48 protein-coding genes and 1 riboswitch (2 of these 49 only partly in view) are annotated in these 57,671 nt (G+C 71.7%); of the genes, 25 read left to right on the forward strand and 23 right to left on the reverse strand.

What is annotated here, in order from left to right; genetic code table 11:
* The 7 genes from ACFQU3_RS10305 to ACFQU3_RS10335 form a co-directional block, all read right to left on the reverse strand.
* Positions 1-24, reverse strand: partial view of a VOC family protein gene (locus ACFQU3_RS10305; RefSeq protein ID WP_385909351.1) — the 5' end (the start) only. It extends 381 nt beyond the left edge of the window; 24 of the gene's 405 nt are visible here — the first part of the coding sequence; its start codon is at positions 22-24; the stop codon falls past the left edge of the window.
* Between the two features lie 153 nt (positions 25-177).
* Positions 178-1,698 (reverse strand): SDR family NAD(P)-dependent oxidoreductase, encoded by a 1,521-nt coding sequence (locus ACFQU3_RS10310; RefSeq protein ID WP_385909353.1) that lies wholly within the window; start codon positions 1,696-1,698, stop codon positions 178-180.
* Between the two features lie 142 nt (positions 1,699-1,840).
* Complete coding sequence (locus tag ACFQU3_RS10315) at positions 1,841-3,127, reverse strand: S1C family serine protease (RefSeq protein ID WP_385909355.1); 1,287 nt, start codon at positions 3,125-3,127, stop codon at positions 1,841-1,843.
* Positions 3,128-3,195: 68 nt separating this feature from the next.
* On the reverse strand, positions 3,196-4,746 hold the full coding sequence (locus ACFQU3_RS10320) for an ATP-binding protein (RefSeq protein WP_385909357.1): 1,551 nt from the start codon (positions 4,744-4,746) through the stop codon (positions 3,196-3,198).
* A 4-nt stretch (positions 4,747-4,750) separates the two neighbouring features.
* On the reverse strand, positions 4,751-5,473 hold the full coding sequence (locus ACFQU3_RS10325) for a response regulator transcription factor (RefSeq protein ID WP_385909360.1): 723 nt from the start codon (positions 5,471-5,473) through the stop codon (positions 4,751-4,753).
* A 372-nt stretch (positions 5,474-5,845) separates the two neighbouring features.
* The gene (locus ACFQU3_RS10330) at positions 5,846-6,022 is read right to left on the reverse strand and encodes a hypothetical protein (protein WP_385909362.1); all 177 of its coding nucleotides are present in this window, start codon (positions 6,020-6,022) and stop codon (positions 5,846-5,848) included.
* 90 nt (positions 6,023-6,112) lie between these two features.
* On the reverse strand, positions 6,113-7,765 hold the full coding sequence (locus tag ACFQU3_RS10335; RefSeq protein WP_385909364.1) for a DNA repair helicase XPB: 1,653 nt from the start codon (positions 7,763-7,765) through the stop codon (positions 6,113-6,115).
* A 103-nt stretch (positions 7,766-7,868) separates the two neighbouring features.
* Here ACFQU3_RS10335 and ACFQU3_RS10340 point away from each other — a divergent pair, with 103 nt between their 5' ends.
* Positions 7,869-8,801 carry a hydroxymethylglutaryl-CoA lyase gene (locus ACFQU3_RS10340; RefSeq protein WP_385909366.1) on the forward strand — a complete coding sequence of 311 codons (933 nt, stop codon included), beginning with the start codon at positions 7,869-7,871 and terminating at the stop codon, positions 8,799-8,801.
* An 80-nt stretch (positions 8,802-8,881) separates the two neighbouring features.
* On the opposite strand, the gene ACFQU3_RS10345 is transcribed toward ACFQU3_RS10340, so the two are convergent.
* Complete coding sequence (locus ACFQU3_RS10345; RefSeq protein ID WP_385909368.1) at positions 8,882-11,173, reverse strand: helicase-associated domain-containing protein; 2,292 nt, start codon at positions 11,171-11,173, stop codon at positions 8,882-8,884.
* Positions 11,174-11,244: 71 nt separating this feature from the next.
* Between ACFQU3_RS10345 and ACFQU3_RS10350 the strand changes: the two genes are divergently transcribed.
* From ACFQU3_RS10350 to ACFQU3_RS10360, 3 genes are all read left to right on the forward strand, one after another.
* Positions 11,245-12,183: an aldose 1-epimerase family protein gene (locus tag ACFQU3_RS10350; protein WP_385909370.1), complete on the forward strand. Its 939-nt coding sequence runs from the start codon at positions 11,245-11,247 to the stop codon at positions 12,181-12,183.
* Between the two features lie 111 nt (positions 12,184-12,294).
* A complete protein-coding gene (locus ACFQU3_RS10355) occupies positions 12,295-12,690 on the forward strand; it encodes a cold-shock protein (protein ID WP_385909372.1) in 396 nt (131 codons plus the stop codon).
* A 4-nt stretch (positions 12,691-12,694) separates the two neighbouring features.
* A complete protein-coding gene (locus ACFQU3_RS10360; RefSeq protein WP_385909374.1) occupies positions 12,695-13,606 on the forward strand; it encodes a DUF3027 domain-containing protein in 912 nt (303 codons plus the stop codon).
* A 29-nt stretch (positions 13,607-13,635) separates the two neighbouring features.
* On the opposite strand, the gene ACFQU3_RS10365 is transcribed toward ACFQU3_RS10360, so the two are convergent.
* A complete protein-coding gene (locus tag ACFQU3_RS10365; protein ID WP_385909376.1) occupies positions 13,636-13,890 on the reverse strand; it encodes a DUF2530 domain-containing protein in 255 nt (84 codons plus the stop codon).
* 58 nt (positions 13,891-13,948) lie between these two features.
* Here ACFQU3_RS10365 and ACFQU3_RS10370 point away from each other — a divergent pair, with 58 nt between their 5' ends.
* From ACFQU3_RS10370 to ACFQU3_RS10385, 4 genes are all read left to right on the forward strand, one after another.
* Positions 13,949-15,448, forward strand: coding sequence for an NCS2 family permease (locus ACFQU3_RS10370; protein ID WP_385909378.1), 1,500 nt, complete (start codon positions 13,949-13,951; stop codon positions 15,446-15,448).
* A gap of 150 nt (positions 15,449-15,598) precedes the next feature.
* Positions 15,599-16,048, forward strand: coding sequence for a MarR family winged helix-turn-helix transcriptional regulator (locus tag ACFQU3_RS10375; RefSeq protein ID WP_385909379.1), 450 nt, complete (start codon positions 15,599-15,601; stop codon positions 16,046-16,048).
* The gene (locus tag ACFQU3_RS10380) at positions 16,045-17,331 is read left to right on the forward strand and encodes an MFS transporter (RefSeq protein WP_385909381.1); all 1,287 of its coding nucleotides are present in this window, start codon (positions 16,045-16,047) and stop codon (positions 17,329-17,331) included. The genes ACFQU3_RS10375 and ACFQU3_RS10380 overlap by 4 nt, the downstream gene beginning before the upstream one ends.
* A gap of 156 nt (positions 17,332-17,487) precedes the next feature.
* A complete protein-coding gene (locus ACFQU3_RS10385; protein WP_385909383.1) occupies positions 17,488-18,021 on the forward strand; it encodes a ferritin in 534 nt (177 codons plus the stop codon).
* A 100-nt stretch (positions 18,022-18,121) separates the two neighbouring features.
* Here ACFQU3_RS10385 and ACFQU3_RS10390 read toward each other — a convergent pair whose 3' ends face one another.
* Positions 18,122-19,468: a lytic transglycosylase domain-containing protein gene (locus ACFQU3_RS10390; RefSeq protein WP_385909385.1), complete on the reverse strand. Its 1,347-nt coding sequence runs from the start codon at positions 19,466-19,468 to the stop codon at positions 18,122-18,124.
* A 149-nt stretch (positions 19,469-19,617) separates the two neighbouring features.
* Positions 19,618-20,742 (reverse strand): phosphoserine transaminase, encoded by a 1,125-nt coding sequence (gene serC, locus ACFQU3_RS10395; protein WP_385909527.1) that lies wholly within the window; start codon positions 20,740-20,742, stop codon positions 19,618-19,620.
* 319 nt (positions 20,743-21,061) lie between these two features.
* Between serC and ACFQU3_RS10400 the strand changes: the two genes are divergently transcribed.
* Complete coding sequence (locus ACFQU3_RS10400) at positions 21,062-21,943, forward strand: DUF559 domain-containing protein (protein WP_385909387.1); 882 nt, start codon at positions 21,062-21,064, stop codon at positions 21,941-21,943.
* A 113-nt stretch (positions 21,944-22,056) separates the two neighbouring features.
* Here ACFQU3_RS10400 and ACFQU3_RS10405 read toward each other — a convergent pair whose 3' ends face one another.
* Entirely contained in the window at positions 22,057-24,021 is a 1,965-nt protein-coding gene (locus ACFQU3_RS10405; RefSeq protein ID WP_385909389.1) for a PQQ-dependent sugar dehydrogenase, read from the reverse strand.
* Positions 24,022-24,156: 135 nt separating this feature from the next.
* Positions 24,157-25,278, reverse strand: coding sequence for a citrate synthase 2 (locus ACFQU3_RS10410; protein ID WP_385909391.1), 1,122 nt, complete (start codon positions 25,276-25,278; stop codon positions 24,157-24,159).
* 96 nt (positions 25,279-25,374) lie between these two features.
* On the opposite strand from ACFQU3_RS10410, the gene ACFQU3_RS10415 reads away from it, so the two are divergent.
* Entirely contained in the window at positions 25,375-26,001 is a 627-nt protein-coding gene (locus tag ACFQU3_RS10415) for a pentapeptide repeat-containing protein (RefSeq protein WP_385909393.1), read from the forward strand.
* A gap of 15 nt (positions 26,002-26,016) precedes the next feature.
* Here the strand turns inward: ACFQU3_RS10415 and ACFQU3_RS10420 are convergent, their stop codons facing one another.
* Complete coding sequence (locus tag ACFQU3_RS10420) at positions 26,017-26,421, reverse strand: hypothetical protein (RefSeq protein WP_385909395.1); 405 nt, start codon at positions 26,419-26,421, stop codon at positions 26,017-26,019.
* A gap of 109 nt (positions 26,422-26,530) precedes the next feature.
* Here ACFQU3_RS10420 and pdxH point away from each other — a divergent pair, with 109 nt between their 5' ends.
* On the forward strand, positions 26,531-27,235 hold the full coding sequence (pdxH, locus tag ACFQU3_RS10425; RefSeq protein ID WP_385909397.1) for a pyridoxamine 5'-phosphate oxidase: 705 nt from the start codon (positions 26,531-26,533) through the stop codon (positions 27,233-27,235).
* Between the two features lie 209 nt (positions 27,236-27,444).
* Here pdxH and ACFQU3_RS10430 read toward each other — a convergent pair whose 3' ends face one another.
* Together ACFQU3_RS10430 and ACFQU3_RS10435 are read right to left on the reverse strand one after the other, a co-directional pair.
* Positions 27,445-27,678 (reverse strand): hypothetical protein, encoded by a 234-nt coding sequence (locus ACFQU3_RS10430; protein WP_385909399.1) that lies wholly within the window; start codon positions 27,676-27,678, stop codon positions 27,445-27,447.
* Positions 27,675-28,847 carry a hypothetical protein gene (locus tag ACFQU3_RS10435; protein WP_385909401.1) on the reverse strand — a complete coding sequence of 391 codons (1,173 nt, stop codon included), beginning with the start codon at positions 28,845-28,847 and terminating at the stop codon, positions 27,675-27,677. The genes ACFQU3_RS10430 and ACFQU3_RS10435 overlap by 4 nt, the downstream gene beginning before the upstream one ends.
* A gap of 3 nt (positions 28,848-28,850) precedes the next feature.
* Between ACFQU3_RS10435 and ACFQU3_RS10440 the strand changes: the two genes are divergently transcribed.
* The 6 genes from ACFQU3_RS10440 (at position 28,851) to ACFQU3_RS10465 (ending at position 35,433) form a co-directional block, all read left to right on the forward strand.
* Complete coding sequence (locus ACFQU3_RS10440) at positions 28,851-29,189, forward strand: hypothetical protein (protein WP_385909403.1); 339 nt, start codon at positions 28,851-28,853, stop codon at positions 29,187-29,189.
* Between the two features lie 78 nt (positions 29,190-29,267).
* Positions 29,268-30,494, forward strand: coding sequence for an MFS transporter (locus ACFQU3_RS10445; protein ID WP_385909405.1), 1,227 nt, complete (start codon positions 29,268-29,270; stop codon positions 30,492-30,494).
* Between the two features lie 28 nt (positions 30,495-30,522).
* Entirely contained in the window at positions 30,523-31,233 is a 711-nt protein-coding gene (locus ACFQU3_RS10450; protein WP_385909407.1) for an iron dependent repressor, metal binding and dimerization domain protein, read from the forward strand.
* Between the two features lie 197 nt (positions 31,234-31,430).
* A riboswitch (cyclic di-AMP (ydaO/yuaA leader) is annotated at positions 31,431-31,607 on the forward strand.
* A 2-nt stretch (positions 31,608-31,609) separates the two neighbouring features.
* Entirely contained in the window at positions 31,610-32,374 is a 765-nt protein-coding gene (locus ACFQU3_RS10455) for a C40 family peptidase (protein ID WP_385909409.1), read from the forward strand.
* A 97-nt stretch (positions 32,375-32,471) separates the two neighbouring features.
* Positions 32,472-33,155: a DsbA family protein gene (locus ACFQU3_RS10460; RefSeq protein ID WP_385909411.1), complete on the forward strand. Its 684-nt coding sequence runs from the start codon at positions 32,472-32,474 to the stop codon at positions 33,153-33,155.
* Between the two features lie 436 nt (positions 33,156-33,591).
* Positions 33,592-35,433 carry a sigma-70 family RNA polymerase sigma factor gene (locus ACFQU3_RS10465; protein ID WP_385909413.1) on the forward strand — a complete coding sequence of 614 codons (1,842 nt, stop codon included), beginning with the start codon at positions 33,592-33,594 and terminating at the stop codon, positions 35,431-35,433.
* On the opposite strand, the gene ACFQU3_RS10470 is transcribed toward ACFQU3_RS10465, so the two are convergent.
* The 3 genes from ACFQU3_RS10470 to ACFQU3_RS10480 form a co-directional block, all read right to left on the reverse strand.
* Positions 35,418-35,798 carry an STAS domain-containing protein gene (locus ACFQU3_RS10470; protein WP_385909415.1) on the reverse strand — a complete coding sequence of 127 codons (381 nt, stop codon included), beginning with the start codon at positions 35,796-35,798 and terminating at the stop codon, positions 35,418-35,420. The genes ACFQU3_RS10465 and ACFQU3_RS10470 overlap by 16 nt on opposite strands.
* Entirely contained in the window at positions 35,795-37,930 is a 2,136-nt protein-coding gene (locus tag ACFQU3_RS10475) for an MASE1 domain-containing protein (protein ID WP_385909417.1), read from the reverse strand. Before ACFQU3_RS10475 ends, ACFQU3_RS10470 begins: the two co-directional genes overlap by 4 nt.
* A 242-nt stretch (positions 37,931-38,172) precedes the next feature.
* Positions 38,173-39,102 (reverse strand): LysR family transcriptional regulator, encoded by a 930-nt coding sequence (locus tag ACFQU3_RS10480; protein WP_385909419.1) that lies wholly within the window; start codon positions 39,100-39,102, stop codon positions 38,173-38,175.
* A gap of 221 nt (positions 39,103-39,323) precedes the next feature.
* On the opposite strand from ACFQU3_RS10480, the gene ACFQU3_RS10485 reads away from it, so the two are divergent.
* Positions 39,324-40,475, forward strand: coding sequence for a Glu/Leu/Phe/Val dehydrogenase (locus ACFQU3_RS10485; RefSeq protein ID WP_385909421.1), 1,152 nt, complete (start codon positions 39,324-39,326; stop codon positions 40,473-40,475).
* A gap of 13 nt (positions 40,476-40,488) precedes the next feature.
* Positions 40,489-41,946 carry a 2-oxoadipate dioxygenase/decarboxylase family protein gene (locus tag ACFQU3_RS10490; protein ID WP_385909423.1) on the forward strand — a complete coding sequence of 486 codons (1,458 nt, stop codon included), beginning with the start codon at positions 40,489-40,491 and terminating at the stop codon, positions 41,944-41,946.
* Positions 41,947-41,986: 40 nt separating this feature from the next.
* On the opposite strand, the gene ACFQU3_RS10495 is transcribed toward ACFQU3_RS10490, so the two are convergent.
* Positions 41,987-42,928 (reverse strand): LysR family transcriptional regulator, encoded by a 942-nt coding sequence (locus ACFQU3_RS10495; RefSeq protein ID WP_385909425.1) that lies wholly within the window; start codon positions 42,926-42,928, stop codon positions 41,987-41,989.
* 203 nt (positions 42,929-43,131) lie between these two features.
* Between ACFQU3_RS10495 and ACFQU3_RS10500 the strand changes: the two genes are divergently transcribed.
* The 4 genes from ACFQU3_RS10500 to ACFQU3_RS10515 all read left to right on the forward strand — a co-directional run bounded on the left by ACFQU3_RS10500 (position 43,132) and on the right by ACFQU3_RS10515 (position 50,091).
* Positions 43,132-44,295 carry an NAD(P)/FAD-dependent oxidoreductase gene (locus ACFQU3_RS10500; RefSeq protein WP_385909427.1) on the forward strand — a complete coding sequence of 388 codons (1,164 nt, stop codon included), beginning with the start codon at positions 43,132-43,134 and terminating at the stop codon, positions 44,293-44,295.
* A gap of 68 nt (positions 44,296-44,363) precedes the next feature.
* Entirely contained in the window at positions 44,364-45,899 is a 1,536-nt protein-coding gene (locus ACFQU3_RS10505) for an aldehyde dehydrogenase family protein (protein ID WP_385909429.1), read from the forward strand.
* Positions 45,900-46,062: 163 nt separating this feature from the next.
* Positions 46,063-49,014: an FAD-binding and (Fe-S)-binding domain-containing protein gene (locus ACFQU3_RS10510; RefSeq protein WP_385909431.1), complete on the forward strand. Its 2,952-nt coding sequence runs from the start codon at positions 46,063-46,065 to the stop codon at positions 49,012-49,014.
* Positions 49,015-49,047: 33 nt separating this feature from the next.
* On the forward strand, positions 49,048-50,091 hold the full coding sequence (locus ACFQU3_RS10515) for a hypothetical protein (RefSeq protein ID WP_385909433.1): 1,044 nt from the start codon (positions 49,048-49,050) through the stop codon (positions 50,089-50,091).
* 67 nt (positions 50,092-50,158) lie between these two features.
* Here the strand turns inward: ACFQU3_RS10515 and ACFQU3_RS10520 are convergent, their stop codons facing one another.
* The 3 genes from ACFQU3_RS10520 to ACFQU3_RS10530 form a co-directional block, all read right to left on the reverse strand.
* Complete coding sequence (locus ACFQU3_RS10520; RefSeq protein ID WP_385909435.1) at positions 50,159-51,499, reverse strand: NAD-binding protein; 1,341 nt, start codon at positions 51,497-51,499, stop codon at positions 50,159-50,161.
* A gap of 119 nt (positions 51,500-51,618) precedes the next feature.
* On the reverse strand, positions 51,619-53,247 hold the full coding sequence (gene pruA / locus ACFQU3_RS10525) for an L-glutamate gamma-semialdehyde dehydrogenase (protein WP_385909437.1): 1,629 nt from the start codon (positions 53,245-53,247) through the stop codon (positions 51,619-51,621).
* A gap of 44 nt (positions 53,248-53,291) precedes the next feature.
* The gene (locus ACFQU3_RS10530; RefSeq protein ID WP_385909439.1) at positions 53,292-54,218 is read right to left on the reverse strand and encodes a proline dehydrogenase family protein; all 927 of its coding nucleotides are present in this window, start codon (positions 54,216-54,218) and stop codon (positions 53,292-53,294) included.
* 160 nt (positions 54,219-54,378) lie between these two features.
* Between ACFQU3_RS10530 and ACFQU3_RS10535 the strand changes: the two genes are divergently transcribed.
* Together ACFQU3_RS10535 and ACFQU3_RS10540 are read left to right on the forward strand one after the other, a co-directional pair.
* The gene (locus ACFQU3_RS10535; RefSeq protein ID WP_385909441.1) at positions 54,379-55,551 is read left to right on the forward strand and encodes a PucR family transcriptional regulator; all 1,173 of its coding nucleotides are present in this window, start codon (positions 54,379-54,381) and stop codon (positions 55,549-55,551) included.
* Positions 55,552-55,971: 420 nt separating this feature from the next.
* Positions 55,972-57,671, forward strand: partial view of an amino acid permease gene (locus ACFQU3_RS10540; protein WP_385909443.1) — the 5' portion only. Its footprint extends 124 nt past the window's final position; 1,700 of the gene's 1,824 nt are visible here — the first part of the coding sequence; the start codon lies at positions 55,972-55,974; the stop codon falls past the right edge of the window.

Below are 57,671 nucleotides of genomic sequence, written 5' to 3' on the forward strand. Positions count from 1 at the left end.
GAGGTTGTGAACTGCGGTGATCATGACCCGGACGCTACGCCCGAACCCGGCGGACGGCATGGGAAGGGCAGGTCCTGTGCGCTGAGTCGCCCAGTGACCCGACACCCCGATGCGTCCCGTGGGTCACCACATGACCCAGTGCACAGGGGGAGGCGTGTCACCCCTGGAGGCCGCCGGTCACCAGGGGCTGGGCTCGTAGTCCTTGACGAAGCAGCCGTAGAGGTCCTCGCCGGCCTCGCCGCGCACGATCGGGTCGTAGACGCGGGCGGCGCCGTCGACCAGGTCGAGCGGCGCGTGCCAGCCCTCGGCGGCGATGCGCAGCTTCTCGTCGTGCGGGCGCTCGTCGGTGATCCAGCCGGTGTCGACCGCCGTCATGAGGATGCGGTCGTTCTCGAACATCTCACCGGCACTCGTACGGGTCAGCATGTTGAGGGCTGCCTTGGCCATGTTCGTGTGTGGATGACCGGGGCCCTTGTAGCGACGCGAGAACTGTCCCTCCATGGCCGACACGTTGACGACATAGGCCCGCCGCGCGCCTGCCGCGACCGCCGCGCGCATGGCCGGGCGCAGCCGCGACACGAGGATGAACGGTGCCGTCGAGTTGCACAGCTGCACCTCGAGCATCTCGAGCGGGTCCACCTCCTCGACCTTCTGGGTCCACGAGTTGGTGCGCTGGAGGTCGGGCAGCAGGCCTCCTGCGTCGACGGCCGTGCCGTCCCGGTGCGCTTCGAGACTCGCGTGCCCGGCCGTGAGGGCCAGGGCCGTCATGGAGGCGGCGGTCTGCGCGGCGATCGCGTGCTCGACCGACTCGCCGTCGTGGTGGACGATCGCGTGCTGCTCGAGGGCGCCCGCGATCGAGGCAGGGTGCGCCTCGCTGATCCGGTCGAAGGTCACCATCTCGGGCAGGGCGAGGCCTTCGGGCAGCGGGGCCGACTCGAGCTCGACGAGGTTGCTGTAGGCGCCGGGGGAGCGGCGCACCGTCTGCGCGGCGTTGTTGACAAGGATGTCGAGCGGGCCTGCCGCCGCCACCTCGTCGGCGAGGGCGACGACCTGGGTCGGGTCGCGCAGGTCGATGCCGACGACCTTGAGCCGGTGGATCCAGTCGGCGGAGTCCTCCATCGACGCGAAGCGCCGCATCGCGTCCTTCGGGAAGCGCGTCGTGATGGTCGTGTGCGCGCCGTCGCGCAGCAGCCGCAGCGCGATGTACATCCCGATCTTGGCGCGACCGCCGGTGAGCAGGGCGCGCCTGCCGGTGAGGTCGGTGCGCTGGTCACGCTTCGCGTGCGACCGCGCCGCGCACTCGGGGCAGAGCCAGTGGTAGAACGCGTCGACCAAGGTGTAGTCGGTCTTGCAGATGTAGCAGCCGCGCGGGCTGATGAGCTCGCCCGCGAAAGCGCCGGCAGCATTGGAGACCAACGGGATCCCCCTGGTCTCGTCGTCGATGCGCATCGGCGAGCCGGTTGCCGTCGATGCGATGACCTGTCGGTCCGCCTTGCGCTCGGCCCACGTCTTCGCGTTGCGGCGGTCCTTCTTGAGCCGCTTGTACATCAGCGAAGCGGCACGCTTCAGGGTCTCGAAGTCGGGGTCGTCGAGGTCGAGCGACGGCGCGAGTGCCAGCACGCGCACGGCGGTCGCGACGTCCTCGGGGTCGAGGCGCACGACGGCGTCGGGGTCCAGCTCGTTCTCGGTCAGGCTCACCGCGCAAGGGTACGCGTGGTGCGCCGCCTGCCCCCAATCGTCGAGGGTGACGGCATACCCGGTGGGGCTGTGGCCTCGCCCGGGGTCGCGTGGGGGCGGTGCACACCCTCCCGTGACCCCGGCGCGAGGATCGGGGGACCGGTCAGCTCGGGCTGTCCGGCTTGACGGCGAGCGTCACGGAGACGTCCTGGCGCGAGCCGTTGCGGATGATCGTCAGGGTGGTCTTGTCGCCGGCCTTCATCTCGCGGATCTGGGCGACGAGGGCCGTGGCCGAGTCGACGCGCTGGCCGTCGACGGCGATGATGACGTCGCCGGTCTTGAGGCCGGCGTTCGCGGCCGGGGTGCCGCTGCTCACCGAGGCGACCTGCGCCCCGGCCCGCTTGGCGCTGCCGTCGGTGACGACCGTGTCGCGGGTGCTGACGCCGAGGAACGCGTGCTCGGCCTTGCCACTCCTGATCAGCTGCTCGGCGATCGACTTGGCTTCCTTGACCGGGATGGCGAAGCCGATGCCGATGTTGCCGCTCTGGCTGCCGGCGCCCTGCCCGAGCGAGGCGATCGAGCTGTTGATGCCGATGAGCTCGCCCTTGTTGTTGACGAGCGCGCCGCCCGAGTTGCCGGGGTTGATCGCGGCCGACGTCTGGATCGCGTTGGTGACGACCTCGTCGCCGGACTGCTGTTGCTGACCGAACGGCGACTCGTTCGAGGTGCCGGTGCTGACCGGGCGGTTGAGCGCCGAGATGATGCCGGTGGTCACGGTGCCCGACAGCCCGAGCGGGTTGCCGACCGCCATGACGGGGTCGCCGACCTTGAGCGCCTCGGAGTCGCCAAGGGTGATGGGCGTCAGGTCGCTCGGCGCGTTCGCGAGCTTGATGACGGCGAGGTCGGTCGACGGGTCGGTGCCCACGACGGTCGCGTTGTACGTGCGCCCGTCGCTCAGCGTCACCGTGATCGACCCGTTGCCCGTCGCGCCCTGGACGACGTGGTTGTTGGTCAGGACGTGCCCGTTGCGGTCGAAGATGACGCCGGAGCCGGCACCGGAGCCCTGCTGCGTCGTCACGTCGATGCTCACGACGCTCGGCGCGACCGCCGCGGCCACGGCGGACCAGTCGGGGCTGGACGCGTTGCCCTGGACGACCGTGGGAGAGCTGTTCTGGTTCGGGTTCGTCGTCGCCGTGGCGGCGGGTGTCGTCGACGTGGCGGTGCTCGGCTCACCGAGCTGCGTGGCGGCGTACGTTCCGCCGCTCGCGAGGACAGCGGCGAGGAGGGCGGTGCCCATGGTCTGGCCGAAGCGGCGGTCGCGCTTCGGGTCGGGGCGGCTGCCCTCACCGAGCGGAGGCGTCGGTGGAGCCGGCGGCGCAGGCGGAGTGGACTGGCTGTAGTAGCCGCCCTGCGGGATCTGCTGGGTGTGGTCCTCGGGTGCCAGGGTCATGGCTCCTCCTCGATCTGGGCTGTTGACTCCATGACACCGACCCAGCTTGGGACTCCGTTGTGGCGTTCCTAAGAATCCGCTGTGCCTTGGCGCGCGCTGCCCGGGCGAGCTCCGCTGCTCGCTGCCGAGCCACCCGGCGGGGGCTGAACCGGCAGCTCGACGACGACGGTCGCGCCGCCGCCGGGAGTCTCCTCGACGCGCACGCGGCCGCCGTGCGCGCCGACGATGGCGTGGACGATGGCGAGCCCCAGACCGTTGCCGCCGCCCTTGCCGCGGCTGCGCGACCAGTCGGCGCGGTAGAAACGCTCGAAGACCTCGAGCCGGTCTTCCTCGGGTATGCCGTGTCCGTGGTCGCACACGTGGAGTGCGACGTGCCGCTGGTCGACCCGCCCGACGAGGATCTCGATCGAGGTGCCGTCGGGCGTGTGGACGCGCGCGTTGGTCACGAGGTTGGTGACGACCTGGCGCAGCTGCTGCTCGTCGGCCTGCAGCTCGGTCGGCTCGATGGGCCCGTTGATGCCCGTCGTCACGATGTGGCGGCCGGGCGCGATCGTTCGGGCGTCCTGGGCGGCGTCGGCGGCGAGCACGGCGAGGTCGACGGTCTGGAGCTCGAGGGGGCGTTCGCCGTCGAGGCGGGCGAGGGTGAGGAGGTCCTCGACGAGGCCGCTCATCCGGTGCGCCTCCGACTCGATGCGTCCCATGGCCCCGGTCACGGCGTCGGCCGTGGGCAGCGCGCCCTGGCGGTAGAGCTCGGCGTAGCCGCCGACGGCCGCGAGGGGAGTGCGCAGCTCGTGCGAGGCGTCGGCGATGAACCGGCGCATCTTGGCCTCGTTGGCCTCGCGCACGGCGAAGCTCTGCTCGATGCGGGCCAGCATGGAGTTGAGCGAGCGCGAGAGGGAGGCGACCTCGTCGTCGGTGTCGGGCACGTCCACGCGCTGGGTCAGGTCGCCGACGGCGATCTTCGCAGCGGTGTCCTCGATGCGGGTCAGCGGCCGGAAGGTGCGGCGCACGAGATACCAGCCGAGGGCCCCGCTGGCGACGATGGCGATCGCGCCGATGAGGGCGGCGTAGAGGAGGAACTGCGTGACGGTGGCGTCGAGCGGCCGCAGCGGGAGCGCGACGACGACGATGGCGCTGCCCGTGTCGTTGAGCCTGGCGAGAGCCAGCCACTGTCCCTCACCGCCCTGCGACGAGACCTCGAAGGTGGTGTGGTTCGCGACGCGCGGGTCAGACACCGACAGGGTCGGGATCGCGGCGCGGTCGGGCTCGAACGCGGCCTCGCCGAGCGACTCGACGCTCCCGGTCGTGAGGTCGACGATCCGCGCCGTGAAGTTGGTCGGCAGGCTCGAGCCGGCGCGCGGGAGCTCCGACAGCTTGACCGAGGCGAGGCTCGAGGCATAGACCTCGAGCTCCCCCTCCGTCTGGTTGACGAGATAGACGCGAAGAAGTGCGCTCACGACGAGCGAGGTGGCCGCGAGGGCCACGGCGATGAGCCCCAACGTCACCCCGAGCAGCCGCCAGCGCAGCGGCGTGGTGCGCAGCCGCCGCGTCAGGGATCGTCTGCGGACGGTTCCGCCGTTCCCGGGGCCGGCGGCCGCCAAGGTGGTCAGGTCGGCCATCCCGTCAGGAGGTGGTCAGATCTGGGGGCACCCGGAGAACGTAACCCACACCGCGCTTGGTGTGGATGAGCGAGGGCCCGTCGGCGTCGATCTTGCGCCGCAGGTAGGAGATGTACGACTCGACGATGCCGGACTCGCCTCGGAAGTCGTAGTCCCACACGTGGTCGAGGATCTGCAGCTTGGACAGGACCCGGTTGGGGTTGAGCAGCAGGTAGCGCAGCAGCTTGAACTCCGTCGGGGACAGGTCGATGATGCGCCCGCCGCGACGCACCTCGTGGGAGTCCTCGTTGAGCTCGAGGTCGTGGAAGCGCAGCGTCGCACCGTCGTCGACCTGGCCCCGGGTGCGGCGCAGCACGGCCCGGATGCGCGCGATGACCTCCTCCAGGCTGAACGGCTTCGTCACGTAGTCGTCGCCGCCGACGGTGAGGCCCTGGATCTTGTCGCCCGTCGCGTCGCGGGCGGTGACGAAGACGATCGGCTGCTGGCGGCCGCGGTCGCGCAGACGGCGCGTGACCTCGAACCCGTCGACGTCGGGGAGCATCACGTCGAGGACGACGAGGTCGGGATCCGACTCCTCCGCCATCGCGAGGGCTGTCGCCCCGTCACCGGCGGTCTCGACCTCGAACCCGGCGAAACGCAAGGACGTCGCGAGCAGCTCGCGGATGTTCGGCTCGTCCTCGACGACGAGCAGGCGGGCCTCGGGCGTCGCGGCGGTCTGGGTGTCCACAATGACAGTCTCGGGGCGTCGGCTGGGAGTTGGCTGGGAGTCTGCTCGGACTGGCCGTCAAGGTTGCCGAAGACTGTCGCAAAGGGGACAAAACGGGCACACTGGGAGGTGATCGGGGCGAGGACGAGGACGACGACCATCGGGGCAGCGACGGGGCCGCCCACCAACGATGGTCACCACGACCGGGGCGGACCCGGCGACGACGAGGACGACTGCCCACCGTCGCGCCGGCCGCGGGTCACCTGGTCGTGCGTCCTCCGGCTCCGTCGCCGACCCTGGGGGCGCGACGGAGCCGCGAAGGGCCCTGCCCACCCGGGCAGGGTCCTTCGTCGAGGTCCCGTCGGCGTTCGGTGCGCGGCCGAGGGCAGGAGCTCAGCGCTTGCGCGCCTTCTCGAGGGCCTTCTTGAAGTCCTTCTTGCACATCGACGCGCAGTCCTGCTTGCACAGTCGGTGGATCACCACGGCGCACTTCTGGCACCGCGGGTTCTTCTTGCAGCACTTGGACTTCGGCTTGACCTTGGCCACGTCCTTGGCCTTGAGCTTGCCCACACGCAGAGCGTAAGTAGGTAAGGCATGCCTTGCCTAATCACGTCCAAGATTGAGACACGTGACCTCAGTCACGCTGCGGGTCGCACGGCCTCAGAGGTCGTCGGCGTCGACGATCCGGTAGGCGTAGCCCTGCTCAGCGAGGAAGCGTTGCCGGTGCGCCGCGAAGTCCGCGTCGACCGTGTCCCGGCTGACGATGGTGTAGAAGTGCGCCGTACGCCCGTCGCCCTTGGGCCGCAGCACCCGGCCGAGCCGCTGGGCCTCCTCCTGGCGCGACCCGAACGTGCCGCTGATCTGGATGGCGACGCTCGCCTCCGGCAGGTCGATCGAGAAGTTGGCCACCTTGCTGACCACGAGCGTGCTGATCTCGCCGGTGCGGAACGCGTCGTACAGTCGCTGGCGCTCCTTGACCGTCGTCTCGCCGGTGATGACGTCCGATCCGAGCAGCTCGGCCACCTCGTGGAGCTGGTCGAGGTACTGGCCGATGACGAGCGTCGGTTCGCCCGTGTGCCGTGCGGCGAGCTTCTCGATGACGGGCAGCTTCGCGTCGGAGCACGACGCGAGGCGGTAGCGCTCGTCCGGCTCGCTCACGGCATACGCCATGCGTTGGCCGTCGGGGAGGCTGACCCGCACCTCGACGCAGTCCGCGGGAGCGATGTAGCCCTGCGCCTCGATGTCCTTCCACGGGGCGTCGAAACGCTTCGGGCCGATGAGGCTGAAGACGTCGGCCTCGCGGCCGTCCTCGCGCACGAGGGTCGCGGTGAGGCCGAGCCGGCGGCGGGCCTGGAGGTCGGCCGTCATCCGGAAGATCGGCGCGGGCAGCAGATGCACCTCGTCGTAGACGATGAGGCCCCAGTCGCGGGCGTCGAGCAGGTCGAGGTGCGCGTACGCGCCCTTCCGCTTCGTCGTCAGCACCTGGTAGGTCGCGATGGTGACGGGCCGGATCTCCTTGCGGGCGCCGGAGTACTCGCCGATCTCGTCCTCGGTCAGGGTGGTACGGCGCAGCAGCTCGTCCTTCCACTGCCGCGCGCTCACCGTGTTGGTGACGAGGATGAGGGTCGTGGCCTGGGCCGCCGCCATCGCGCCCGCGCCGACGAGCGTCTTGCCCGCGCCGCAGGGCAGGACCACGACACCCGAACCGCCGTGCCAGAAGCCGTCGACGGCGTGCTGCTGGTAGGGCCGCAGGTGCCAGCCGTCCTGCAGCAGGCCGATCGGGTGGGCCTCGCCGTCGACGTAGCCCGCGAGGTCCTCGGCGGGCCAGCCGACCTTGAGCAGCTCCTGCTTGAGCGTGCCGCGCTCGCTCGGGTGGACGACGACGGCGAGGTCGTCGAGGCGCTCGCCGGTCAGCGGCTTGATCTTCTTGTGCCGCAGGACCTCCTCGAGCACCGGGCGGTCCGTCGTCCGCAGCACGAGCCGCGTGCCCTCGGGCGAGTCGGCGAAGCCCTCCTTCTCGAGAGTGAGGCGGCCGTACCGGTCCATCGTGTCGGCCACGTCGACGAGCAGCGCGTGGGGGACGGCATACCGGCTGAACGACATGAGGGCGTCCACGACCTGCTCGGCGTCGTGACCGGCGGCGCGCGCGTTCCACAGTCCGAGGGGGGTGATCCGGTAGGTGTGGACGTGCTCCGGTGCGCGCTCGAGCTCGGCGAAGGGTGCGATCGCCCGGCGGGCCTGCTCGGCGCGCGGGTGCTCGACCTCGAGCAGGAGGGTCTTGTCGCTCTGCACGATCAGGGGTCCGTCATTCATCGTGTGGGGGCAACTCCCTCTCCCGTTCGATGTATTCCGCGGTCACCTCTGACCGCCGGATACATCGAACCGGGGTCGTCGGGCGTGATGACAGTATGGGCGAATGCGATCCCCACAGGTCGAGGCGGCGACGGGGCTGCCCGCGAAGGTGACCATCTACGAGGTCGGTCCCCGCGACGGACTCCAGAACGAGAAGACGGTCGTCCCGGCCGCGACGAAGGTCGAGTTCGTCCGGCGGCTCGAGGCGGCGGGGCTCGGCACGATCGAGACGACCTCGTTCGTCCCCGCGAAGTGGGTGCCGCAGATGGGCGACGCCGAGGAGGTGCTCGGTGCCCTCGGCGAGGACGGGCGCGGACGTCGCCGGCCGGCTCTCGTGCCCAACGAGCGCGGCCTCGACCGTGCCGAGGAGCTCGGCCTGCAGGCGATCGCGATCTTCGGGTCGGCCACCGAGACCTTCGCCCAGAAGAACCTCAACCGGTCGGTCGACGAGCAGTACGCCATGTTCGAGCCGGTCGTGAAGCGCGCGCTGGCGGGCGGCATGTGGGTGCGCGCCTACGTCTCCATGTGCTTCGGCGACCCGTGGGAGGGGCCGGTGCCGGTCGGGCAGGTCGTCGACGCCGCCGAGCGGCTCATGGATCTCGGCTGCCACGAGCTGAGCCTCGGCGACACGATCGGCGTCGGCACGACCGGTCACGTGCACCGGCTTCTCGAGGCGCTCGGCGCGCGCGGCATCGGCACCGACCGGGTCGCGGTGCACTTCCACGACACGTACGGCCAGGCGCTCGCCAACACGATGGCGGCGCTGCGTGACGGCGTCTCGGTCGTCGACGCGTCGGCGGGTGGCCTCGGCGGTTGCCCGTATGCGAAGTCCGCCACCGGCAACCTCGCCACCGAGGACCTCGTCTGGGCGCTGCACGGCGCGGGCGTCGAGACCGGAGTCGACCTCGACGCGCTCGTCGAGACTTCGGTGTGGATGGCGCAGCAGCTCGGCCGGCCGAGCCCCTCGAACGTCGTGCGCGCCCTGGCCGACGCCTGACCGGTCCAACCGGCCGGACCGACCACCCGTTCAGGCCGCAGGCCGGTGTTTGCGACTGTCGTTCCGGTCGATGCGACCGCTCAGCTCTCGAGGGTGGCGCCGGTGATGCGGTGGACCGAGAAGCTCTTCTCATGCCCGGACTCGTCGGTGGCGCGGACCCGGCCACCCTCGACGCGCTGCGGGTGGATGAGGTGGCGCGTCGTCGCCCCGTGCCCGTCGGAGTAGCCGATCCAGACCCCGTGTCGGTCGGCGACCGCGTCGCGGAGCAGCGACAGGGTCACGATCGGGTCCATGGCCTGGATGCGGGGCCCCGGCCTCGTCTCGTCGTCGGCGCGGCGCTGTTCGGCCGTCGCCTCACCCGCGCGCAGCCCGTCGACCAGGGCCTGGGTGTGCGCGCGGTCGACCGGCGACACGGTCGGCCCGGCGGTGCGGCGGCGGGACCCGGCCCGACGACGTGGCGTCTCGGAATGCACGACGGCACCGTCAAGGCCTTCGTGGACCGGCGCGAACCCGTTGTCGCGCAAGAGGTCCACGAGCACGCGGGGGTCCGCCGACGACACGAGGACGGTCGGCGCGAGACGCCGCAGACGCAGCGGGGCGAGGTCGCGCGAGGCGAGCATCGTGTCGAGCACCGACTCGTCGTCGGAGCGGATGTAGGCGGCCGCGCCACCGATCCGGGTCTGCCCGTGCTTGCGGGCGACGTCCGCGACGAGGTACTCCAGGGGCTGCGGCACGGGGGTGCGGCTCGACCGGCGAATCGTCTCGGTCAGGTCGGCCGCGGTCCATCCCGCGTCGAGCGCCCGACGCACCGACTCGGGTGTGAACCGGTAGACGGTGGCGCCCCCGCGCGACTCGACGTCGGCGGCGAGACGCATGAACGACCCCAGGCCGCCGACGAGCGGACCGGGCGCGACCGCCGTGAGGTCGGCCTGGACGAGGATGTGGTCGACCGGCGAGGGCAGGTGGGGTGACATCGCGGCCGCCACCCGGTCGACCAGCGGAGCGTCGGTCTGGCCCGGGGCTGAGGGCGTGGCGGTGCCGAGGAGCGCGCGGCCGGCCCCCGACAACGCGGCGCGTCCCGTGACGCCGAGCCACTCTGCCTCGCGCAGGACGGCGTCCACGGCCTCGTCGAGCAATGACGCGGCGCGGTTGGGCCGGCGCCATGCGAGCCGCTCGCGCAGGGAGTCCGGAGCGGGTGCGCCGCCCGGGTCGAGGCTTGCGAGCTCGCGCAGCACCTCGCGACGGATGGCTCGGATGGCAGGCCACTGGATGTCGGGACCCAGCGCGTTGGCGGGACCCGCGCCGGTGCTGCGCCGGCCGACGAGGTGCGGTGCGCGGGTCGAGCCGAGCCACGCGAGCGCGAGGGTGCCCCAGCGGTGCCCGGCCTCCCTGGAGCTCCAGTCGTCGATCTCCGACGTGGGAGCCCACACGGGCACGACCTCGCCGTCGTCGGCGACGAGCCCGGCAGCGTACGCGAGCTCCACCATGAATGCTGTGTGGTCCGGGTCCAGGTCGAGCGCCGTCTGCGTGGCGCGCAGGTCGCGCACCGCGACTCCGCCGGCGCGCAGCACGCGCGGCGGCTCGGCGCCCCACATGGCGGCGAGCTCGTCGACATGCGTGAGGCACTCGCTCGCCGCGCCACCTGCGGCCGCGTCGACGAGCGACACCTGCCGTGACTCGATCGGCGGCGGGGTCAGCTCGGTGGTCCGGTGCAGCCGGCCGTCGCGGAGCACGAGCCCCACCTCGCGAGGCAGGGCGACGCGGTCGGCCGAGACGGGGACGAGGAGGTGGTGCTCGATGAGCCAGCGCGCGGTCGTGCGTCCCGCGCTGGCTGTCGGCAGCACGCCGAGGGCCGGGCCCCACGTCATGCGCTCGAGCATGGCGCGGGAGTCGTCGGGAGCCGCGGCGATCGTCGCCGCGATGTGCTCCGGGTCGGCCTCCTCCGGCCGCGCGGACGGCCGCAGCTCGCGCATCGGGGCACCCAACCCCGCGACCGCCGTCCCGAGCACTTCCGGGACGGTGCGCACGACATGGTCACCGTCGGCGCCGCGCCAGACGAGCGCCGAGCGCCACAGGTCCTGCACGAGCCCGTCGACCGTCTCGGCGTCGTCGGTGCCGAGCAGCCGGAGCAGCACGTCGCGGTCGGCGGCGTCACCCGCGACGACGACCGCCTCGAGCACCTGCAGGTGGCCGCGGTCGAGGGCCTCGACGGCACGCTGCACGCTGGCGCGGGTGCCGGCCCGCGCCGCGAGGCTCGTCAGGTCGGCCGGGGCCGGACGCGCGAGGTCGGGGCGCGCGAGCACGAGGTCGATGAGCTCCGCGTCGCTGCGACCGCGGATGTCGTCAGCGAGGCTCCGGCTCGGGGTGGCCATCCTCCCAACCTACTGCCCGTCCACGGCGGGCTCAGCCTCGCGCGCCCGCGCCGCCCGCTAGCGTTGCCCCCATGAGCGCGCTCTCGCCCGCGTCACCCGCCCAGTCGGCGGCCTTCCCCACCGGCCAGCAGTGGACCATCGGGCACGGGCCCTTCGAAGCCACCGTCGTCGAGGTCGGCGGGGGCCTGCGCACCCTGACGCGCGACGGGGTCGACCTCGTCGCCGGCTACGGGCCCGACGAGACGTGCGCGTCCGGTCGCGGCCAGCAGCTGATGCCTTGGCCCAACCGCATCCGCGACGGCCGTTACACGTTCGACGGGACCGAGCACCAGCTGTCGGTCACCGAGGTCGCGCGCGGCAACGCCAGCCACGGGCTGGTGCGCTGGGCCCTGTGGGAGCTCGTCGAGCTCGAGGACGACATGGTGACGGTCGGCTACCGACTGCACCCCCAGCCCGGCTGGGACCACTTCCTCGACCTGCGCACCACCTACGTCCTCGACGACTCCGGACTGATCGTCACGACGGCGGCGCGCAACGTCGGACCGTCGGCTGCGCCCTTCGGCTACGGCGCCCACCCGTACCTCGCCATCGGTGCGACCCTGCTGCCCGACGTCGAGCTGAGCATCCCCGCCGAGTCGTGGCTCGAGGTCGACGAGCGACTCCTGCCGCACGCCACCCACCCGGTCGAGGGCACGGACCTCGACTTCCGCGAGCCGCGCCGAGTCGGCGACGCGCGGCTCGACACCGCTTACACCGACGTCGTGCGCGACGAGGACGGCATGTGGCGTTGCACCGTCTCGGCGGCCGACCGGGCGACGACGCTCTGGGCCGACGTCGCCTTCCCGTGGCTGCAGGTCTTCACCGCCATCGCCGAGGACCGCAAGGGTGAGGTCGGCATCGCCGTCGAGCCGATGACGTGTCCCGCCGACGCCTTCAACTCGGGAGACGGCCTCGTCGTGCTCGAGCCCGGCGAGGAGTGGACCGGCACCTGGGGCATCTCCCCGGCCTGACCGGGCCGGAAATCCGGTTTGCTCCGAGCCGTTAGGCTGGAGTCGAGCGCAAGGAGCGCCATCGGGTCGCGCCATCACGCGGGCGACCGACGACGAGCAACGAGGTGGACTGTGCCGACTGGCAAGGTCAGGTTCTACGACGCGGACAAGGGCTTCGGATTCATCTCCGAGGACTCGGGCGCGGACGTCTTCCTGCACGCGAACGCCCTCCCGGCGGGCGTCACGACCCTGAAGAAGGGCGCGCGCGTCGAGTTCGGCATCGTCGAGGGTCGCAAGGGGGCCCAGGCTTTGTCGGTCAAGGTGCTCGACCCGGTCCAGTCGGTCACCGCCAACAAGGTCGCCCAGACGCGCAAGACGCCCGAGGACCTCGTCGTCATCATCGAGGACGTCGTCCAGCTGCTCGACGGCATCGGCAACGCCTACCGCGGCGGCCGCCGACCCGAGCGCAAGCTGACCTCCAACGTCGCGCGTGCCCTGCGCGGCCTCGCGGACGAGCTGGAGAAGTGACCGGATGACCGTCACCGCCACCAAGAAGGACGCCGTGCTCCTCGCGGCGTCCGACCTCGCGCGCGGCGTGCTCGAGGAGGTCGCCGAGCCCGGCACCATCGGAGCCCACCTCGGCATGGACCTGCTCGAGGACCGCCTCGGCATGCACTGGTTCGAGTGCACGTCGCCGGGGTACCGCGGGTGGCGGTGGGGCGTCAGCGTCGCGCGGGTGTCGCGCGCCAAGGTCGCCACGGTCTGCGAGACGAACCTGCTTCCCGGCCCCGAGGCCGTCCTCGCACCCGAATGGCTGCCGTATGCCGACCGGCTGGCTCCCGGCGACCTCGGCGCCGGCGACGTGCTGCCCTACCGTCCGGACGACCCCAACCTCGAGTACGGCTTCGAGGCGACGGGCGACGAGGACGTCGACCAGATGGCGTTCTTCGAGCTGGGCTTGGGCCGGCCGCGGGTGCTCTCGGCCGAGGGCCGCGAGGCCGCCGCCAGCCGGTGGTACGAGGGCGACGCAGGGCCGACGTCCGAGATCGCGCTCAAGGCCACCGAGCAGTGCACGACCTGCGGCTACTTCCTGCCGATGGCCGGTGCCCTGCGCGCGACGTTCGGCGTGTGCGCCAACGAGTGGAGCCCGTCCGACGGCCGGGTCGTGTCGCTCGACCACGGCTGCGGCGCCCACTCCGAGACCGACATGGACCACCCCGAGCCGACGTCGGTCGGTGACCCGATCGTCGACGAGTTCGCCGTCGACCTCGAGCCGGTCGAGCCCGCCGCACAGGACGAGACTCCGGCGGGCGAGACCCCGGCGGAGGAGAGCCCGGCCGAGGACACCACCGCAGAGGACACCACCGCAGAGGACACCACTCCCGGCGTGGCCCAGGCGCCCGACGAGGAGCAGCACGGCTCCGACGACCCCGTCACCGACTGACTGCCAGCAGTCGGGCTGGGGGAGGTCACTCAGGCGGCGTCGCGGGCGTTGCCCCGCCCGCGGCGTACGTAGGCCCACCCGATGCCGCCCAGCACGATGCCGGCGACGCACGCCCACGGCCACCAGTCACGGCCGTCCTGGTGAAGCGAAGGCACGACGAGCGTGACGACGAGCGCGACGACCCACAGGGCGATTCCGACCTCGACGATGCGCAGCATCGGCACGTGGAGCGGCTCGATCTGCTCGGGCGTCGTCGGCTCGTCGTGGGTGGGCTCGTCGGTCACGCAGACAGCCTAGGGTCTGGTCGCCCGGCACGAACCGCGCGCCACTAGGGTGTGCGCCATGTCCACCGATACGCGCACTCGTCCGGCGGCCGCGGCCGGGCTGGACCGCTTCTTCAAGATCACCGAGCGCGGGTCGACCGTCGCCCGTGAGGTCCGGGGCGGCGTCGTCACCTTCTTCACGATGGTCTACATCGTGGTCCTCAACCCGATCATCCTGTCCGGCGTCGTCGACGGCTCCGGCACGATGATCGGCGGCACGACCGACCTGAACCAGAGCAAGCTGCTCGTCGCCGTCGGCACGGCCGTCATCGCGGGCGTCATGTCGATCGCGATGGGCCTCTTCGCCAACTTCCCGATCGCCCTCGCGGCCGGGCTGGGCATCAACGGCCTCATCACCGGCATGGTGATCACCCACGCGGCCGACAAGGTCACGTACGCCGACCTCATGGGCCTCGTCGTCATCGAGGGCGTCATCATCCTCGTGCTCGTCCTCACCGGCTTCCGCAAGGCCGTCTTCAGGGCGATCCCGGCTCAGCTCAAGGTGGCCATCTCGGTGGGCATCGGCCTGTTCATCGCCTACATCGGCATCATCGACGCGGGCTTCGCGCGCCGCCCGACCTCGCCCGGCTCGGTCCCGAGCGAGCTCGGCATCGGTGGCAGCCTCAACGGCTGGCCGACGCTCGTCTTCGTCGTGGGCGTCTTCCTCATCGCCGTGCTGCTCATCCGCAAGGTCAAGGGCGCGATCCTCATCGGGATCGTCGCGGCCACGGCGCTCGCGATGGTCCTCGAGGCGATCTTCAAGATCGGCCCGCGCGTCTTCGACGACAAGGGCGCGCTGACCAACCCGTCGGCGTGGCAGCTGACGGTGCCGAAGCTGCCGGACTCCGTCACGAACACGCCCGACCTGGGCATCCTCGGCCAGTTCAACCTGCTCGGCTCCTTCGAGAAGCTCGGCATCGTCACGGCTGTGATGTTCGTCTTCTCGCTGCTCCTGGCCGACTTCTTCGACACGATGGGCACGGTCGTCGCGATCGGCACCGAGGCCAAGCTCCTCGATGCCCAGGGCAACCCGCCGCACACCGACCGCATCCTCGTCGTCGACTCGGTCGCCGCGATCGCGGGCGGTGCCGGTGGCGTCAGCAGCAACACGTCCTACATCGAGTCGGCGGCCGGCGTCGAGGAGGGGGCCCGCACGGGGCTGGCGTCGATCGTCACGGGTGTGCTGTTCCTGCTCGCGACGTTCCTCGCCCCGCTCTTCGCGGTGGTCCCGTCGGAGGCGGCCGCCCCGGCTCTCGTCATCGTCGGCTTCCTCATGATGTCGCAGGTCAAGAACATCGAGTGGGACGACATGGAGGTCGCGCTGCCGGCGTTCCTCACGATCGTGCTCATGCCGTTCACCTACAACATCACCGTCGGCATCGGCGCGGGCTTCATCGCATGGGTGCTCGTCAAGATCGCGAGGGGCCACGCCCGCCAGATCCACCCACTGCTGTGGATCGTGGCGGCATTCTTCGTCGTGTACTTCCTCAAGACGCCGCTGGAGTCGGTCCTCACCTGAGAGGCCGCCGTATGCCGTGAAGGCCCCCTCCCGCTCGGGAGGGGGCCTTCACGCGTACGGGGGCTTTCCGGGACCTGGACGGACGGGAATGGTTAGCCGAGGTAATGAGTTAGGCTAAGCATCACCAGACTGAACTTCCGAGGACCTGCTTTGCGTACCAAGACCCCCATCGCCCCACTCTCGAGGGCTGAGCTCGTCTCCTTGTCCAACGACATCCGGCTCGCCTGCATGCGCATCTCTCGCCGCGTCCGCTTCGAGTCCGACCGCGAGCTGCCGCCTCACCACTTCTCGGTGCTCGCGCGCCTCGAGGACACCGCGCGCACCAACAGCGAGCTCGCCGACATCGAGCGCGTGTCGGCGCCGAGCATGAAGCGCACGACGACCGCCCTCGTCGCCGCGGGCTACGTCTCACGCGCCGACGACCCCACCGACGGGCGACAGGTGATCCTGTCCCTGACGGCCGAGGGCCGCAAGGCGCTGCGCCGCATCCGCCGGCACCGCGACGAGTGGATGCTCTCGCGCTTCGAGCACCTCACCGACGAGGAGCGGGAGCTGCTGCAGCGCGCGGCCGACGTGCTGGCCAAGGTGGCCAGCGAATGAGCCCCACCTTCCACTCGCTCTCCATCCCGAACTACCGCATCTACGCCTCCGGCGCGATCGTCTCCAACGTCGGCACGTGGATGGGCCGGGTCGCCCAGGACTGGCTCGTGCTCACGGTCCTCACCGACCACTCCGCGATCGCGCTCGGCGCCGTCACGGGGCTGCAGTTCCTGCCGTTCCTCGTCCTCGCGCCGTTCGCGGGGATGCTCGTCGACCGCTTCCCCAAGCGCCGCATCCTCTTCCTGACCCAGACCGCCCTGCTGCTCACGGCCCTGCTGCTCGCGGTGCTCACCGCGACCGACGTCGTGCAGCTGTGGCACGTCTACGCGCTCGCGTTCCTGCAGGGGGTGGCGACGGCGGTCGACAACCCGGCGCGCCAGACCTTCGTCTCGGAGATGGTCGACACCGAGCACCTGCCCAACGCCGTCGCGCTCAACAGCGCGTCGTTCAACCTCGGGCGCCTCGTCGGCCCAGGCGTCGCAGGGCTCGTCATCGCCTGGTTCGGCATCGCGCCGGCGCTCTACGTCAACGCCGCCACGTTCGTCTTCGTGCTTGCCGCCCTCCTGCGGATGAACACCGCCCTGCTCACGCCGTCACCGAGGGCGCGGGGCAAGGGCCAGATCCGCCAGGGGCTGCGCTACGTCAGAGGCCGCCCCGACCTCGTCCTCGTCATGGCGCTCGTCTTCGTGCTGGGCACGTTCGGCATGAACTTCCAGCTGACGATGGCGCTCATGGCCACGAAGGTCTTCGACAAGGGAGCGGGGGAGTACGGCCTCCTCGGCTCGATCATGGCCGTCGGCTCGCTCGCGGCAGCGCTGCTCTCGGCACGACGGGCGCGTCCCCGCCTGCGCGTCCTGCTGCTCGCGCTCGTCGGCTTCACCGTCTCGACGGCGCTGCTGTCGACCGCGCCGAGCTACCTTCTCTTCGCGGTCTTCCTCGTGCCGACCGGCCTGTCCGCGCTGACGGCGCTGACGACGGCCAACGCCATGGTCCAGGTGAGCGTCGACCCGGTCATGCGAGGTCGGGTCATGGCGCTCTACATGGCGATCTTCATGGGCGGCACCCCCGTCGGGGCACCCGTGATCGGCTGGATCGGCGACGCCTGGGGACCTCGCTGGACGATCGGCATCGGCACCATCGCGGTCGGCCTCAGCGTGGTCGCAATAGCCCTGTGGTTCGCGCGTAGGCAGAATGTCGCGGTGACCTTCCAGACCCAGGCGCGGCCGCGGCTGCGCATCCAGCTCGCCTCGGAGGTCCCGACGGTCCCCGAGGTGACGAAGTGAACTTCAAGTTCCGGCACCGGATCACGGTCGCAGCACTCGTGCTCTTCATCGCGATCGCGGTCATCGCCGCCGTCGTGAACCGCTGACCGGCCGGACCCGGGCGGTCCCTAGGATGGGGTCCGCCCACCCCGTCGAAGCCACTGCCGAGGAGCCACCATGGCTGCCCAGAAGTTCGTCGACCTGCTCAACGAGCAGATCGGCCACGAGTTCGCTGCCCACCAGCAGTACGTCGCGATCGCGGTCTACTACGACACCCTGACGATGCCGCAGATGGCGGCGCTCTTCTACCGTCAGGCGCTCGAGGAGCGCGACCACGCGATGATGATGGTGCAGTACCTCCTCGACACCGACTCGACCGTGACGATCCCCGGCGTCGGGGCGCCGACCAACTCGTTCTCCGACGTCGTCGAGCCGGTGAAGCTCGCACTCGCCCAGGAGAAGCGGGTCACCGACCAGGTGAACGCGCTGACGGCCGTGGCCCGCGACGAGCACGACTTCGCGTCCGACCAGTTCATGCAGTGGTTCATCAAGGAGCAGGTCGAGGAGGTCAGCTCGATGTCGGACCTGTTGACCATCGTCGAGCGCAACCGCGACGACCTCGAGACGATCGAGGAGTACCTGCGACGTGAGGGCGGCGGCAGCCAGGCCGACGACTCGTCGGCCCCGCCCATCGCGGGCGCCGGCGCCTGACGCCGGCCACTACGCAGACGACGGAAGCGGCCGCCCGGGACGGGGCGGCCGCTTCCGCTTTTCGCAGGGGTGCTGCTCGGCCGGGGTGGGGAAGTGGGGGTCAGCCGAGCAGGCCACCCGTGGGACACGTGACGACCTTCTCGTCGAGGACGCAGACGAGCTTTGCCGTCAGGGGGTCGAGCACCCGGACGAGCTCCTTCGGGTCGCCGGGCAGGAGCGGCAGGTGGGGCAGCGCCAGCAGCCGGACGATCTCCGCGGGCAGCGTCGGGGAGGGCAGCGGCTCCGGCGGCACCGGGACCGTCACCGAGGGCAGCGGCACACCGGGCACCGACGGCAGAGGGACGGGGATGCCGGGGGAGCGCTTCGTCGGTGACGGTCTCGGTGCCGGCTTCGGCCCGGCCGACGGCTTCGGTGACGATGACGGCTTGGGCGTGGCCGACGGTGAGGGTGACGGCTTCGCCGAGGAGCTCGGTGTGGGGCGTGCGCTCGGCGAAGCCGTCGGACGGGGAGCCGGCGAGCCGGCATACGCGAAGCCCGAGCCCTCGGGGGTGGCAGAGCCACTCCCCGACGCGGGGCGGGCGGCGGGGATCGCGTTCATGGGGACGACCGTCACGCCGCGGCGGTACGCGTCGGCGATCGACAGGACCGTGCGGACGTACGAGTCGGAGTGGTTGTAACGCAGCACGGCACGGTACGCCGCGCCCGGCGTGCGCAGGTCGGTGCCGCCGGAGCACAGCAGCACGCCCGCTCCCGTGACGGCGTCGGTGAGGCTCTGCGGGTTGGCGACGCCGTCGCCGTCACCGTCGCGGCCGGCCATCTGCCAGGACGTCGGGATGAACTGCATGGGACCGACCGCACGGTCGAACACGGAGTCACGGTCGAGGTTGCCGTCGTCCGTGTCGGTGATCCGTGCCGTGCCGCGCGAGCCGTCGAGCGGGATGCCGATGATGCCGGGGCGGGCGATGCCGCTCGCGTCGACCACGTTGCCGCCGAAGCGGGCGTGGTTGCTCTCGACCCGGCCGATCGCACCGAGCAGCGCCCAGTCGACGCCGCAGCCAGGCTTGACCCTGCCGAGCAGCCCGGCCGCACGCTGGTAGGCCGCGACGGCGACCGAGGGAATGCCGTTGGCGTCGAGCCGCACGGGCGCGAGCGCGTTGATCGCGGTCACCGCGCCGCGGGCCTCGGCGGGCACGTCGACGCGCGCGTAGTCGGGCGTGAAGGTCTGGTAGACCGGCGGCAGCTGCATCGGGGCCGGCGCGGGACCGGCCTGCGGGTAGACGGGGCTGCCTTCCTGGATGGCCTCGTCGGGCACCGTGATCGACGTCGGCGTGACCGTGTCGGGCCCGCGCGTGGCGGCGAACGCGATGCCGGCGCTCGCCAGGGCGATGACGGGCAGGGCGGCAACGACGCGGCGCGCGGTGGTGCCTGCGCGGACGATGCGGACCATGGTGACTCCTCGAACGACTGCCGCCCCCTTTGGCGGTCTGCCGGGCTCAACGACGCTCGCCGCCAAAGGTCACGCACGCGAGGGCGAGGACATGCGAGAGGGCCAGCACCCGGCATACGGGAGCTGGCCCTCTCGGGGCGTGCGCCGACTCAGCGCAGCGCGGAGACCACGAAGTCGATGGCCTTCGTCAGCGTCGTGACGTCCTCGGGGTCGACGGCCGGGAACATCGCGACGCGCAGCTGGTTGCGGCCGAGCTTGCGGTACGGCTCGACGTCGACGACGCCGTTGGCGCGCAGCGTCTTGGCGACCTCGGCGGCGTCGATCGAGTCGTCGAGGTCGATGGTGCCGACGACCTGCGAGCGCGCCGCGGGGTCGGCGACGTACGGCGTCGTGTAGTCGGTCTGCTCGGCCCACGTGTAGAGGCGCGTCGAGGAGTCCTTGGTGCGGGCGGTCGTGAAGTCCAGACCCCCGTTGCCGTTCATCCAGTCGAGCTGGCTCTTCATCAGCGCCAGGGTCGAGAGGGCCGGCGTGTTGTAGGTCTGGTTCTTCAGCGAGTTGTCGATGGCCGTCGGCAGGCTGAAGAAGTCGGGCACCCAGCGGCCGGTCGCGGCGATCTGCTCGACGCGGGCGAGCGCGGCGGGGGAGAAGGCGGCGAGCCAGAGGCCACCGTCGGAGGCGAAGCACTTCTGCGGCGCGAAGTAGTAGACGTCTGACTGCGTGATGTCGACCGGGAGGCCGCCGGCACCGGAGGTCGCGTCGATGAGCACGAGGGCGTCGTCGCCGGCACCCTCGACGCGCTGGACCGGCGCCATGACACCGGTGGAGGTCTCGTTGTGGGGCCACGCGTAGACGTCGACACCGGCCTCGGCGTACGGGGTCGCGAGCGTGCCGGGGTCGGCCTTGACGATGGTGGGGTCGCCGAGGAACGGGGCAGCCTTGGTGACGTTGGCGAACTTGCTCGAGAACTCACCGAACGCGAGGTGCTGCGAGCGCTCCCGGACGAGCCCGAACGCGGCGATGTCCCAGAACGCGGTGGAGCCGCCGTTGCCGAGGATGATCTCGTAGCCCTCGGGGAGGCTGAAGAGGTCGCGCAGGCCGGAGCGGACCTCGCCGACGAGGTTCTTGACCGGGGCCTGGCGGTGCGAGGTGCCGAGCACGGTGCGTCCGAGGGAGCTGAGGTACTCGAGCTGCTCGGGACGGACCTTCGAGGGTCCGGAGCCGAACCGTCCGTCGGCCGGAAGGAGCTCGGCCGGGATGGTGATGGGCTGGGTCACGGCGGGTGCTTCGGTCACGGATTCACCTTGGGAATGCGGCCACGTTTCGAGGATGTGGCGGGCGTGTTGATGGCGGATGACGCCGTTGTCACCCCGGCCATTGAACCGCAGCTGCCCACGCCTCGGACACGCCCGCTCGGTGTGTGGACGCCCACACCGACCGCCGCTGCACTGTTTCGTCGTTCGTCACCGTCCGGGAGAGGGTGTGGCTGGGACGACAGGGTGCGCATCGTCCACAGGGGTGCGGCGGTGCGTCCGGTTGTCCACACCGCCCGGGCCGGCCCTTCGCCGACGCTCCCTCCGGACAGAGGGTCGGCACATGGACCTCACCACGATCGCCCGCAACGACGTGTTTTCTGCAGCGGACGCGGGCCGGTGGGGCGTCAGCGCTGACGCGTTGGCGCGGCTCGTCACCGAGGGATCGCTCGTGCCGCTCGTCCGCGGCTACTACGCCACCCGCAAGCCCCGTGACGAGCGCGACCGACACGCGCTGCGATCGATGGCCGCTTTCCGCCGGCTTGGTGGCCGCGCCCTCGTCAGCCATCACAGCACCCTCGTCCTGCAGGGCCTGCCGACGTATGCCGCCGACCTCGACCTCGTGCACCTGACCCACCGCACGCGGCGATCCGACAAGCGGTCCGGCGGGGTGCACGTCGCGAGAGCACTTCCCTGCCTGCCCGGTGGCGACCGGGTCCCGACGGCGGTCGCGATCGTCCAGGCCGGACTCGTCGGTTCACCGCTGACCGCTCTGGTCGCGGCAGATGCCGCCCTGCACCGCGCCATGGTGACGCCCGACGAGCTGGTCTGCGCGCTCGCGCGCTTCGGTGGGCACCGTGGCGTGGGCGAGGTGCGGGCCGCGCTCCACCACGCCGACAGCCGCATCGAGTCCGTGGGCGAGTCGCTGCTCGCTCACACGCTGCGGCTGCTCGACATCACCGTGACCCCACAGGTGCACGTCGCAACCGACTCGGGCGTGTACCGGGCTGACTTCGCCGTGGACGGCACACGGGTGCTCGTCGAGTTCGACGGCCGGGTCAAGTACGACAGCCCGAAGGTGTTGTTCGACGAGAAGAGGCGAGAGGACGCGCTGCGCCGCGCAGGGTGGGTCGTGGTTCGGTTCGTGTGGGCCGACCTGCGGCACCCGCACCGGATCCGCCGCCGCATCGACGAGGCCGTGACGCTGAGCCGGCGCGCCGGCTGACCGAGGGAGTCTGGTCTGGCTGCTCTCGGCTCACCCGCGTCGTCGCAGATGCACTCCCTCCAGGAGGTGCCAGGACGAGCGAGGGGTGCGGCTGCGAGCAACCGGCGCGGCACTCAGCGGACGGTGCCGCCGAGGGAGGTGCTGGTGTAGGCGCCGGGTCTGCCGTTGTAGACCCAGAGGTGCCCGTCGGCGCCCCGCCCGAAGAGCAGGAACGTGCCGTCGGCCCGGGTCACGACGTCGGGGGCCGACGTGAAGACCGGCGCCAGACCGGTCAGGGTGCTGCCGCGCTGGACGACCGCATGCCGGTCGACGCCGTTGCCGACCGCGACCAGGGCCCGACCCGGCCACGCGTCTCCGAGCGCACGGTCGGACCAGGCCGCGAGGTTGTCGTAGCGCCGGACCCAGCCGGTGCTCGCCCCGCTCGCGGTGAAGACGCGCTCGTACGTCGCGCCGTTCGTGCCGCGCCCGGTCACCAGGATGGTGCCATTGGCCGCCTTCGCCGACGCGGACAGGCCCGAGGTGAAGACCCCGCCGACGGAGACCCAGCCGCTCCAGCTCGTGCCGTTGAAGCGCTTGCGCCAGGAGGAGCCGGTCGGCGCCACGGCGAACACGTCGATCGTCCCGTTGCCGAGGGACGCGCCGTGCTGGGCGATGACCGTGCCGCCGAGGTTGGCCGACCCCTTGCGTATGCCGTCCTGGAACCACGTGTGGACGAGCTGGCGCGACCCGTTGCGGGTGAAGAGGTCGACGCGGCCCGCTCGCGAGCTCGTCGCCGAAGGTGCGTCGGTCGACGTGACACCGGCGGACGTCCAGCCGCCCCAGGACGAGCCGTCGTTGGTGCTGCGTCGGAACGAGACGCCGTCGCCGGTGCCGCGGACGAAGGTCATCAGCTGCGTGCCGGTGCGCGCCGCCGTGACGCCGACGGGCGAGATGAGGCTTCCGCCCGACCTGCTCGGCACGGAGGCGGTCGGGCGGATGCGCACGATCTTGTCGTTGCTGCCGTTGGAGGTCGTGAAGTAGAGGGACCCGTCGGGTCCGAGCTGCACGGCGCGGATGCGGCCGTAGCCCTGGGCGGCCGCGAGCCGCGTCACCGAGGCCACGCGCGTCGTCGTCGGTGACGGGTTGAACCGCATGAGGTAGATGCCCTCGCCCTTGAGCAGTCCGACGGCAAGGGCCCCCTGCCACTCGCCCCACGCCGACCCGCGCAGGAAGGTCGCACCGCTCGTCGCGACGGTCGGGTAGCCGGACGACCACATCGCCACCCGTGCCGACGGGAACTTCGACAGGTCGGTCATCGGGGTCGACTCGTCGTAGCCGGGCACGGGGTCCCAGCCGTAGTTGGCGCCGCGCGCCGAAAGGTTGATCTCGTCGTCGCGGCTCGTGCCGTGCTCGGCGGTCCACAGCTCGCTCGTGCCCGGCCGCAGCGCAAGCCCCTGGATGTTGCGGTGGCCGTACTGCCACACGTAGCGGGCGTTGCCGCCGCGCGAGTAGAACGGGTTGTCGGTCGGGATGGCGCCGTTCCAGCCGACGCGGAGCACCTTGCCGCCGAGCGAACCGAGGTTCTGCGGGTTGGTGCCGACGGCGGCGTCGCCGGTGCCGACGTAGAGCTTGCCGTCGGTGCCGAACCGCAGTCGGCAGCCCGAGTGGCGGCCCGTCGTGATCGGCAGGCCGGTGATCACGGGCGCGCCGTCCGAGACGGCACTCGTGTCGCTCGTCAGGCGCCAGCGCAGGACTCGCACGTCGAGGGCGCCGCCCGACGAGCTGCGGACCGACTGGCACGTGTAGAAGCGCTTGTTCGTCGATGCCGCGGGGTCGGCCACGAGACCGAGCAGGCCGCCCTCGCTGTTGACGTAGATCGACGGGAAACCGGAGATGGCGACCCGGCGCGGTGCGTTGCTGCCACGTTTGCTCCACACCTGGCCGGCGCGCAGGTCGTAGAGCATGAGGCCGCCGACCCACGTGATGTCCCACGGGTAGCTGAGGCCGGACACGACCGTCGTGACCTGCAGCGTCGGCGCGGCCTGGGCCGCCGGCGGGTGCTCGACGGCCAGTGCGGCTCCGGCGAGCAGCGTGCCCACCAGAGCGATCGAACCTCGGACTCGCAGCCGCTGCACCATCGTGTCTCCCCGACTCAGTGACCTCGTGACTCCTGTCGCGAGGCTACGCGCCGGGGCGCCCGTCCGCTCGTCGAAGCGGCGGGCACTCGGGGATGGTCAGCGGCCGATGTCGGGCGTCCAGCCGGCGACGTCCTCGGGACGCCGCTCGCTCGCACCGACGTAGCGCGACGAGGGGCGGATCAGCCGACCGGTCAGCTTCTGCTCCAGGATGTGCGCCGACCAGCCGGCCGTACGTGCACAGGTGAACATCGGCGTGAACATCGACGACGGCACCTCGGCGAAGTCGAGGATGACGGCGGCCCAGAACTCGACGTTGGTCGCGAGCACGCGGTCGGGGCGGCGGGCGTGCAGCTCGTCGAGGGCGGCCTTCTCGAGCGCTGCGGCGGCCTCGTACCGCGGGGCGCCCAGGCGTTCGCAGGCCGAACGGAGAACGCGGGCGCGCGGGTCCTCGGCGCGGTAGACGCGGTGACCGAAGCCCATGAGCCGGTCGCCCTTGTCGAGGACACCCTTGACGTATGCCGTGGCGTCGCCGAGCTGCTCGACGCCGTCGAGCATGTGCAGCACGCGCGAGGGCGCGCCGCCGTGGAGCGGCCCGGACATCGCACCGACTGCGCCGGAGAGGGCGGCCGCGACGTCGGCGCCGGTCGAGGTGATGACCCGCGCCGTGAAGGTGGAGGCGTTCATCCCGTGCTCGGCGGCCGAGACCCAGTACGCGTCGACGGCCTCGACGTGCCGCGGGTCGGGCTCGCCCCGCCAGCGGATCATGAACCGCTCGGTGATCGTGCGCGCCCTGTCGACCTCGCGCTGCGGGACCATCGGCTTGTCGAGGCCCCGCGCGGACTGGCCGACGAACGACAGCGCCATGACGGCCGCCCGGGCGAGGTTGTCGCGCACCTCGTCGGCGGCGATGTCGAGGGTCGGCTTGAAGCCCCAGACGGGGGCGAGCATCGCGAGCGCGGACTGGACGTCGACCCGCACGTCGCCCGTGTGGACCGGCAGCGGGTAGGGCTCCGCGGGGGGCAGGCCGGGATCGAACTCGTTGTCGACGAGCAGCCCCCAGACGTGGCCGAAGTCGACGTGTCCGACGAGGTCGTCGATGTCGACACCGCGATACCGCAGGGCCCCGCCCTCCTTGTCCGGCTCCGCAATGGTCGACTCGAAGGCGATGACGCCTTCGAGTCCGGGCTTGAAGTCAGGGTCGGGCGTGCTGTCTGCCATGTCGGTCCTTGCTGTGCAGGCGGTACCACCGCGGTGTGGAGGCCGGCAGCCTGCGACCGGGAGGGACCCGTCGGTCGTGGCTGCCACACTCACCGTATGCCGTCAGCAGCCGACCAGATCAAGTTTCGTGGTGCGGTGTTCGCCACGCGGGACGACTACCACGACGCCGTCCGCTTCGAAGGAACCGACTTCACGGGGGCCCATGCGGAGGGCCACACGTTCCTCGAGTGCTCGCTCGTCGGCGGCACGCTCGACGAGGCCCACCTCGAGGGCTCGCGGTGGTCCGAGTCCGAGTGGGAGCGCGTGCAGGGCGTCGGCGTGACGCTCAGCGAGGCCAGCCTCGCCGACACGGCCCTCGTGGGCTGCCGGCTCGCGGCCGTCTCGGCGTGGGGCTCGACGTGGCGCGACGTCACGGTGCGCGGCGGCAAGGTCGACTTCCTCAACCTGCGGGGCGCGAGGCTCAAGGACGTCGCATTCGTCGACTGCGTCGTCACCGAGCTCGACCTGCAGGAGGCGACGGTCGACGGGCTGACCTTCGAGGGCTGCACGTTGGTCCAGCCGTCCTTCGGGCGTGGGAGCTACGCCGGGCTCGACCTGTCCGGGGCGACGTTGCGCTCACCGACCGGGCTGGCCGGTCTCAGGGGCGCGATTCTGAGCCGTCACCAGGTGATCGACCTTGCCGACGCGTTCGCCTCCGAGCTCGGAATAGCGATCGCCGACTGACGCAGGGCGCGCTGGTCAGTTGATCTGGTTGGGCTTGCCCCGGCGCAGGGCCGCGGTCGCCGCGTCCTTGGCGCGGTCGGTGACCTTCACCTTGTCCTGCGGGCGGATCCGCTTCGTCAGGTCGGCGCGCTCGACGAGGGCCGTGAGCGGCATGTCGGTCTCCGGGTGGACACCGACCGGCTCGTCCCCACTGAAGACGACCCAGAGAGAGACATCACCCTTGTAGACCTTGAGGATGCTGCCGTCGGCGAGCGACGTGGCGTGGGCCATGGCCTGACGCCGGGCTCGCTCACTCGAGATCGCCTTGTTCGCCGCTTCCTTGGCGGGCTCGCGCAGCGCCTGGGTGGCCACCCAGATCTGTGGTCCGTACTTGATGCCGAGCTTGACGGTCTGGGTGACGAGCTTGCCCTTGCCTGCCATCGTGTGACTCCTCACGGCCCCGGCGTGCCGGGGCTCCTCGCACGGGTCCGCGCGCGCCGTGGCCTGACGTCCGCGCGGTCCTTCTCGCGCACAACCCTAGTCTGGGCTCATGGACAGCTCTCCCGACGACGGGCTCGCGGCGGTGCGCCGGGTCGACTACCGCGGCGACGGGCTCGTCGAGGGCGATGTGGCCGCATCGCCGTACCTGCAGGCGCGCGCCTGGATCGACGGGGCAGTCACCGCTGCAGCCGAGCGCGACGACGTACCGGAGCCGACCGCGATGTCCGTCGCGACGGTAGACGCGAGCGGTGCACCCGACGTCCGTACCGTCCTCATGCGCTTCTTCGACGAGCGCGGGCCAGGGTTCGTCACCAACCTCGAGTCCGCGAAGAGCCAGCAGCTGCAGGCGAACCCCCGCATCGCCGCCTCCTTGACCTGGCCGGCGATCTACCGCGCGATCCGCTTCCGCGGCACCGCCGAGCTCATCGGCCGCGACGAGGTCGAGGCGTACTTCGACTCGCGTCCCTACGGCTCCCGGCTGTCGGCCTGGGCGTCTGACCAGTCGCGGCCGGCCGCCGACCGGGCCGAGCTCGAGCGCCGGTGGCAGGACGCACTGGAGCGCTTCCCCGAGACGGAGAACGGCGGCCACGTGCCCGTCCCTGACTTCTGGGGCGGGTGGCGCATCGTGTGCGACGAGGTCGAGTTCTGGGCGGGGCGCAGCAACCGGCTCCACGACCGGATCGTGTTCCGCCGCAAAGGGCGCGGTGACATCGCCGACCAGACCGCGTGGACGATGCTGCGTCTCCAGCCCTGACCGTCGGCTCGTCCCGGACAGCGCAACGACATGGAACAGGGCAGCCCGACGAGGTCGGACTGCCCTGCTTCATCCATGGGTGTGGATGGGGACGCGGCTATCGCGTGGCCACCTCACACGCTCCGGAAGAAATCACTTCTCGGATCACCTCCCTTCGTTGTTCGACGACTCGACCGTACGTCGCCCCCGAATCAGGCGGCAAGACCTTTTTACGGATGGCCCTCAGGCGGGTCCGTGGGCAGCGGGTCGTCGCTCGTCGTCGTGTCGTCCGGTCGGCCGGGCGTGTCCTCGCCGCGCCCGGGGCGTCGTGTGATCCGGCCGAAGCCGACGATGAGCGCGACGACGGCCACGACGACGAGCGCGACCACGAGCATCGGTCCCCACGTCTGGTCCGGCGGTGCGGCAGCGTCGGCGGGCACGAGCAGAGCGCCGGCGAACGTCACGGATGGACCTCCGGCTCGGGGGCGACGGCCGCGGCACTGCCCGGACCGAGGCCACGACCCGTGCCGCCCCCGCCGCCGACCGGAGCCGCGGTGACATGACCGACCGACGTTCCGGCCGGGACCTCGGTCGAGTCGTGGGTCGAGTCGTCGGGACCGCCGGACGTCGCCGCGGCGAGACCCCGCGCCCCGAGCAGCATCGCCAGGAGCACGGGGAGCTCGAGGTACGCGTGGTAGCTGGCCAGGGCGGCATACAACGCCTTGCCCTGGACGAAGTCGACGCCGAAGAGGACGGCGAAGACGGCCGCCGCCATGAAGCCCATCGCCCACAGCCGCGGGCCCGTCACCCAGGGCACCCGGGCCTCGAACGCCGCCGACGCATCCGGGGCGACGCGGGGCATGAGGGCCACCCAGACGACGTAGTGCATCGTCTGCATGAACGCGAAGACGGTGAGGAAGCGCATGCCGACGACCGTGGCCGCCGCCCCCGGCGGGGCACTCGAGGCCACCACCGAGTGCCCGTCACCGACAACGCTGCGCACGATGCCCGGGTCGGCGCCGAGCGACCCGTCGATCAGCCCGAGCAGGATGACGGCCGGGACGGCGACGACCCACACGAGCTGGACCGCGCGGAAGGCCTGCCGCCCCCGTCGAGAGACGATGCGGCGCGACCACTCCCACAGGAAGAACAGCGGGACGACGTTGTGCAGGTGGGTGAGCACGACGAAGTGGTACGCCGGGAAGGTGAGCGACACGACCGACGCCGTTCCCACGACCGCCAACGCCGTGACGCGCCGCCGCCCGTCGAGCCCCTGCCAGGCCGCCGCAGCGAGGACGCCGTAGCCGAGGAGGATCTCGGCGAGCTGGGCCGGACGCCCGACCACGCCGACGAGGAGCCGGCACACGACGATGCCCGTGATGAGCGCGCCGAGCAGGTCCAGGAACGGCCGGCCGAGCACGCCGGAGAAGCGGCCCGCGACGTAGCGGATCTCGAGGAGGTTGTGCAGGATGCCGAAGAGGATGAGGCCGATGACCGACGTCGCGATGGGGGACCCGACGGCGACGGCGAGCGAAGCGCCGACGGCCCCGAGCACGAGGAGGGTGATGGCACGCGAGCGCGGAGCGACGCCCGGGTCGGCGTCGGTACTGACCGGCCGGGTCTGCGTGGTCACGCGGTGACCCCGGCCGCGCTCGTGGCCCTGGCGCTGACGCTGGGGGTCGAGGTGCCGATGGTCGCCGCATTCGCGCGGCTGGCCCGATGGGTGGGCCCGCCCGGGGCGGTCGCCGGCGCGGTCGGCGTCAACGTCGTGACCCACCCCGTGCTGTATGCCGTCTCGACCGGCTTCGGGTCACCGTGGCAGCTCGTGATGGCCGAGGCCGTGGTGGTCGCCGTCGAGACCGTGCTGCTCGTGTGGTGGTGGCACGTCAGGGCTCGCGAGGACACGGTGACGCTGGCCCTGGCGGTCGTCGCCGCCAATGCCGCCTCCACCGCCCTCGGTCTGCTCGTCCTCTGAGTCCTGGCCATCCGCCCATGGTTTCGTCGGCCGGTCGGCCGGGCCAGCCGAGAAACCCAATCGTTAGGGTCCTGTGGCGTGACCGATACTCGGGGCGGCGGCGACGAGCGTGGGGGCAGCCTGCGCGCGATCGCCCTGTCGGCGTACGGCCCGACGCTCCTCGGCTCGACGGGGGCGGGTGCGGTCTCGCCGATCGTCGCGATCTCGGCCCGAGAGCTGGGGGCGTCGGTCGGCGTGGCCGCGCTTCTCGTCGCGATGATGGGGCTCGGCCAGCTCCTCGGTGACCTCCCGTCCGGTGCGCTCGCGGCTCGCATCGGCGAGCGACGTGCGCTGCTGGTGGCAGCCGTCGTCGAGGCGGTCGGCATGCTCGTGGCGGCGCTCGCGGACGGGCTCGCCGTGCTCTTCGCCGGGGTGCTCGTCATCGGCTTGGCCGGCGCGCTCTTCGGGCTCGCCAGACAGGCGTACCTCACCGAGGCGGTGCCGGTCGCGATGCGTGCCCGGGCCCTGTCGACGCTCGGCGGCGTCCACCGCATCGGCTACTTCGTCGGCCCGTTCGTCGGTTCGCTCGTCATCACGCGGTGGGGCACGGAGTCGGCATATGCCGTCGGCGGCGTCGCGAGCATCGCCGCCTTCGTGCTCGTCCTCGTCGCGCCGGACGTCACCGGGGCGGCCGAGCGGCTCGCGGCCGCCGGGGCACCGCGCAGCGTCGTGTCGGTCCTCCTGCAGCACCGGCACGTGCTGCTCACGCTCGGCACCGGCGCGATGTGCGTCGCGGGAGCGCGCGCCATCCGCGAGGCGCTCGTGCCGTTGTGGGCCGAGTCGGTCGGCTTCTCACCCGCGCAGACCTCGCTCGTCTTCGGGGTCGCCGGCGCCATCGACATGGCGCTGTTCTACCCCTCGGGCTGGCTCATGGACCGCTACGGCCGGGTGGCCGCGGCCGTGCCGAGCATGGTGGTGCTCGGCCTCGGGATGGCGCTGCTGCCGCTCGCGACGAGCCTCGTCGCGGTGACCGCGGCCGCGACCGTCCTCGGCGTCGGCAACGGGCTGGGGGCGGGTCTGATCATGACCCTCGGCGCCGACGCGTCCCCCGCCGACGGCCGGGCGCAGTTCCTCGGTGGTTGGCGCCTCTGCGCCGACGTGGGAAGGGCCGCGGGCCCCCTGGCGTTGTCAGGGCTGAGCACCATCATGTCCCTCGGCGCCTCCGCGGTCGTGCTCGGCGTGGGTGCGCTCGTCGGGGCGGGATGGCTGCGCATCTGGGTGCCACGACACGACCCGACACGTGGCACGGCGACGAGCGGTCCCTGACGCTCCCGGATTCTGAGAAGGTATGACCGTGACGGACCTGATCGACACCACCGAGATGTACCTGCGCACGATCTACGAGCTCGAGGAGGAGGGCATCGTCCCTCTGCGCGCGCGCATCGCGGAGCGTCTCGGCCACTCCGGTCCGACCGTCTCGCAGACCGTGGCCCGCATGGAGCGCGACGGCCTCGTCGCCGTCTCCGGAGACCGTCACCTCGAGCTGTCCGACCACGGGCGGCTGCTCGCGACGCGCGTCATGCGCAAGCACCGCCTCGCCGAGCGTCTGCTCGTCGACGTCATCGGTCTCGAGTGGGAGTACGCCCATGACGAGGCGTGCCGCTGGGAGCACGTCATGTCCGAGAAGGTGGAGCGCAAGATCCTCGGTCTGATCGGCGAGGGCCTGGAGTCCCCCTACGGCAACCCGATCCCGGGTCTCGCCGAGCTCGGAGTGCGTCAGGACGAGGACTTCCTGAGCGGCCTCAGCACGCTGACAGCGGTGGTCGGCGACGTGCCGGCGGTCGTCACGATCCGCCGCATCGGTGAGCCCGTGCAGGTCGACCCCGAGGCGCTCGCGCTGCTGACGAGCGCCGGCGTCGTGCCCGGGGCCCGGGTCGAGGTCGTGCGTGAGGGTGGCCGGGTCGTGGCGGTGCGCGAAGGCAGCGAGCCGTCGACGGGCGTCTCCCTGCCTCACGACGTCGCCGTCCACGTCTTCTGCCAGGCAGCCGCGAGCACCGCTGCGTGAACACGCCGCATCCGTCAGGGTTTGCCCCGGTCCGGCACCTCGTTTTGGCATGCCTTGCCACACCTCGGAAGACGTCGATGAAAATTCTTTGACTTCGGTGGACGCCAAGGTGACAAGGACCATGGGGTTGGGTACGGTTGGCCGCACTTGCTCTCCCCGTCGAGCGAGTGCCCCGGGTCGGACCGCCTAGTCCTGCCATCGACCTGAGGCTCAGTACGAACCGCACGGCAGGAGCGGGGGAACCACTTTCTCCGGGCGTCGAGAGACGTCCTCGGGGTGAAGCCCTCCGTGGACCCGAACGGGTCCGAGCGAAGGCCGGGCGAGTACCTCCAGCCCGAACCCGACAGCTCACCTCGTAGGCGTCGAGAGGTCAAACGTGGCTCAGAACGTTCCCGGGCGCCACCGCGCCCCCGGTCGATTCAACGCGATCTCCGAGCTCAAGACGATCGCCAAGGAGTCTGCTCAGCCCGCCGTGAAGGGTGCCGCCATCGTCGCGGCCTCGGGTGGCCTCGTGGCCACCTTCGCCGGTCCGGCGAGCGCCGCAGACGGTTCGACCGTCGCAGGCCCCGCGGTCGTCGGCCCCCAGGTCGGCACCCTGAAGGCGTCCAACGCCCTCTCTGCCATCGGCTACGCCAAGCCCGCCCTCAAGGCAGCCACGGTCAAGCCCGTTGTCATCGAGGACATCAAGGTCAAGACCGAGCGCGCCGAGAAGAAGGCAGCCGAAGAGGCCGCCGCCGCGCGTGAGGCCGCCTCCGAGCGTGCGTCGCGTTCCGCGAGCCGCACCGCCCTCAACGTCGCTCCCGACCCCAGCGCCACCGGCATCATCGGCATCGCGCAGTCGCTCTTCGGCGTCCCGTACGTCTACGGCGGCACGACGCCGTCGGGCTTCGACTGCTCGGGCTTCACGTCCTACGTCTACCGCCAGGCCGGCATCTCGATCCCGCGCACCGCGTCCGCGCAGGCCGCGGCCTCGACGCCCGTCAGCAGCCCGCGTCCCGGTGACCTCGTCTTCTTCGGCTCGCCGATCTACCACGTGGGCATCTACGTCAGCCCCGGCCGCATGATCGACGCGCAGCGCACCGGCACCGTGATCGGCAACCACTCGATCTGGACCACGCCGTCGATGTACGGCCGTATCTGAGCGCCCGTTCCCGCCTCTTCTCGTTGCGCCCCCACCGGAGTCCGGTGGGGGCGCAACGCTTTTCCGGGGTCAGCGCGGTCCATGGTTGACTGAGGCGATGACCGTGCAGCCTGCCGCCGAGTCCACGACCCTCATCGAGCTCGAGCTCTGGAGCGACCTGGTCTGCCCCTACTCGTGGGTGGCCAAGCGGCGCCTCGAGGCCGCCGTCGCAGCGTTCGAGCGTCCCCACGACGTCACCGTGCGGCTGCGCTCGTTCGAGCTCGACCCGGACGTCCGGGTCGGTGGGGGCGTGCCCGTCGACGAGCACGTCGGCGCCCGGCACGGCGTCGACCGGGCGGCCGGACGACTCATGAACGCGACGGCGAGCGAGGTCGCCGAGGCGGACGACCTCATCTTCGACTGGGACAGCGCCGTGCGGGCCAACACCTTCGACGCCCACCGCCTCTGCGTGCTCGGCCGCGAGATGGGTGGCCCGGCGTTGCGGTCCGCGGCCGTCGAGCGCTTCCACTCCGCACACTTCCGCGAGGGCCTCGCCATCGACGACCACGAGGTGCTCCAGCGCCTCTCCGCCGAGTGCGGCCTCGACGAGCGCCGCGTCTCGGCGGTGCTCGCCTCCGACACGTACGCCGACGAGGTGCGAGCCGACGAGCAGCGGGCGCACTCGATGGGCGTCACCTCGACGCCGTTCGTCGTCGCCAACGGGTACGCCGCCGTGTCGGGTGCGCGCCCCGTCGAGGACTACCTGGCCCTCCTGCGCGGGGTCGCGACGCAGACGGTCTGAGCGGGGACCCGCGCACTTCGGGAGACGACGGGCTTCGGTGGGTGCTCCCGTCCCCTCCTCGGGAGCACCCACCGTCGTTCGGCCGGCAGCCCCCATCGCGACCGGCCGTGACGCGCCCCGGCTCGGCCCCACGGCTGCGCCGGACCCCCTGGCCCGAGGCGTCGTCCGAGGAGCGCGTCACATCAGGAGACGTCGCTGCCGGTCAGGTGTGTCGCAAACGCGCGCAAATCCCCACAAGCTGTGTCGGCCGCGCACATCGGTGGGCATGTCGCGCCATGATTCGGCCCGTGCGGCGTCTCCAAGGGGAAGGATGCGTGAGGTGCGTTGCTGACGCGCCGACCGGGTCGGGGGACGAGACCCGGCACCCGGCCACGCGCCCGGCAAAGCCATGGGTCGATGGGCCCGAAGCAGGCCGGCAGACCAGGGATGGGAGAGCGTGGAGCAGGCGCACGACGAGCACGGCGGCGTGGCAGGCGAGTCCGGCGACGTGGGGGCCGAGGCCGAGGACGTGGCGGCCTCCGGCGTGCCCGCGCCCGTCGGGCGGGCGGGGGACGCGACGCGAAGCCGGTCCCCGAGGTCCCACGACGGCGATCGACACCGGGGCGCCCATCCGGACGACCCATCGGATGACCGTGCGGACGACGCGGTGCTCGTGGACAGCGTGCGCGGAGGGGACGACACGGCATACTCCGAGCTGTGGACGCGGCACGAGCCGGCGGCACGTCGGCTCGCGACCCGGATCGCCTCGCCCAGCGACGTCGACGACCTCGTCAGCGAGAGCTTCACCCGGACCCTCGACGCGATCCGCTCGGGCGGCGGCCCCGGCACGGCGTTCCGGCCCTACCTGCTGACGACGCTGCGCCGGGTCAACATCGACGTCGCCCGCCGCTACACGAGCCGGGTCGTGCTCACGGACGACGAGGCGGCCGTCGACAGCGTGTCGGACACGTCGGCGGAGGACGCCGCCGTCGAGGCCGAGGAACGCGATGCCGTCTGGGCCGCCTGGCGCTCGCTGCCCGACGAGTCCCGGTCACTGCTGTGGGAGCTCGTCGTCCACGAGGAGAAGCCGCACCAGCTCGCGCCCCGGCTGGGCACGACCGCGAACGGCGTGGCGAGCCGCAGCAAGCGCGCGCGTGAGCGGCTGCGCCAGGTCTTCCTGTCGGAGCTCGTCGCGAACGCGGGTGACCCGCAGTGTCGGGAGGTGCGGCGCCAGCTCGGTGGTTACGTGCGCGACTCCTTGCCGGCCAAGGCGCGAGAGCGCGTCGACGAGCACCTCGACCGGTGTGCACGGTGCCGTGCGGCAGTGCTCGACGTCATCGACGTCGACGCCGCGATCCGGCTGCGGGTCGCCCCGGTGCTGCTGCCCGGCGCCTTCGCCGCTGCCGGAGGAGCCGGCGCGTCGGTCGGGTCCGCGGGCGCCGGTGCGCTCGGAACGGGCCCAGCCGGTGCTGCCGCGTGGGCGACGGCAGCAGGGGCTGCGGCTCCTCCGCCGGTCCTCGGCGTCGAGTCGTTCCTCGACGACATCGAGGGGCTCGGCGCAGGCGCCGGGGCCACGTCGGGTGGGTCGACAGTCGTCGGGAAGGTGCTCTCGGTGCCCGGCCGCTCGGCGGCTGCCGTCGTCGCCGCGGCCGCCATCATCGTGGCCGCCGTGCTCTTCCTGGTCCAGTCAGAGCCCGCGGGCCAGGTCGCGGCCGACGCGTCGACCGGGCGCGACTCGTCCTCCGGTATGCCGGGTGGCTCCGAGTCGGGGTGGCCGACGACCACCGAGGCGGCCGAGACGGGCGCCACGAGCGCGACAACCGCACCGGGTCCCGTCATCGGCGCCGCGACGGCCGCGGTGGCCCGGCTGCGTGAGCCGGCAGGCGTGCCGGGCGGACGTCCGCTCCGGCCCGGGACGTCGTCCTCACCGGGAACCTCCACAGCCGGGAGCCCGTCGAGCACCTCCAGCACGTCGCCGGCGGCGACCACGCCGCCACCGCCCGGCGATGTCGGCACGGTGACGCGGCTGCTGCTCGAGCCGGGAGACCAAGGCACCTACCTCGCGCACCTCGAGGCGCCGGACGGCTGGCTCATCACGTCGGTGCTCGACCGGCACGGCGCGCGCGCCACCGAGCACGTCTCGAGCCCGACGCGGGCCCTCGACGACCGGCTTCGCGCGGGTCAGCTCGTCATCGAGGTGACGCGGACCCGGACCGGTCTGACCGGAGAGCTCCGAGCGTCGTTCGAGGACCGGTCGGGGGAGCTTCTCGCGGGATCAGGCAGCTATCCGCTGCTCTGATCGAGCTCGCCCGGTGCCGACGGCTCCGGCGGGGCGGCATACGGCTGCTCGTCGATCGGGATGACGTGGCTGAGGCGCGTCAGCTCGAGAACGGCGCGGATCGGCGAGTCCGAAGGGACGACGAGCCGCAGCTCCTGGCGGCGCTCGCGCAGACGGGACGAGAGGCGGAAGAGCGTTGCGATGGTGGCGCTGTCGACGTAGGTCGTGCCGGTGAGGTCGAGGACGACGAGCGTCACGTCGTCGGGGACGTCGCGGGCGACGGCATCGGTCAGCTCCTGGGCGTTCGAGAGGTCGACCTCGCCCGTCACGTGGACGACGTGGGCCGGGCCCCTGCGCCGGGCCTCGATGCGGGCGAGGTCACTCACACGACCACCCCGATCTCGACGCGGCGGCGTAGGTGGACGTCCGTGCCCGCAGGCGTGCGTTCGACGTCGACCTCGTCCATGAGCGCCTCCATGAGCTGCAGGCCCCAGCCTCCGCCGCGCTCGGCGGCCGGACGCCACTCGCCGTGGTCACGCACGAGGACCTGGAGCCCTCCGTCGGCGAGCCGGGCCTCGACATCGAGGTCGCCGGCGTCGGCCCGGCCGCTGTAGGCGTGCTGGACGACGTTGGCACAGGCCTCACCGGTCGCGACGAGGACCTCGTTGACGTCCGTCTCGGAGACTCTGTTCTCGCGGAGCCAGCGGCGCAGGGCACCGCGCACCTGGACGAGGTTGCGGGCCTCCGCGGGCAGGCGCAGGGTCAGCTCGCCGTCGACGGAGGCGGTCGGACGCATGGCGATGATCGCGACGTCGTCCTCGACGTGGTGCTCGACGAGGAAGGTGTCGAGGAGCAGGTCGCACAGGGACTCGAGGCCGTCGTCCGCGTGGGTGCCGGCGGCCTCACGGCGGAGACGGTCCAGGCCCTCGGTGATCGACACGCCGCGCCGCTCGACGAGGCCGTCGGTGTAGAGCAGGAGCGTCGCGCCGTGCTCGAGGACCCGGGTCTCCTCGGTGAAGCCGCCGTCGATGGTGACACCGATGGGCGGGGCCAGGCCACCCGTGAGGAAGGTTCCCTCCCCGCCGCCCACGACGAGGGCAGGTGGGTGGCCGGCGTTCGTCCACCGGACACGGCGCGTCGAGGGGTCGAAGAGGAGGTACAGCAGGGTCACCATCTCCGGCACGGGAAGCTGCGCGACGAGCGCGTGCACGCCGTGCATCACCGTCGGTGGTGACGGGTCCTGAAGGGCATAGGCGCGCAGGGCCATCCGGACCTGGACCATGGTCGCGGCTGCCTGCAGCCCGTGCCCGGCCACGTCGCCGATGGCGAGACCGATGAGGCCGTCGGGAAGCTGGACGACGTCGTACCAGTCGCCCCCGAGCTGGAAGTCCTCCGTCGCCGGGACGTAGCGCGCGGCGAGGGCCACGCCCGGTACGTCGGGAAGGCGGTCCGGCAGGAGGCTGCGCTGCAGGGTCTCGGCGATCTCGTGCTCGCGATGCGCACGGGCCTCCTCGTGGCTCAGCAGCTCCTGCGCCTCGGACCGCTCCTGGATCTCCTGCACGAGCCGGGTGTTGGCCGCCGAGAGCTGTGCGGTGCGTTGCTCGACCCGCGCCTCCAGCTCGGCGGCGGCGGCGGAGAGCGCAGCGGCTGCGGCCATCCGCTCACTGACGAGGGCGGCGAGGAAGAACGACGTCAGGGCGACGCAGGCGTTGAAACCCTGGAGCGTCACCATCTGCTCGAGCAGCGTCATGCCCTCGAAGGGACCGGTCATCGTGGCGGCTGACCACGTCGCGGCGAGGCAGGCGACGAGAGCCGCTGGGGCGGCCCCGCGCAGCTGCAGTCGCCACGCCACCCAGCCGACGACCGGGAGGGTGAGGAACAGGATGGGCAGCTCGGTCAACGAGGCCACCGTCACGACCCCCGTGGCGGCGATGAGGAACGCCGCCCCCTCGATCCAGCGCATCGTCGGCCAGCGCCGCTGCTCCCAGAACAGCGGGAGACACAGCAGGAAGGGCGCGACGACGAGCACGCCCATCGCGTCGCCCGTCCACCAGACAGCCATCGCCGTGGGCAGGTGCTGCATCGCGATGGCGCCCGACGCGACGAGCGTGACCGAGCCGATGGTGGCGCTGATCAGCATGCTCGCGAGCGCGCCGAGGAAGACGATCGCCATCGCGTCGCGCTGTCGGTCGAGCTGGCGACGGAAGCCGACGCGGTGCAGGAGGGTGACAGCCACGACGGGGGCGAGCGTGTTGCCGACGGCAGTCACGGCAGCGGCGAGCGGCGTCGCACTGATCGGGAGGTTCACGGCCAGGGCGGCGACGGCGACGGCCGGCCAGTAGGAGCGGCCCGCGACGAGGAGCGCGGCGACGGCGATCCCGGTCGGCGGCCACAGCGGTGTGACGTCGTTGCCGACGAGGGAGAGGTTGAGGCCGAGCCGGGCCCCGAGGTAGTAGGCGACGGCGATGCCGACGAGTCGCAGGGCCCGGGTGGACGTGCTGACGGCGTCGGTGCTCATGACATCGGGGCCGGCGCCCTGGTGTCTGGTGGCTGCGGTTCGGCGGTCCACGGGCACGCCGACGGGACCCGACGTTCCCGCCGCGTCCACGCCTTGTGTCATCTCCGGGAGCGATCCAGCCGCCTGCACCCCACCATGAGCACGAGCGTAGGCAGCCGAGCGGCTCCCGACGAGGGTTTTGTCGGACTCCAGCCCGATTGCCTGGCCGTGCACCCGGCAGCCGTGCTGCCGGCGCCCCCGGGCTACTCGGGCGACGAGATCCCGACGGCCGACACCGCGAGCTCCCGGCTCGCCTGCTCCAGGGCCGCCGTGATGGCGTCGACGAGAGGTCGTGGCGCAGCCGGCGACACCGCCAGGAAGACGTGGCGCTGCGTGGACTCGGAGCGCACTCGGGCCACCGCCAGCTGGTCATGCGGTCGGTAACCGAGCGCCGGGATGACGGCAATGCCCAGACCGGCCCGCACGAGGCCCTGGATGACGCCGTAGTTGTTGCTCCGGTAGGACACCGACGGCTCGAACCCGTGACCGCGGCACAGCTGGCGCAGCATCGTGGCAGCGGCCGTCCCGTTGCGGGTCGAGACCCACGTGTCGTCGGCGAGGCTCGAGACGTCCACCACCTCGTCGCCGGCCTTCGGGTGATCAGGTGGAAGGACGAGCAGGAGGTCCTCGGTCAACAGGCGGCGGGTCTTCACGCCGCGGGGCCACGGGCGCGGCACCAGCGCGTACCGGTAGACGAGCGCGACGTCGAGCTCACGGGCCAGCAGCAGCGGCATCAGCTCGTGTGACTCGCCCTCGTCGAGACCGACCTCGATACGGTCGTTGTCACGCTTGAACGCCGAGAGGGCAGCCGGGAGGAGCTGCTCGCTCGCGGAGGGGAAGCTACCCACCCTCAGGCGTCCGATCACGCCCCCGAGGAGCAGGTTGACGTCGTCCTCCAAGGTCCGCAGCGTGCCCAACGCCGCTCCGGAGCTCGCGACGATGAACTCGGCCGCGGGTGTGGGTCGGATGCTGCGGGCGTCCCGCTCGAACAGCGGGACCCTGAGGTGGCGTTCGAGCGTCGAGATCTGCTGGGAGACCGCCGATGGCGTGTAGCCGAGCTGGCGCGCGGCGTCGGCGAACGAGCCGCATCGGACCACGGTCGTGAGGGTCAGCAGGTGCACCGGGTTGAGCATGACGAATCCTGGTCCCTCCGTGTCGGGAGTGGCCACCGCGTTCGACGAGTCGAAGGACCAGCTCGCCGAAGCACGCGGCGTGCCCGCTCGACCATAGTCCTCGGTCACCAGAACGAGCACCAGGGATGCTTACCGAACGCACAGGACGACGAGGGCTGCAGCGTCTTCCGGAGGGGCCGAGGCCGCGGCAGGCTGCACGGGGACGGACGAAGGAGAACACCATGCAGGTCGACACCCTCCAGCTCATCGACGAATGGGGGCCGGAGAAGGTCGTGTGCGTCTCCGACCGCAGGTCGGGGATGCGAGGAGTGCTCGTCCTCGACAACACCGCCCGGGGCGTGGGCAAGGGCGGCACCCGGATGAGCCCGGACCTCAGCGTCCTCGAGGTGGCACGGCTGGCCCGGACCATGACGTGGAAGTGGGCGGGGGTCGACCTCTTCCACGGGGGCGCGAAGGCCGGCATCCTCGGCGACCCGACCGCAGCCAACAAGGAGGAGATCCTCCGCGCGTTCGCGCGAGCCCTGTCGAACGAGGTGCCCGCCGAGTACGTGTTCGGCCTCGACATGGGCCTGACCGAGTGCGATGCCGCCATCTTCGTCGACGAGCTCGGAGACCGCGGTGCCGCAGTGGGTCTGCCGCGCGTCCTGGGTGGCCTGCCCTACGACGAGCTCGGCGTCACGGGCTACGGCGTGGCCGAGGCGACGGATGCTGCGGCAACTGCCATCTCGCTGCCGATCCAGGGCGCGACCGTCGCCATCCAGGGCTTCGGTGCGGTGGGGCAGGCTGCGGCCGAGCGCCTCATCGAGCTCGGTGCCGTGGTCACCGCCGTGTCGACGGCCAGTGGCGCGCTCGTCGATGCGGGCGGCATCGACGTCGCCAAGCTCGTCGAGCTGCGCCGGCACGTCGGGGACGAGTGCGTCGTCGAGTACGGCGGCACCCTGGCCCCTGCTGCCGCGCTCACCACCGACGCGCAGATCCTCATCCCGGCTGCCCGAGAGGACGTCATCGACAAGGACCTGGCGGTCAGGACGACCGCACGGCTGGTCGCCGAGGGCGCCAACATGCCGAGCACCCCGGACGCTCTCGAGGTGCTGCACCGCAGGGGTGTCACCGTCGTGCCGGACTTCGTCGCGAACGCCGGCGGCATCGTGGCTGCCGCCCACTCGATGGACGCGAGGTACTCGCCGTTCACGGTCGACCCTGTCGACGTCTTCCCGATGATCTCGGCGAAGATGCGGCAGAACACCGTCACGGTCGTGACCGAGGCCCGCGCGCGCGACCTGACCACCCACGCCACGGCCCAGGAGATCGCCCAGGAACGTGTGCGCGCCGCGATGCGGGTGCGGGGCCAGGTCGGCGCCGGCGGATGGTGAAGAGGAGAGGACGATGACGAGCACGAACCCCGTCGGGCCGCAGGTCGGCACCGCCACGACGGTCAGCAGCACCGCCCTGCGCGCCCGGTTCGCAGCGCGCCTGTCGGCGCTGTACGGCAGCGAGGTGCCGGCGTACACCACGCTGGTCACGGTCTCGCAGGAGGTGAACCAGCGGGTCATGTCCCGCGGCGGCCCCGACGCCGCGCGCCTCGGCAGCATGGAGCGGGTCACGGCCGAGCGGCACGGAGCGATCCGGGTCGGGTCGCCGCGCGAGCTCGAACAGGTCTCGCGAGTGTTCGGGGCCCTCGGCATGTTCCCGTGCGGGTTCTACGACCTGCGCGACGCGGCGCCGGCACCGATCCCCGTGGTGTCCACGGCGTTCCGTCCACTCGACCCGGCAGAGCTGGCGGTCAACCCGTTCCGGGTGTTCACCTCCGTCCTCATCCCTGAGGACCGCCGGTTCTTCGACGCCGACCTCGAGGGCAGGCTGAGGCGCTTCATCGAGGCCCGAGAGCTGTTCCCGCCCGAGCTGCTCACGCTCGCAGACCGGGCTATCGCGCACGGCGAGCTGTCGTCCGCCGACGCCGACCGCTACCTCGACCTCGCGACGGCCTCGTTCGCGCTCTCACCCGAGCCGGTCGACCGGGCGTGGTACGCCGAGCTGGAACGGGTCTCCGGCGTGGCCGCCGACATCGGCGGCGTCACGACCACCCACATCAACCACCTCACCCCGCGCGTCCTCGACATCGACGACCTCTACGCCTCGATGCAGGCCCGAGGCGTCGAGATGATCGACGAGATCCAGGGACCGCCTCGGTGGGACGGCCCCGACGTGCTCCTGCGCCAGACGTCGTTCCGGGCCCTGTCGGAGCCCCGCAGGTTCCGTCACCAGGACGGCAGCGTCACCGAGGGTGCGCTGCGGGTGCGGTTCGGAGAGGTCGAGGCCCGGGGGGTCGCGCTCACGCCCGCCGGCCGCGACCGCTTCGACGAGCTCGCGGCAGAGGTCGACCGCCGGATCGCTGCGAACCCCGAGCTGAGCCGCGCCGAGGTCGCTCCGCAGGTGTGGGCGCAGGGCTTCCCGGCAACCGAACGCGAGCTGTGCACCCAGGGCCTGGGCTTCTTCACCTTCGGCGTCGACGACGCGGTCGCGGCGGGTGCCGGCAGCCCGGACCAGGTGGCCGCCCTCGAACGAAGGGCGGTCGCAGATCTCGTCGCGGCCGACGTGCTGCATCCCGTTCCCATCGTCTACGAGGACTTCCTGCCCCGGTCGGCCGCCGGCATCTTCGCCTCGAACCTCACGGACCGCGGTGCCATGGACGCGGAGCACGGCGGGGCCGAACGCGACGTGGGCTGGATGAGCCAGGTCCTGGGCCTCGAGGTGCGGGTGCCGGAGGACATCTACGCCGCGGAGTCGGCGGCGTCGCTGAGCGCCGCCGAGGCGGTGCTCGGTCGCACCATCATCACGCAGTAGCCCGAGCCGGTGGTCGTCGCGCCGACACACGCGTGCGGGCTCAGGCACGACGCTCGGGGCGAAGCATCTCGGCCACGAGGTCCTGGGCCACCTCCACGAACACCCGGACCGGCTCTCTCGGCGTCGGCCCGCCACGGGTGATGAGCACGATCTGCCGGGTCAGGGGATCGGCCATCTCCAGCGTTGCCAGAGCGAGGGTGGGGTTGAGCCGGCGCATGAGGTCCGTCATGACGGTCGCTCCGAGGCCCGACGCCGCGAGCTGGAGGGAGGCGCCCGTGTCGGTCACCTCGTGCAGCACGCGGGGCTCGAACCCGCGGCGGCGGAATCCGGCCCGCACCGCCCGCCCGAACTGGCTCGACTCGGGCGCGAGGATCCAGCTCAGGGCGGCCAGCTCTTCGGCCGTGGCCACCTTCGGTCGACGGCCCGGTGTCTCCGTCGGGGCCGCTGCGACGACGAACGTCTCGTGGTGCAGCTGGACGACCGACAGGCCCGGCTCGCGTGGCATGGGAGCGTCGGCGTAGTCGAGGCCGAACGCGATGTCGACGTCGCCGTGGCGCACCGAGCCGGCCGCCTCGTCCACGTCGACCTCCCGCGACGACACCGCGACGTCGGGGTACTCGGCTGCCATCCGTCCCACGATCGGGGCAAGCAGGCCCACGGCCGTGCTGCCCCACGTGCCGACGACCAGAGGACCGGCCGCGCCGCCTTCCACCGACCTCGTGACCGCGATCGCCTCTGCCTCCAGCGACAGCAGCCGGCTGGCGTAGTCGGCCATGAGCCGGCCGGCATCCGTGAGGACGAGCTGTCGGCCCGATCGCTGCACGAGCGGCACGCCCAGCGCCTGTTCCAACGAGGAGATGTGCTGCGAGACGGCGCCCGGGGTGTACCCGAGGTGCTCGGCCGCCGCGGCCAGCGTCCCTCTGCGCACGAGCTCGCGCAGGGTGGCGAGCTGCGTGAGGTTCAACCTCGGCGACGCGCTCATCTGCCACCCACTTCTGTGCCGACGGGACTTCACGGATTCTAAACATCAGAGCCCAGAAAGGTTCGCTTGTCGTGAAGCATGCGTTGCGCCCACGATGGTGCGAGAGCCCGTCGGACGCGGAGGGCCGGCGCTGCCGCCGGGACGCCACCCGAACCGCCGCTCTTGCCCAGTTCTTCGTGACCCCAAGCGAATCGAGGCCCGCAATGGCGCAGCCCCCGGAGCTCCCCAGCCACGCATCCGTCGTCGTCGTCGGGGGCGGTGTCATGGGCGTGTCCACCGCCTACCACCTGGCTCAGGCGGGCGTCAACGATGTCGTCCTCGTGGAGAAGGACGAGCTCGGCTCCGGCTCGACCTGCAAGGCGGCCGGCGGCGTGCGCGCCCAGTTCTCCGACCGGGTCAACATCGAGCTCGGGCTGCGCAGCCTCAGGACGTTCGAGACGTTCACGGAGACCTTCGGTCAGGAGATCGACCTGCACCAGGTCGGCTACCTCTTCCTGCTCGACCGTCCGGAGCACGTCGCCGCGTTCGAGAGGAACGTGGCCCTTCAGAACGAGCTCGGCGTGCCAAGCCGCATGATCGAGGTCGCCGAGGCCAAGACGCTCTCGCCGATGATCAGCACCGACGGGCTCCTCGCGGCTGCGTGGTCCCCGACCGACGGCCACTGCACACCCGAGTCGGTCGTGCTCGGGTATGCCGGCGCGGCCCGCCGCGCCGGCGCCCGCCTCCTGCGCGGCTGTACCGTCACCGACATCGCCTCGACAGGCGGAGCCGTCACCGGCGTCGTGACCGACCGCGGCACGATCGCCACCGACGCGGTGATCTGCACTGCTGGCGCGTGGTCCAAGGCGGTCGGCGACATGGTCGGCGTGGATCTGCCCGTCGAGCCGATGCGGCGCCAGATCCTGACCACCGAGCCCATCCCGGGGCTCGACCCGAGGACCCCGTTCACCATCGACTTCTCCACCAGCCTGTACTTCCACTGCGAGGGTCCCGGACTCCTGCTGGGCATGTCCGACCCCGACGAGACCCCCGGGTTCAAGCTGAAGCAGTCCGACGGCTGGCTGCCGCGCCTCGCCGACGCGATCGAGCACCGGGTCCCTGCCCTGGCCGAGACGGGTCTGGGCGCCGGCTGGGCGGGCCTCTACGAGATGACGCCCGACCACAACGCGCTCGTCGGAGAAGCACGCGAGGTGTCACGCTTCCTCTATGCCACCGGGTTCTCCGGCCACGGCTTCCTCATGGGCCCGGCCATCGGCGAGGTGTTGCGCGACCTCTACCTCGGCCGGACCCCGGTCATCGACGTCTCCGGCCTGCACGCGGAGCGCTTCGCCGCCAGCGAGACCAGACCAGAGCTCAACATCGTGTGAACCCGCCCCCCACGCGCATCCCGCCCCAGCGCCACGGCGCCCACCCCGACCGAGAACGAAGGAGCCCCATGAGCACGCCCCAGCTCACCGACCGCACCGCCCTCGCCACCCTTGCCACGGAGACGGCACGTCGCTGCGGCGTCGACATCGACGCGATCACCGGCGACCACCTCACGCCGTCCCCGGTCAACGGTCTGCCGCTCTCCTCGGTGCGTTGGGTCGACGGTGGCGCGGTCGACGACGCCGTGGCCCGGGCCCAGGCGGCCTTCCTGGCCTGGCGAACCGTCCCGGCGCCTGCCCGCGGCGCGCTCGTCAAGCGGCTCGGTGAGCTGCTCGCCGTCCACAAGGAGGACCTCGGCACGCTGATCAGCCTCGAGGTCGGCAAGATCACCTCGGAGGCGCTCGGTGAGGTCCAGGAGATGATCGACATCTGCGACTTCGCCGTGGGGCTCTCGCGACAGCTGTACGGCAGGACCATGGTCTCCGAGCGGCCCGGCCACCGGCTGATGGAGACGTGGCACCCGCTCGGCGTCGTCGGGGTCATCTCGGCGTTCAACTTCCCGGCAGCCGTGTGGTCGTGGAACACGGCCATCGCGCTGGTGTGCGGTGACCCCGTGATCTGGAAGCCGTCCGAGCTCGCGCCGCTGACGGCCCTGGCCAGCAACGCCATCCTCGCTCAGGCCATCGACGAGGCCGGGGCGCCGGCCGACCTGTCCCAGGTGCTCGTCGGCGGCGCCGACGTCGGCCAGGCACTCGTCGACCACCCGGGTGTCGCGCTCCTCTCGGCAACCGGCTCCAGCCGGATGGGCAAGGCGGTCGGACCGCGGGTGGCGGACCGCTTCGGACGTTCCCTGCTCGAGCTCGGCGGCAACAACGCCGCCGTCGTGAGCCCGACCGCGGACCTGGACCTCACGGTCCGGGGCATCGTGTTCTCCGCGGCAGGGACCGCCGGCCAGCGATGCACCACGATGCGCCGGGTCATCGCGCACACCTCCGTGATCGACGACCTCACCGACCGGCTCGTCTCGGCCTACGCGCGGCTCCCGATCGGCAACCCGATGAGTGAGGGAACGCTCGTGGGTCCGCTCATCCACGCCGGGGCCTACGAAGCCATGCAGAAAGCCATCGCCCAGGCAGCCGAGGAGGGCGGCAAGCTCGTCGCCGGAGGTGACCGCGCCCTGGAGGACGTCGCCCCCGACGCCTACTACGTCACCCCAGCCATCGTGCGCATCGACTCGCAGACACCCGTGGTGACGCAGGAGACCTTCGCTCCGCTCCTCTACGTCCTGCCCTACGAGACGCTCGAAGAGGCGATCGCGCTGAACAACGATGTCCCGCAGGGCCTTTCGTCGAGTATCTTCACCAGCGACCAAGCCGAGGCCGAGAGGTTCCTGTCTTCCGAGGGCTCCGACTGCGGCATCGTCAACGTCAACATCGGCACCTCGGGTGCCGAGATCGGAGGCGCCTTCGGTGGCGAGAAGGAGACGGGCGGCGGCCGCGAGTCCGGGTCGGACGCGTGGCGGGCCTACATGCGACGATCGACCAACACCATCAACTACTCCGGCGAGCTCCCGCTCGCCCAGGGTGTGAACTTCACGGTCTGAGCGCGAGAGGATGAGGAGGCCACGGGGGCCTCCCCGGCCCTCCCTCGACCGGCCAACCACCGGTTTCGACCGGCGCGACCCCGAGGACACCGCGTATGACCGCCACGGCCCCACGTCAGCCCACCCGCCCGGCCGCGCCGGCCGGCATACCCCTGCCGCGGTCATGAAGGACCTCCACGTGCCCGCCCTGCCCGGTGAGGCCGTCGGCTCGGCGGCCTCCAGGGAGACGGTGGCCGCCGTCGTGGACGCGCTGGCCCGCGCGGGCGTGGGCGACGTGCTCGCCGACGACGCCTCCCGGGCGCACTACTCGAGTGACGCGTCGCTCTACCGGGTGATCCCGACGGCTGTCGTCCGTCCGCGCGACGCCGAGGAGGTCGGGGCGGCGCTCGCCGTGGCCCGCGCCCACGGGATCCCCCTCGTCGCCCGCGGCGCCGGCACGTCCGTGGCCGGGAACGCCGTCAGCTCAGGGCTCGTCGTGGACTTCTCCCGGCACATGAACCGCATCCTCGACGTCGACCCGGCCGACCGCACGGCCCGGGTCGAGCCCGGGGTCGTCCAGGCGAGCCTGCAGCGCGCCGCCCGGGCTCACGGCCTGCTGTTCGGTCCCGACCCGTCGACGATGTCGCGCTGCACCATCGGCGGCATGATCGGCAACAACGCGTGCGGGAGCCGCAGCCTGGGCTACGGCCGGACCTCCGACAACGTCGTCGCGCTGCAGGCCCTGACCGCTGCCGGCGAGTCGCTCGACCTGCGGTCGGGGACGTCAGCCGTGGCGGCCCACGACGGCGACGCCGGCCGGCTCCTGACGAACCTGGACCAGCTGGTGCGCGCCGACCTCGCCACGATCCGCACCGAGTTCGCCACCTTCGGTCGGCAGGTGTCGGGGTACTCCCTCGAGCACCTGCTGCCCGAGAACGACTTCGACGTGACCCGGTTCCTCGTCGGCACCGAGGGCTCGCTCGCCGTCGTCACGGAGGCCACAGTGCGCCTCGTCGCTGCGCCCGCGCACCGCACGCTCGTCGTGCTGGGGTTCGACACCATGCCGGATGCCGCCGACGTCGTCATGGACGTCCTCCAGCACGGTCCGACGGCCTGTGAGGGCCTCGACGCGCGCATCGTCGACGTGGTGCGGGCGCGACGTGGGCCGTCCGCTGTCCCGCCGCTCCCCGCCGGACGCGCGTGGCTCTTCGTCGAGGTCTCCGGCGACACCGCCGACGAGTGCGAGGCCAAGGCCGCCCGGCTGAGCGGGTCCGTGCCCTGCCTCGAAGCCCGCGTGGTCCTGGATGCCGTGGAGTCGAGCGCGCTGTGGCAGATCCGCGCCGACGGCGCCGGACTCTCCGGGCGCAGCACCGCCAACCGCCCGGCGCACGCCGGCTGGGAGGATGCCGCTGTCCCGCCGGCTCGGCTCGGTGCCTATCTGCGCGACTTCGAGGACCTGCTGGAGGCCCACGAGCTGGCGGGGTTCCCGTTCGGGCACTTCGGCGACGGGTGCATCCACGTCCGCCTGGACTTCCCCCTCGACCGGCCGCACGGAGCGGTCGTCCTCGAGCAGTTCCTGACGTCCGCGGCCCAGCTCGTCGCGAAGTACGGCGGTTCGCTCTCCGGCGAGCACGGCGACGGCCGCGCCCGCAGCCAGTTCCTGCCGCTGATGTACTCGCCCCGGGCGCTCGAGCTCTTCGCACGGGTCAAGAGCATCTTCGACCCTGACGCGGTGCTGAACCCCGGCGTCATCATCGACCCTCCGCCGGTGACGGAGGCGGTGCGGGTCCTGCAGGCACCACCGTCACGGCGACAGCTTGCCTTTGCCTATCCGCACGACTCCGGCGACTTCAGCGAGGCCGTGCACCGATGCACCGGGGTCGGCAAGTGCCGCGCGGACAACGAGCACGGGGTCATGTGCCCCTCCTACGTCGCCACCCGCAACGAGAAGGACTCGACCCGCGGTCGGGCCCGTGTCCTGCAGGAGATGGTCAACGGGACCTTCGTCGCCGACGGCTGGGCGTCCAAGGCGGTGCACGAGACCCTCGACCTGTGTCTCGCCTGCAAGGGGTGCGCTTCGGACTGTCCGACCGGTGTCGACATGGCCACCTACAAGGCCGAGGTCCTGCACCAGACGTACAAGCGCCGCGTGCGCCCCGTCTCGCACTACTCGCTGGGCTGGCTGCCCCGCTGGTCGAGGATCGCCTCACGCGCGCCCCGAGTCGTGAACGCGCTCATGCGGGCCCCCGGTCTGTCGCGCGTGGCGCTCAGCGCGGCCGGCGTCGACCCACGTCGCAACCTCCCGACCTTCGCGGCGCGCACCTTCCGCCGCTCGCACGTCGCAACGCCGCGCGCCGACCTCGCGCCGGCGATCCTGTTCGTCGACACGTTCACCGAGAGCTTCTCGCCGGGTGCGGCGCACGCCGCCGTCCGTGTCCTCGCCGATGCCGGCTACCACGCCGAGCTGGTGAGCCGGTCGCACTGCTGCGGCCTGACGTGGATCACGACGGGGCAGCTCGACGCCGCGAAGAAGCTCCTCGCCAGGACGGTGGCCTCCTTGGCAGGGCACGCGGCAGCCGGCGTGCCCATCGTCGGCCTCGAACCGTCGTGCACCGCCGTGCTGCGTTCCGATGCCGTCGAGCTGCTGGGCACGGACGACGCACGCCGGGTCGCCGCCGCCACGGTGACGCTGAGCGAGCTGCTGACCCGGTCCGGCTGGACGCCTCCGGACCTCGGAGGGATCGACGTCGTCGCCCAACCGCACTGCCACCAGCACGCCGTCATGGGCTGGGACGTCGACAAGGCCCTGCTGGAGCGCGCGAACGCCATCGTCACCGCGCTCCCCGGATGCTGTGGGCTCGCCGGCAACTTCGGTGTCGAGAAGGGCCACTACGACGTGTCCGTCGCGGTGGCCGAACAGCATCTGCTCCCTGCCGTGCGCAGAGCGCCTCAGGCGGTGGTCCTCGCCGACGGGTTCTCGTGCCGGACGCAGCTCGACGACCTCGCGGACGTGAAGGCGCTCCATCTCGCCGAGCTGCTGGCCTCGGCGCTTCCCTCGGACGGGGACACGCATGCACGGTTGTCCGGCGGCAGCCGTCCCGACGGTGTGGAGGCGCCCGGGTCGAGCGAGGGATGATGGCCTCGACACGCCCTGTGCGAGGAGTAGGTCATGACAGCATCAGCCGGCGTTGCGAAGGACCCCCGACCGAGTGATGGAACCGCCGACACGAACGGCGGTCCGCCGGACTGGCCGGACGAGCTCGCGCGGGTCTTCGACCGTGCGGTCACCGTGGAGTACACCAGCCTGACCCGGACGGGTCGCCCGGTCATGGTGCCCGTCACCCCGTACGTCGGCTTGAGCACGCTCGACGTCTCGACCGGGCTCACCTATCCCGCAAAGGCGGAACGCGCGCGCCACAACCCGAGGGTCTGCCTCCTGTACTCCGACGACGTGGGGTCGGGCCTCGACCGCCCACCGGTCGTGCTCGTCCATGGGCTGGCGAGGGTCCGGGACGCGGATCTTCAGGCGAACACCGATCGGTACGTCCGCCTCACGTTCGCGAAGCTCCCGGCGGCGATGCGAGGAACGCCCGGGTTCGTGCTGGGTCGCCTCGGCGCCTACTTCGCCAGGATCTGGATCGAGGTGACGCCCACCCGGATCTGGTGGTGGGAGTCGACGGCGCTGGACCGGCCACCTCGCGGGTGGAGCGCCCCGGCCGGCGCCACCGGCGCACCCGCGGATCCCGAGCCGGCGGGGCGCCGGCCCGGACCCTGGCTGCCCACCCCGGAGGACTGGCGACCCGCGGCCCGACGTGCGGTGGCGCGGCTGGGACACCGGGACCTCGCGTGGCGCGGCGCGGACGGGTGGCCGTACTCCGTCCCGGTCGCGGAGGTGCGCGAGGACCCGGTGGGCTTCCGAGTCCGACTGGGTGCCTACCTGCCGGACAAGCCGCAGGGCCCGGCCTGCCTCACCTGCCACACGCACACCCCGACGTTCACGACCCAGGAGAACCACTCCTTCGTCGGCGACATCTCGCCCACCGACGACGGCTACCTCTTCCGGGTGGAGCGGGTCCTGGCCGACGTGAGCCTGCAGGGCAACCGAGTCGTGCGAACGCTCGGCTTCCTGAGCAAGGTCCGCCGGCTGCAGTCTCGGCTCGAACACGAAGCCCGGCGCCGCGGCCAGCCCGTGCCGGTCGTGCGCCTTCCCTGACCGCAGGACTGCCCCTTGGACGGTCGATCCCACGGGTCGAGCCGCGGCGCCGGGGAAGGATGCCGTGTCAGACGACGTGGCAGCACTGCTCGCGCGGGGACGTCGGCCACGGGACGAAGCCCACGTCCGGCACGGCGAGATAGTCGGCGTCGTCCTGCCCGGCGACGACCGTCGTCGCGGGGATGCCGAGCAACCGGGCGACCACGTACGTCGTGCTCAGGCCGGTCACGTCCCGGGTCGTGCCGAGGGGCAGGAGCGACCTGGTCTCGGCGATCGCCTCGTGCTCACCCGCACGCAGCACGACCCGCGTACCGGGGGCCACCCCGTGCGCTGCCACGGCGACGGCGATGTTGTCGAGGTCGTCCGAACCCACCGCGGCCAGCGCCTGCGCTCGATGCAGTCGCACCCGCTCGAGCACGGCACGGTCGCCGCCGTGTGCGATGACGACGGGCACCCTCAGGGTCCGCGCGAGCCGCAGGTTCGGGGCGTGCGGGTCCCGCTCGACGCCGACCACCGCCACGCCGAGCCGCTGCAGCTCCTGGCACAGGCGGAGGCCGACCTGTCCGAGCCCGACGACGACGACGTGACCTGATCGCGGCAGGGCGCGTGCCCCGACGAGGCCGACGAGGCGCGGACCGAGCAGCCGGTCGACGAGCCCTGCGGTGAAGGTCGCGGTGAGGACGACGGTGACGAGCATGGCCAGGGCGGACACCAGCAGGTAGCGCCTCGGCTCGCCCTCAGCCGTAGCCGGTCCCACGGTGGCCACCACGCGCGCAGCCTCGTGGAACGCCTCCGCGGACGCGTGCCCGGCCGCGAGCGTCAGCCACGCCCAGTCGCCGAGCAGGACGGCGAGGAGGCCCGCGAGCCCGGCGAAGAGGATGCGGCTCCCGGTGTCGTGCGGGCGCAGCTGACCCGCCACCCGACCCACGCGAGCGTGCCACCGGGCCCGTCGGCCGAGGACCCAGGAGGCCTCGACGAGGTCCTCGCCGGACCGTCGCAGTGCCGAGGCCTCCGCGCCGGTGCGACGGATCGCGAGGGCATCGGGCGCCAGACACGACGCGACGAGCGAGGCCGCAGCAAGCTGCGCCGGAGAGGTCACATGGCAGCGCGGCAGGAGGCGTACGAGCTGGTCTGCCACGGTCTGGTCGAAGATCGTGACGACGAGCTCGGCCGCCGGGTCGATGTGGGCCGAGGCCAGTGCGTAGCGAAGCGCCGCGACGTCGTCGTGCAGGAGCACGGCGACCCCGCGCGGCTGCTGGGTCATCGCCGAGCGGAGCTCCTCGTCGCCGGGAGCGACGAGGTGCACGACCTCGCACCCGCGCTGGTGCAGTGACGCGCAGACGCGGCGCGCCACGTGCGTCTCACCGATGACGACGTAGGGGGCGTCGAGCGCCGGCTCGGGGGTCACGTGCCGGCCGACCTAACGGCAGTCGTCGGAGAGGTACGGGTCGCACCGCAGGCACCGCGCCTGTCCGCACCCCGCGCAGCGCCTCAGGGGGTCGCCGCAGTGGCAGTCGTCCATCGACATCACCCCATGTGGGGGTAGTGGTGGGCGGTGGCCGGCACAAACGTCTCCTTGATGACGCGGGTCGACGTCCACCGCATGAGGTTCTGGGCCGAACCCGCCTTGTCGTTCGTGCCCGACCCGCGCGCGCCGCCGAAAGGCTGCTGACCGACGACCGCACCGGTGGGCTTGTCGTTGACGTAGAAGTTGCCGGCCGCGAACCGAAGAGCCTTGGTGGCGTAGGCGATCGCCGCGCGGTCCTGCGCGATGACGGCACCGGTCAGGCCGTACGCGGAGGCCGACTCCATCGCGTCGACGACCCTTTCGAAGTCGGCGTCGTCGTAGACGTGGACGGCGAGGATCGGACCGAAGTACTCGGTGGTGAACACCTCGTTGTCCGGGTCGGTGCACTCGAGGATGGTCGGCCGCACGAAGTAGCCGACGGAGTCGTCGTAGGTGCCGCCGGCGAGCACGGTGATGGTGGGGTCGGCGTGGGCTCGGTCGATCGCGGTCCGGTGCTTGGCGAACGCGCGCTCGTCGATCACCGCTCCCATGAAGTTGCCGAGGTCGGTGACGTCGCCCACCGACAGCGCGTCGGTCTCGGCGACGAGGTCGTCTCGCATCCGCTGCCAGACGCTGCGGGCGACGTAGGCCCGGGACGCTGCCGAGCACTTCTGGCCCTGGTACTCGAAGGCGCCGCGCAGCAAGGCGGTCCGCACGACCGCCGGGTCGGCCGACGGGTGCGCGAGCACGAAGTCCTTGCCGCCGGTCTCACCGACGATCCGCGGGTACGAGCGGTAGCCGGCGACGTTCTCCCCCACGGTGCGCCACAGGCGCTGGAAGGTGGGCGTGGAACCGGTGAAGTGGATGCCGGCCAGGCCCGGGTCGGCGAGCGTCACCTCGGAGACGGCGATCCCGTCGCCGGGGAGCATGTTGATGACGCCCGGCGGCAGGCCGGCCTCCTCCAGGAGCCGCATCGTGTAGTGCGCCGCGAGCTGCTGGGTGGGCGCCGGCTTCCACACCACCGTGTTGCCCATCAGTGCCGGGGCGGTGGGCAGGTTGCCCGCGATCGCGGTGAAGTTGAAGGGCGTGACCGCGTAGACGAACCCCTCCAGCGGGCGGTGGTCCAGCCGGTTCCAGACGCCGGGCGCGTTGGCCGCCGGCTGCTCGGCGAGGATCTGCCGGGCGAAGGCGACGTTGAAACGCCAGAAGTCGATGAGCTCACACGCCGAGTCGATCTCGGCCTGCACGGCGGTCTTGCTCTGGCCGAGCATGGTCGCGGCGTTGAGGGTGTCTCGCCACGGGCCTGACAGCAGCTCGGCGGCCTTGAGCAGGACCGCCGCCCGGTCGTCGAAGCTCATGGCCTGCCAGACCGGGGCCGCCTCGCGAGCCGCGGCGGTCGCCGCGCGTGCGTCGTCCTGGGTCGCGTTGCGCAGGGTGCCGAGACGCTGGCTGTGGTCGTGCGGCTGCACGACGGCGATCTCGGGGCCGCCGCCGTGGCGCTGCTCGCCGCCGATCGTGGCGGTCAGCTCCACGTGGCGGCCGGCCTGCTCCTTGAGGGCCAGCTCGAGCCGGGCGCGAGCGGCACTTCCGGGCTCGTAGTCGTTGATCGGCTCGTTCGCGGGAACGGGCACCTGGGTGACGGCATCCATGGGGGTCCTTTCGGGTGGTCGAGGGTGCGGGGGGAGGGGTGGGCTCAGCGGGTGAAGAGCGAGCGCAGGAAGAAGCCGACGTTGGCCGGACGCTCGGCCAGGCGGCGCATGAAGTAGCCGTACCAGTCGGCCCCGTACGGCACGTAGACCCGGACCAGCTCACCCGCCGCGGCGAGTCGGTTCTGCTCCCCGGTACGGATGCCGTGGAGCATCTGGAACTCGTAGGTGCCGGGTGCGCGGCCGTTCCGCTCGGCCAGCACGCCGGCCAGCTCGATCATGCGAGGGTCGTGGCTGGCGACCATCGGGTAGCCGTCGCCGGCCATGAGGATCTTGAGGCAGCGGACGTAGGCGAGGTCGACGTCCGACTTGGCGGGGTACGCCACGGACGGCGGCTCCGCGTAGGCGCCCTTCACCAGGCGGACCCTGGACCCGTCATGAGCGAGGTCGCGGCAGTCCGCCTCGGTGCGGTGGAGGCACGACTGCAGCACTGCTCCCGTACGTGGGAAGTCGACCCGCAGGTCGCTCAGGATGGCGAGGGTGGAGTCGACGGTCGTGTGGTCCTCCATGTCGAGGGTCACCGTGGTCCCCGCCCGCTCGGCGGCGGCCGCGATGGCACGGGCGTTCTCGAGGGCGAGGTGGTGACCGTCGCGCGGCAGCGCCTGGCCGACCGCCGACAGCTTGAGCGAGACCTCGGCCCGGTCAGCCAGGCCGAGGTCGGCCAGGCCGTCGAGGAGCGTGACGTACACCTGGCGGGTGGCACGGGCCTGCGCCACGTCGAGTGTGTCCTCGCCGAGATGGTCGAGGGTCACCGCCAGGCCGTGGCCGCTGAGCACCCGCGTCGCGTCGAGGGCGTCGGCCGTGGTCTCTCCCACGACGAAGCGCTCCACCAGGTGCCGAGACCCGGGCGCGCTCGTGACGAGGCGGCGTACGCGAGGGCTGCGAGAGGCCGTCAGCAGCGTGGAACCGAGCATGGTGTCTCCTCCGGGCGGGGTGGTTGGCGGCGAACCTACGCGCCACCGCGACGGGGGAGCACCGGACAGGTGCCACACAGGTTCGAGGAGCTCTTGGACATCTGCTCAAAGTGCCTGCGAGGATGCGCGGAGACACGCTGCCGGAACCCTGGAGGAGACCATGCGACCGGAGTTCCAGGACATCGTGGACGACGTGGCGCGGCTGCTGGCGCGGCCGACGACGCTCGAGGACCGCGACTTCAACCTGGTCGCGTTCTGCTCGCACGAGGCGCACGTCGACGAGGTTCGTCTGCGCTCGATCCTGGAGCGACACTCGACCCGCGAGGTCCAGGACTGGTTCGAGGGGTTCGGTATCGCGACGAGCGAGGTGCCGGTGCGCACCCCGGCCTCTCCGGAGCTCGGGGTGCTCAGTCGGCTCTGCCTCCCGGCGCGCTGGAGGGGAGTGACCTACGGCTACCTCTGGCTCCTCGACGAGCCCGGCGGGATCGACGAGGCGCGGTTGCCTGCGGCGGAGGCACTGGCCGAACGGGCCGGCGCCCTGATGGCCCAGCAGGCACGCTCGCGCGAGGAGCTGGCGTACACGGTGGAGGACCTCCTGTCCGCTGACCCGGAAGCGGTCGACCGGGCCGCCGAGGTCATCCACGACCTCGGCATCGTGGGGCGCGAGGTCCCGTTCGCCGCCGTCGTGCTTCGGCTCGCGACCACCGAGCCTGCCTCTCCCGTGCCGATGAACCTGTGGCGGCTGCCGAGGTCGGTGCTGGCCGCGAGCGGCGACGATCAGCACACGTTCCTCGTGCCGGTCGACGGGGATGGCCTCAAGGCGGCCCGGGACATCGCCCGGCAGGCCCTGGACCTCTACTCGGAGCGCCTTCCGCCCGCGGCGCGGGGCGGGCTCGTCGTCGGGATCGGCGGCATCCGGCCCAACCTGGCCCAGGCGCGGGGCAGCTGGCACGAGGCGCGCCTGGCCACCCGGGTGGCGGAGGCCGTCGAGTCGCTGCGACCCATCGCCGCGTGGCCGGAGCTCGGCGTCTACCGGCTGCTGGCCTGTGGTCCGGAGAGGGCGTTGGCCAGCGCGGTGATCGACCCCGCCGTGCGCCGCCTGCTCGAGCAGCGCGACCCGGATCTTCGCCAGACGGCGCTGGTCTACCTCGAGGCCCGCGGCAACGTGCAGGAGACCGCCGCCACGCTGAACGTGCACCGGCAGACGGTGTACTACCGGTTGCAGAAGGTCGAGCAGGTCACCGGGCTCGCCCTGGCGCGCGGTGACCACCGGCTCGTGCTGCACCTCGGGCTCACGATGGCGCCGTTCGTGACCGACCAGAGCGAGATCTGAGCTGTTCGACATCTGTCACAAAACGTTGCGGCGACGTTCGTACGCCTGTAACTCGCGGGGTCCGCGCTGAGGCACTAGCGTCGGGGCACCTGCCGGCCAGGCAGCATTCGCGCAGCGGCCCACCACCAGCCTGCGGCGCAGCCTGTCCCGGCCAGGTGAGCACCAGGAGTGCTTACGAAAGGCCCAGAACCACCCGCGCTCCCGCCACTTTCCACGCGACCGCACGGGCGGCAGGCTTCACCAGAGCGCAGACGAGCACGAGAGCGACACCGACGGTCCGCGCCCCGACGCTCGGACCCGTGAGCGCCACCCACTCCCGGCACGGCCGGTGAGCCCAGATCCGCGGGCCACCCGGCACCACGTCCATCGAGACCAACCGGAAACCTCCCGCCTTCGCAGGCCCTCCCCTTGGAGACACCTATGTCAGCTGGACCAGAGCTGAAGAAGACCCTGACCCAACGACAGCTGTCGATGATCGCCATGGGGGGCGTCATCGGAGCAGGACTGTTCGTCGGTTCCGGTGCGGTGATCAACGACGCCGGCCCCGGCGCGTTCCTCACCTACGCCGTGACCGGTGTCCTCATCATCATGGTGATGCGCATGCTGGCCGAGATGGCCGTGGCGAACCCCTCCACGGGGTCGTTCGCCGACTACGCGCGCAACGCGCTCGGGGGGTGGGCCGGGTTCTCGGTGGCCTGGCTGTACTGGTACTTCTGGGTCATCGTCGTCGGGTTCGAGGCGGTCGCCGGCGCCAAGATCATCCAGTACTGGGTCGATGTCCCACTCTGGTCCTCGGCCCTCGTCCTGATGGTGCTGATGACGGCGACCAACCTCATCTCGGTGTCGTCCTTCGGTGAGTTCGAGTTCTGGTTCGCGGGCATCAAGGTCGCGGCCATCATCTTCTTCATCGTCTGCGGCACGCTGTTCGTCATCGGCGCCTGGCCCGACAAGGGTTTCGACCTCAGCAACCTGTGGAGTCACGGTGGTTTCATGCCACACGGACCGGGCGCACTGACGGCCGGAGTGGTCACCGTCATCTTCTCGATGGTGGGTGCCGAGGTGGCGACCATCGCGGCGGCCGAGTCCGAGAACCCCGAGCGGGCCGTGGCCAAGGCCGCCAACTCCGTCATCACCCGCATCTGCCTCTTCTTCGTGGGCTCGGTGTTCCTGCTCGCCGTGATCCTCCCGTGGAACTCGCAAGACCTCTCCGGGTCGCCCTTCGTCGCCGCCTTCACCGAGATGGGCATCCCGTACGCGGACGACATCATGAACGCCGTCGTCCTCACCGCCGTGCTCTCCTGCCTCAACTCCGGTCTCTACACCTCCTCGCGGATGCTGTTCGTGCTCGCGGCCCGCCGCGAGGCGCCGGCCCAGCTCGTCAAGGTGACTGGTCGTGGTGTGCCGAGGACCGCGATCCTGGCCTCGTCGGTCGTCGGCTTCCTCTGTGTCATCGCGGCGGCCATCGACGAGGACGGGGTGTTCCTGTTCCTGCTCAACTCCTCGGGCGCCATCATCCTGTTCGTCTACCTGCTCATCTCGATCTCCCAGATCCGGCTGCGGATGCGGGTCGACGAGTCGACGCTCAAGGTCAAGATGTGGCTCTTCCCGGGGCTGTCCATCCTGACGGCGGTGGCGATCGTCGGGGTGCTGCTCCAGATGGGCTTGACCGACAGTGTTCGCTCGCAGCTGGTCCTGAGCCTGCTGTCGTGGGCCGTGGTCCTCGTGCTGTTCGCCGTGAACAAGTTCGTCCTGGCCCGCCGCGGCGGGACTGTGGTGCCGGGAACCGACCATGCCCGCCGGGTGCTCGTGCTCGCCAACGAGACGGTCAACTCGGGCGAGCTCCTGGACGAGCTGCGCCGCATCGATGCCGAGGGAGCGGCGGAGTACTTCGTCTGCGTGCCCGCCAGTCCGGTCGAGACCGGCCAGGCAGCCGTCAACGGTCCCCTGCAGGTCTGGAACGCGACCGCCGTGGCGGCTCGGGAGCGGCTGGAGCACACCCTCACGTCGCTCCGCTCGGACAGCCTGCGTGTCGAGGGAGAGCTGGGTGACTACCGGCCGCTGCGCGCGCTCGAGCACGCGGTCGAGACCTTCCGGCCCGACCAGATCGTGATCGCGACCCG

This window comes from Terrabacter sp. GCM10028922, from assembly GCF_042666095.1.
In the GTDB taxonomy this organism is placed as follows: Bacteria; Actinomycetota; Actinomycetes; order Actinomycetales; family Dermatophilaceae; genus Terrabacter.

Excerpts from the sequence above, each read along its gene's own strand:
- ACFQU3_RS10490 (WP_385909423.1), top strand. The coding sequence starts at position 40,489 with ATGACGAGCACGAACCCCGTCGGGCCGCAGGTCGGCACCGCCACGACG.
- ACFQU3_RS10370 (WP_385909378.1), top strand. The coding sequence starts at position 13,949 with ATGTCCACCGATACGCGCACTCGTCCGGCGGCCGCGGCCGGGCTGGAC.
- ACFQU3_RS10360 (WP_385909374.1), top strand. The coding sequence starts at position 12,695 with ATGACCGTCACCGCCACCAAGAAGGACGCCGTGCTCCTCGCGGCGTCC.
- ACFQU3_RS10480 (WP_385909419.1), bottom strand. The coding sequence starts at position 39,102 with ATGCTCAACCCGGTGCACCTGCTGACCCTCACGACCGTGGTCCGATGC.
- pruA (WP_385909437.1), bottom strand. The coding sequence starts at position 53,247 with ATGGATGCCGTCACCCAGGTGCCCGTTCCCGCGAACGAGCCGATCAAC.
- ACFQU3_RS10530 (WP_385909439.1), bottom strand. The coding sequence starts at position 54,218 with ATGCTCGGTTCCACGCTGCTGACGGCCTCTCGCAGCCCTCGCGTACGC.
- ACFQU3_RS10390 (WP_385909385.1), bottom strand. The coding sequence starts at position 19,468 with ATGGTCCGCATCGTCCGCGCAGGCACCACCGCGCGCCGCGTCGTTGCC.
- ACFQU3_RS10380 (WP_385909381.1), top strand. The coding sequence starts at position 16,045 with ATGAGCCCCACCTTCCACTCGCTCTCCATCCCGAACTACCGCATCTAC.
- ACFQU3_RS10320 (WP_385909357.1), bottom strand. The coding sequence starts at position 4,746 with ATGGCCGACCTGACCACCTTGGCGGCCGCCGGCCCCGGGAACGGCGGA.
- ACFQU3_RS10315 (WP_385909355.1), bottom strand. The coding sequence starts at position 3,127 with ATGACCCTGGCACCCGAGGACCACACCCAGCAGATCCCGCAGGGCGGC.
- ACFQU3_RS10340 (WP_385909366.1), top strand. The coding sequence starts at position 7,869 with ATGCGATCCCCACAGGTCGAGGCGGCGACGGGGCTGCCCGCGAAGGTG.
- ACFQU3_RS10535 (WP_385909441.1), top strand. The coding sequence starts at position 54,379 with ATGCGACCGGAGTTCCAGGACATCGTGGACGACGTGGCGCGGCTGCTG.
- ACFQU3_RS10485 (WP_385909421.1), top strand. The coding sequence starts at position 39,324 with ATGCAGGTCGACACCCTCCAGCTCATCGACGAATGGGGGCCGGAGAAG.
- ACFQU3_RS10345 (WP_385909368.1), bottom strand. The coding sequence starts at position 11,173 with ATGGCCACCCCGAGCCGGAGCCTCGCTGACGACATCCGCGGTCGCAGC.
- ACFQU3_RS10495 (WP_385909425.1), bottom strand. The coding sequence starts at position 42,928 with ATGAGCGCGTCGCCGAGGTTGAACCTCACGCAGCTCGCCACCCTGCGC.
- ACFQU3_RS10515 (WP_385909433.1), top strand. The coding sequence starts at position 49,048 with ATGACAGCATCAGCCGGCGTTGCGAAGGACCCCCGACCGAGTGATGGA.
- ACFQU3_RS10350 (WP_385909370.1), top strand. The coding sequence starts at position 11,245 with ATGAGCGCGCTCTCGCCCGCGTCACCCGCCCAGTCGGCGGCCTTCCCC.
- ACFQU3_RS10505 (WP_385909429.1), top strand. The coding sequence starts at position 44,364 with ATGAGCACGCCCCAGCTCACCGACCGCACCGCCCTCGCCACCCTTGCC.
- ACFQU3_RS10415 (WP_385909393.1), top strand. The coding sequence starts at position 25,375 with ATGCCGTCAGCAGCCGACCAGATCAAGTTTCGTGGTGCGGTGTTCGCC.
- ACFQU3_RS10475 (WP_385909417.1), bottom strand. The coding sequence starts at position 37,930 with ATGAGCACCGACGCCGTCAGCACGTCCACCCGGGCCCTGCGACTCGTC.
- ACFQU3_RS10460 (WP_385909411.1), top strand. The coding sequence starts at position 32,472 with ATGACCGTGCAGCCTGCCGCCGAGTCCACGACCCTCATCGAGCTCGAG.
- ACFQU3_RS10385 (WP_385909383.1), top strand. The coding sequence starts at position 17,488 with ATGGCTGCCCAGAAGTTCGTCGACCTGCTCAACGAGCAGATCGGCCAC.
- ACFQU3_RS10410 (WP_385909391.1), bottom strand. The coding sequence starts at position 25,278 with ATGGCAGACAGCACGCCCGACCCTGACTTCAAGCCCGGACTCGAAGGC.
- ACFQU3_RS10500 (WP_385909427.1), top strand. The coding sequence starts at position 43,132 with ATGGCGCAGCCCCCGGAGCTCCCCAGCCACGCATCCGTCGTCGTCGTC.
- ACFQU3_RS10400 (WP_385909387.1), top strand. The coding sequence starts at position 21,062 with ATGGACCTCACCACGATCGCCCGCAACGACGTGTTTTCTGCAGCGGAC.
- ACFQU3_RS10335 (WP_385909364.1), bottom strand. The coding sequence starts at position 7,765 with ATGAATGACGGACCCCTGATCGTGCAGAGCGACAAGACCCTCCTGCTC.
- ACFQU3_RS10420 (WP_385909395.1), bottom strand. The coding sequence starts at position 26,421 with ATGGCAGGCAAGGGCAAGCTCGTCACCCAGACCGTCAAGCTCGGCATC.
- ACFQU3_RS10510 (WP_385909431.1), top strand. The coding sequence starts at position 46,063 with ATGAAGGACCTCCACGTGCCCGCCCTGCCCGGTGAGGCCGTCGGCTCG.
- pdxH (WP_385909397.1), top strand. The coding sequence starts at position 26,531 with ATGGACAGCTCTCCCGACGACGGGCTCGCGGCGGTGCGCCGGGTCGAC.